The organism is Halomonas sp. 7T (assembly GCF_025643255.1).
Lineage (GTDB): Bacteria > Pseudomonadota > Gammaproteobacteria > Pseudomonadales > Halomonadaceae > Vreelandella.
Genome location: NZ_CP087112.1, coordinates 1,836,582 through 1,894,252 on the forward strand (window position 1 = coordinate 1,836,582; position 57,671 = coordinate 1,894,252).

The following is a 57,671-nucleotide window of genomic DNA, read 5'->3' on the forward strand; positions in this document are numbered from 1 at the left end:
GGTGAGGATGAAGCTGCCATAGCACGCCTGTTTGATACTTACGGGCTTGACCCGTTTATTGAATTGGCACCTGCCAACGTGCTTTACGATAAGGTTAGCGCTAGTGAATGGCATAGGCTGCGCAGTGAAACCTTCAATGACCTAGGTCTTGAACCCATGCGGCCAGAAGACGAAATCACCGTCATGCTTTCTTTGCACCAACGGCTTACCGAGCAAGATTAAACCTGGCAGGCCGTGTGAGCACCTAAAGCTATCCGCCCCTGCTGAATAGCCTTGTTAAGCGTGTCAGCGTGTTGGTAGTAGCGCGCCAACGCAACATAGAATGCGTGGGCGCGCGCAGGAAGCCCTTCTTTCTGATAGCGTCGGGCCCGCGCAGCTACTTTGCGTGAGAACTGCTCACGATCTACGTCTACGTCACCCCCTAGATTATCGACGCTGACATGAAAGGTGCGCTCACAGGCATGCGTAAATAGCTTTTCAAGCGCTTGGGGCGCAATTTCTGCTTGCTCGAACGCCTGCTGCTGCTCGGCATTTCGACCATCCGGTAGATACCAGTAACCGTAATCTTCCAATTGCCGCCGCCGATGGCCTGCAATACACCAATGGCTTATTTCATGCAGAGCACTGGCAAAATAGCCGCGGGCAAAAATAACCTGGTGGAATGGCGTATCAGTCGTTGCTGGCAGGTAAAGCGGCTCGTCACCGCCTTTTACAAGCCGTGTCATATAGCTTTCTGCAAAAACGCCATCAAATAGCGCCACTATATCGTTCAGCGTCCAACGCCCTTCGTTATGAGTTGTCATGGTGTCACTTTAGCTATCGATTTTGAGCAGTATATCTCAGCGTAACCCGCGCACTAAAGTAGTGTGCTGACCCAAGTGGAGACGGAAAAGATTAGCAACTCCTGCTAATCTATCGGCTTTTCCTGGGCCACTTAACTAACTAGGAGCCTGACCTTGGGCGGCTTTGCTAAACAGATTAAATCAACCTATTGGCCAGAAACCCGCATGCTGGTAGCGCTAGCGCTACCCATTTGCGGCGCACAGCTTGCCCAGGCGGGCATGAGCGTGGTTGATGTGATGATGACGGGGCGCTACAACGCGACGTCTCTGGCAGCAGTATCGGTAGGTTCAAGCCTATGGATGCCACTCATGCTATTTATGACGGGCACGCTGATGGGGCTAACGCCGATTGTGGCGCACCTTTTAGGTGGCCAGCGCAATGACGACATTCGCCCTGCCGTACATCAAGCGCTTTGGGTGGCGCTCGTATTAGGCATCATTGCCGCTCTGTTACTCTGGTTTTCGGTAATGCCCATTTTCGAAGCGATGGATGTGCCGAACACAGTGGCTAGAGAGTCTGCTGCGTATCTGTCTGCGGTGGCCTTTGGCATGCCTGGCATTGCGCTCTTCCAAGCACTTAGGGCCTTCTCAGACGGGATGAACCATACCCGGCCAGCCCTATGGATCAGCTTGGTAGGTCTTACGGTTAATATTCCCAGTAACTACGTATTGATCTATGGCGGCGACGGCCTAACAAATCTCTTAGGTGATTGGTTGCCTACCACCGTTCAGCAATTACCAGCCCTTGGCGCTTTTGGTTGTGGTATCGCCACGGCCCTTTCGATGTGGACAATGGCGCTCGCGATGGCCTATTACACGCGTCGTGGCCGCACCTACCGCAGCGTCTCATTATGGCAGCAGCTAACGCCGCCCAACCTAGCGTGTATTCGTGAGCTGGTCGTTGTGGGAGTACCTATCGGCGTCGCTATTTTTGTTGAAGTAACGCTTTTCACTCTTATCGCGCTCTTCATTGCCAGTTTTGGCGAAGTCACCGTGGGTGCCCACCAAATCGCCCTGAGCTATACCACCATTCTCTTTATGCTCCCGATGTCACTCAGCATGGCGCTAACGGTACGTGTGGGCAACACGCTTGGGCGGCAGCACTTGGCATTAGCCCGGAAAGTCGCTTGGAATGGTATTGTTATCAGTATCATCGTAGCGGCTATTAACAGCTCTCTGATATGGATAACAGCAGAGCCGGTCATTTCACTCTATACCTCAAACCCTGATGTCCAGGCATTAGCGCTAACCATCATCGCGCTGGCCGTTATTTTTCAACTTTCAGATTCATTACAGGTTAACTTAGCGGGCGCGCTAAGAGGTTATAAAGATACGCGAATTGTAATGATTATTACGGTGCTGTCCTACTGGATTGTTGGCTTAGGCGGCGGGCACTGGTTAGGAACTCACGGCGTAATCGGAGTGTCTGAACCAATGGGTGTACATGGATACTGGATAGGCTTAATCGCGGGGCTCAGCACTGCTGCTGCTTTACTTGGGTGGCGGTTAAAGTGGATCAGCCAAAAGGAGTAACTCCTCTATGACACCCTTTGCTAACAAAGGATTGCTTGCGGCATTCTCGGTCATCTCTTTGCTAGCAGGATGCGGCAATAACAACGCTGAACAACCCTGGGTTGCCTACCATGAGCAGCTGGCCACGGATCTCAACCTCTCAACGGCTATTGAGCGTTTTCCGCCCCGCAACATTGGCGCTTTCCCCGACCTTCAAAGTAGGCAAATTCACGTCCCTGAAATACGTGAGAGCTTGCTGAATGTTTATGCGCTACGGGAGTGCCAAATCACTTCCCTCGTTGCTGCACGCAATAATCAATTGGGACGCGTTGCACCACCCAGCCAGCAGTGGCTTTACGAACGTACTCTCTGGCAACGTTTAAGTAGCTGTTGGAACAGCGAGGCTGTGAGTGAGTTAAGCGATGAAAATAGAGAGCGCCTTGAAACATTAACGTTGCAAAAAACCGCTCAGTTACCTGCAGTGAGCTGGAATGCCATCTTTGAATCTGACGAATGGGAAAAGAGTTTTTCCAGAGCTAGTGAACCTTTAAACCCACCAAGCACAGCGGATTTTTCTCAACAGCTTGCATCGCTTAAATACCTGTATCAAATGGTACTGAATCAATTTAGTCGTGAGTGGCAACAAGACTCTACTACCCTTGAGAATCACCTTAAAACGCTTCAAGAACGTCCCCTAACCGCAGAGTTTCTACGCTCACTTCTTCTCGCTGAACAGCGTTTGAATGAAGCCAATAACGTGCTTTCAGAACAATCACTATCTGATGATACATGCTTACAGCCTTGGGATAACTCCTGGCTTATATCCCTTGAGCAACATGCAGAACAGTGGCTTATTTCTATCAATCAACTCTTCGACACGCATAATGTCACTCCGCCAGAGAGCATTGCGGAATATCAACATTCATGGCTATCAATGAGCAACCCCAGTGCGCCTTGGCAGCAATTTCAAACCGCACAAGCCGCCCACGAACAGCTTAGAAACCGCTTTTCAACTTGTGCGGCTGCGTAAAAAATACGTTCTCCTCTTAACCTTCTGGTAAACCTGTGCTATTGGTGAACTATGTGGTGAGTAAAAACGCTTACCAACGTCGAGACCACGCAGCACAAGGAGGGACACCATGGGCGCATCCCAGTCACCCCGCTCTGCCCAGGTCATCGACCTGGATACCGTGCGTCAGCATCATCAGGCGCAGAAATGTTTGATTCGTCTAGCACCTGAGTTAGATGGATTAGAGATGGTTTACCAGCTCGCTGCGAGTCCCGACACCTACTATGGCCTGCCTATTCTGGCATGGGGCCTACGAAAAGACGGTAGCGTGGTTGGGCTAGTACCTTGGATGGAAAAGCTGGCGACTTGCCATGATTTAGACAGTCATGAGAGTGGCCTATTCATCGGTTATCGTGACCCGGAGACGGAAGAGATCTTCGCACTTCCCCCCGACCACAAATATGACGAATTAACCGCGGCAGCAACCTACTTTGAGTATGAAGCGTCAGAAGAGGTCTCGCTGATTCAGCAACTCCCCGATACGCTGGGCACCCATGCTTTATGCATGAACCATCCCAATGCCCCTTGGCATATGAAAGCCGTCTACGGCTGGCGTCTCTATAGTGATGGCAGCGTAGAAGCCCTCCTAGCCGACGAACAAAAAGCCACCATGACGCCAATCTTACTTGGCGATAAGTGTCTATACGAAGCCCATTTACGCCATCAAACGGTTTACTTCTTCCAGCGGCATATCGCCAATCAAATTATGGAAGAAGACCCTGCTACGCTAGATGCATTGGCAATGATGGTTGTCCCCCACGGAGAAGACAATTAGGTCAACCATTTGCGAGGCTATTCACCATTAGTCGGTACTGGCCTCGCTACACTCCACAGCCTTAGGCTAAACGGATAAAGTAGAGATAGTAGCCACTTTCTTCGTGCTTCATTAACAACTCGTGGCCTAAAAACTGACAAAATTTAGGAACGTCTCGGGTCGTCGCGGGATCGGTAGCTATTACTTTTAGTATTTGCCCTGACACCATGTCGCGTACTTGGTTGTGCATCAGCATGATTGGCTCAGGGCAGTAAAGTCCAGTGGTGTCTAACGATGCGTCAAATGCTTGCGTGTCGTCGGTATTAACAGTCATTTATATTCTCGGTTAGGAACCAACAGCATGATAAAAGTAATCATTGAAAGGCGCATTATGCCCGGCCTGGAAGAAGAGTTTGAGCAAGCTGCACGCGAAGCCATGCGCGTTTCCCTTGGTGTAAGAGGGTTTGTTGGTGGGGAAACGCTGGTAGAGCTTGGCCATACGGATCGGCGCCTAATGATTACCAAATGGCGCGACCTGCGCGCTTGGAAAGAGTGGCATACAAGTGAGGCCCGCGCAGTCGCTATGCAGCGTATTTTACCGCTATTAACCGAAGAAGAAACCATTCGGGTCTACGAGCCAGGCTATTAAAATTTCAGCTTACTTAGCGGGTTTATTAATGAATTAACCGCACATGTACCGTCACCTCTTCTCGGTCATGGTAGAGGTGACGGCAGGAAACTGTAGCCCGCACACCAGCCTCTGCCAACGTCTCATCCAAGGATGTTAAACAGCGCGTCACCTCTTCCCAGCGCTTTTTCATAGGCAGCTTAAGATTAAAAATCGCCTCGCGACACCATTTCCGCGTCAGCCAACGCTCTACCATTGCCAATACGCGTACGGGCTTATCAACAATATCGCATACCAGCCAATCAAGTCGCTGAGGCGGCTCCCAGCTAAAGCCATCTTCTTTAAGGTGGTCAATTTGTCCAGTGGCCATTAGCGATTTATCCATCGGCCCATTATCGATAGCGTAAACATACATGCCACGCTGAACCAGCTGCCAGGTCCAACCACCTGGGGCTGCCCCTAAATCAGCGGCCTGCATATGCGCGGACAGCCGATCATCCCACTGCTCGCGAGGAATAAACTCATGCCAGGCCTCTTCTAGCTTCAGCGTTGAACGGCTAGGCGCTCGGGAAGGGAAGCGCAAGCGACGGATGCCATTAATCAGTTCGCTCCGATTATCGGGGAAACTCATACCAAGCTGGACACGATCGCCATCAGTCCAAAAAATATGCAACCGACGCCCCCCAGCTTTACCCCGCAGAGCACCACGTTTTTTTAGCATACTCTGTAGTGGCTTAGTGAGCGCTTTAATCAAGCCTACCAGTGCTTTTCCGTCATTGGTGTCGGGCGTTTCATGCCAAATTTCTTCAAAACTCCAACGGCTTGCCTTCACTTGATCCAGAATAGCGGTCAAGCGATCTTCCCTAGAGAGTGTTAGCGCTGGCAACGCAGCTAGGCTTTGGCGTGCAAAAATAAGCCGCTTAAATGCTGCCTGGCGGTGCACATCATTGATCGGCTCTCCATCTAAACGCGTCAGACTCGCCCACCCCTCACCTTGCGCAGGCTCACAAGTCACGCCTTGCTGCTTGGCATGATGCTGCATCTCTGACAGCGCATCGCCTTCAAAACCTGGCCGACAGTAAACTAGCCACGATGTGGGTACCGTTTCACTCACCTATTCACCTCACGTTTACCTGACAAAACTGAAATAGCTATCTAACTGATTATTAAAGCGCATCATAGCACTTATCTAACAGAGGGTATTTTGTTTAGCGCATAGCAAAACGCCCCGAGCACAGTGTGCTCGGGGCGTTTCTTAATAAGTGCCTGACGATGACCTACTCTCGCATGGGGAGACCCCACACTACCATCGGCGCTAAGCGGTTTCACTGCTGAGTTCGGCAAGGGATCAGGTGGTTCACGCTCGCTATGGTCGTCAGGCGTAACTTGTAATGCATATCATGCTGAACAGGCAATGCGTGTTTTGTGATCGTCTCTTGTCAGCAAGCGTCTTGGCTTGCCGCTGCGTATCCGGTGTTCGTTATCACTGCGACCAGACCCCTTGGGTGTTATAGGGTCAAGCCTCACGGGCCATTAGTACACGTTAGCTCAACGCCTTGCAGCGCTTCCACACCGTGCCTATCAACCAGCTGGTCTCGCTGGGCCCTTTAGGAGGCTCAAGGCCTCGGGGATGTCTCATCTTGAAGGGGGCTTCCCGCTTAGATGCTTTCAGCGGTTATCCTGTCCGACCATAGCTACCCGGCAATGCCACTGGCGTGACAACCGGAACACCAGAGGGTCGTCCACTCCGGTCCTCTCGTACTAGGAGCAGCTCTTCTCAAACATCCAACGCCCACGGCAGATAGGGACCGAACTGTCTCACGACGTTCTAAACCCAGCTCGCGTACCACTTTAAATGGCGAACAGCCATACCCTTGGGACCGACTTCAGCCCCAGGATGTGATGAGCCGACATCGAGGTGCCAAACACCGCCGTCGATGTGAACTCTTGGGCGGTATCAGCCTGTTATCCCCGGAGTACCTTTTATCCGTTGAGCGATGGCCCTTCCATACAGAACCACCGGATCACTAGAACCTGCTTTCGCACCTGCTCGACGTGTCTGTCTCGCAGTCAAGCACCCTTATGCTCTTGCACTCACTGCACGATGTCCGACCGTGCTGAGGGTACCTTCGTGCTCCTCCGTTACTCTTTGGGAGGAGACCGCCCCAGTCAAACTACCCACCACACACTGTCCTCGATCCGGATAACGGACCTGAGTGAGAACGCCAATGATGCCAGGCTGGTATTTCAAGGTTGGCTCCACTCGAACTGGCGTCCGGGTTTCAAAGCCTCCCAGCTATCCTACACAGGCAACATCAGCGTCCAGTGTGAAGCTATAGTAAAGGTTCACGGGGTCTTTCCGTCTAGCCGCGGGTACACCGCATCTTCACGGCGATTTCAATTTCACTGAGTCTCGGGTGGAGACAGCGTGGCCATCATTACGCCATTCGTGCAGGTCGGAACTTACCCGACAAGGAATTTCGCTACCTTAGGACCGTTATAGTTACGGCCGCCGTTTACCGGGGCTTCAATCAAGAGCTTCGCCTTACGGCTAACACCATCATTTAACCTTCCGGCACCGGGCAGGCGTCACACCCTATACGTCCTCTTACGAGTTAGCAGAGTGCTGTGTTTTTACTAAACAGTTGCAGCCACCTGGTATCTTCGACCGGTTCGGGCTGAGAGAGCAAGTCTCGTCACCCTACGCCGGCGTGCCTTCTCCCGAAGTTACGGCACCATTTTGCCTAGTTCCTTCACCCGAGTTCTCTCAAGCGCCTTGGGATTCTCACCCTGACCACCTGTGTCGGTTTGGGGTACGGTCGCACATGATCTGAAGCTTAGAGGCTTTTCCTGGAAGCGTGGCATTGATGACTCCGACACCGTGGTGTCTTCGTCTCGTGTCTCGGCCTTAAAGGGTCCCGGATTTACCTAAGACCCCAGCCTACTCACTTTCACCAGGACAACCAACGCCTGGCTCACCTAGCCTTCTCCGTCCCCCCATCGCAATCATGTCCGGTACGGGAATATTGACCCGTTTCCCATCGACTACGCCTTTCGGCCTCGCCTTAGGGGCCGACTCACTCTGCTCCGATTAGCGTCGAACAGAAACCCTTGGTCTTCCGGCGAGGGAGTTTTTCACTCCCTTTATCGTTACTCATGTCAGCATTCGCACTCGTGATACCTCCAGCGAACTTCTCAATTCACCTTCATCGGCTTACACGACGCTCCTCTACCGCGCATTCCTAAGAATGCACCCGTAGCTTCGGTACCTGGTTTAGCCCCGTTACATCTTCCGCGCAGGCCGACTCGACTAGTGAGCTATTACGCTTTCTTTAAAGGATGGCTGCTTCTAAGCCAACCTCCTAGCTGTCTGAGCCTTCCCACATCGTTTCCCACTTAACCAGGATTTGGGGACCTTAGCTGACGGTCTGGGTTGTTTCCCTTTTCACGACGGACGTTAGCACCCGCCGTGTGTCTCCCACGCTCGCACTCACCGGTATTCGGAGTTTGCCTCGGGTTGGTAAGTCGGGATGACCCCCTAGCCGAAACAGTGCTCTACCCCCGGCGGTGATACGTGAGGCGCTACCTAAATAGCTTTCGAGGAGAACCAGCTATCTCCGAGCTTGATTAGCCTTTCACTCCGATCCACAAGTCATCCAAATCTTTTTCAACAGATCCTGGTTCGGGCCTCCAATTGATGTTACTCAATCTTCACCCTGCTCATGGATAGATCGCTCGGTTTCGGGTCTATATCCAGCGACTGTGTCGCCCAGTTAAGACTCGGTTTCCCTACGGCTCCCCTAAACGGTTAACCTCGCCACTGAATATAAGTCGCTGACCCATTATACAAAAGGTACGCAGTCACAGAACAAGTCTGCTCCTACTGCTTGTACGCACACGGTTTCAGGATCTATTTCACTCCCCTCTCCGGGGTTCTTTTCGCCTTTCCCTCACGGTACTGGTTCACTATCGGTCAGCCAGGAGTATTTAGCCTTGGAGGATGGTCCCCCCGTCTTCAGTCAAGGTTTCTCGTGCCCCGACCTACTCGATTTCACATGATCAGATTTTCGACTACGGGGCTATCACCCGCTACGGCCACGCTTCCCAGCGTGTTCGCCTAATCAGTCTCATGCTTAAGGGCTGGTCCCCGTTCGCTCGCCGCTACTAGGGGAATCTCGGTTGATTTCTTTTCCTCAGGGTACTTAGATGTTTCAGTTCCCCTGGTTCGCCTCTTACGCCTATGTATTCAGCGCAAGATACTCAGCTTATGCTGAGTGGGTTTCCCCATTCAGAGATGCCCGGGTCACAGGTTGTTTGCCACCTCGCCGAGCCTTATCGCAGGCTACCACGTCTTTCATCGCCTCTGGCTGCCTAGGCATCCACCGTGTGCGCTTCATTGCTTGACCCTATAACCCGAAGGAGTCTGGATGTCGCAATGATAACGATTGCCGGATACGCTTGAGACGTATCACAAAACAATTACGTATAAACACTTCTAAGAAGTGTTTATGTCAGCATGATATACATTGTTAAAGAGCGACTGCTATGCGCAGTGATAAGCGTTCTTTCACGTTAAAAAAAGAGAGAAGACCTTTCTTTTTCTTTTAATGTGAAAAAAGCATTCGCTTATCACTGCGTATCAACAGCATTCTGATCAGGCAATTCATTGTGAGCGCTTACCGCGAGGATGATGCATCGCTTAAGGAGGTGATCCAGCCGCAGGTTCCCCTACGGCTACCTTGTTACGACTTCACCCCAGTCATGAACCACACCGTGGTGATCGCCCTCTTGCGTTAGGCTAACCACTTCTGGTGCAGTCCACTCCCATGGTGTGACGGGCGGTGTGTACAAGGCCCGGGAACGTATTCACCGTGACATTCTGATTCACGATTACTAGCGATTCCGACTTCACGGAGTCGAGTTGCAGACTCCGATCCGGACTGAGACCGGCTTTTCGGGATTAGCTCACTCTCGCGAGTTGGCAACCCTTTGTACCGGCCATTGTAGCACGTGTGTAGCCCTACTCGTAAGGGCCATGATGACTTGACGTCGTCCCCACCTTCCTCCGGTTTGTCACCGGCAGTCTCCTTAGAGTTCCCGGCATTACCCGCTGGCAAATAAGGACAAGGGTTGCGCTCGTTACGGGACTTAACCCAACATTTCACAACACGAGCTGACGACAGCCATGCAGCACCTGTCTCTGCGTTCCCGAAGGCACCAAGTGATCTCTCACAAGTTCGCAGGATGTCAAGAGTAGGTAAGGTTCTTCGCGTTGCATCGAATTAAACCACATGCTCCACCGCTTGTGCGGGCCCCCGTCAATTCATTTGAGTTTTAACCTTGCGGCCGTACTCCCCAGGCGGTCGACTTATCGCGTTAACTTCGCCACAAAGTGCGCTAGGCACCCAACGGCTGGTCGACATCGTTTACGGCGTGGACTACCAGGGTATCTAATCCTGTTTGCTACCCACGCTTTCGCACCTCAGTGTCAGTGTCAGTCCAGAAGGCCGCCTTCGCCACTGGTATTCCTCCCGATCTCTACGCATTTCACCGCTACACCGGGAATTCTACCTTCCTCTCCTGCACTCTAGCTTGACAGTTCCGGATGCCGTTCCCAGGTTGAGCCCGGGGCTTTCACAACCGGCTTATCAAGCCACCTACGCGCGCTTTACGCCCAGTAATTCCGATTAACGCTTGCACCCTCCGTATTACCGCGGCTGCTGGCACGGAGTTAGCCGGTGCTTCTTCTGCGAGTGATGTCTTTCCTAGGGGGTATTAACCCCTAGGCGTTCTTCCTCGCTGAAAGTGCTTTACAACCCGAGGGCCTTCTTCACACACGCGGCATGGCTGGATCAGGGTTGCCCCCATTGTCCAATATTCCCCACTGCTGCCTCCCGTAGGAGTTCGGGCCGTGTCTCAGTCCCGATGTGGCTGATCATCCTCTCAGACCAGCTACGGATCGTTGCCTTGGTGAGCCATTACCTCACCAACTAGCTAATCCGACATAGGCTCATCCAATAGCGGGAGCCGGAGCCCCCTTTCTCCCGTAGGACGTATGCGGTATTAGCCTGGGTTTCCCCAGGTTATCCCCCACTACCGGGCAGATTCCTATGCATTACTCACCCGTCCGCCGCTCGTCAGCATCTAGCAAGCTAGACCTGTTACCGCTCGACTTGCATGTGTTAGGCCTGCCGCCAGCGTTCAATCTGAGCCATGATCAAACTCTTCAGTTTAAAATCATTGTGATGCTTACCTGTCACTCGAAAGCAACAGAAGCGCATCAAACTTGGCTCAAGGTTCAAACGAATTCGAAAGATTCGAAAATCTTTCTTGTGCGCTTGCCTTGATATTTGGTGATTTATCACCCTCATCGGCAAGCGCCCACATGAATTACCTGATCAAATTGTTAAAGAGCTGTTTCGCTGTGTTGGCTCGATGACTTGAACCGTGTTGCCTCAGCGAGGAAGGCGTATTCTACGCATTTCCTGGTGATTGTCAACCGCTGTTTTCAGTGACTGAATTCAGCGAACGAGGCGAGCCAAACAACTGCTCTAACCTACTGACAAACCGAAGGTTTTCACCTTCATGCACCGCTGGTAACGCTTGGCGTCCCCGGCAGCGGATGCGTACTTTACGGATTCGCGGCCGGGTTGGCAAGGGCTTTTGTAAAATAAGCTGTAATAAAAAAGCGGCAGACGATGCCCAGGGGCAAGTCCGCCGCAAACCACCGATCAGTACCCTGACCAGAGAGTGCCTGGTAAACGCCTAAGCTTAAATCTCGAAGCCTAAGCCAAAATCATCGCTTGAAATGGCCATTAAACTGCCCGCGCCCGCTTGGATCATTGCAGCGTGTGCTTTGGTACGTGGCAACAGGCGCTGGTAGTAGAAGCGTGCGGTATTGAGCTTAGCGGCATAAAATGCTTTTTCTTCTCCCTCTAAAGAGGAAGAGGCCTTTTTAGCAGCAAGAGCAAATAGATAAGCAACCGCGACGTAACCTGAGTACATCAGGTAATCAACACTTGCAGCACCCACTTCCTCACGGTCCTGCATGGCCTTCATGCCCACCCCCATCGTTAGCTCGCCCCACTCGGCGTTCAACTTGGCTAGCGGTTCGATAAACTCTTTAAGGGCCGGGTTGTCTGCCTCTGTCTTGCAAAACTTATGAATCTCTTTGGTGAACACTTTAAGCGTCTCACCCTGACTCATCAGCACTTTACGACCTAAAAGGTCTAGCGCCTGAATTCCCGTGGTGCCTTCATAGAGCCGTGTAATGCGCGCATCGCGAACAAGCTGCTCCATGCCCCATTCTTTAATGAAGCCGTGACCACCAAAAATCTGTACGCCCTCATTAGTACACTCAAAGCCCACCTCGGTGAGGAAAGCTTTCACAATAGGGGTTAATAGACCCAGCAATGTCTCGGCACGATCACGCTCTTCACCCGGCTGCCCATGCTCAACGGTATCAAGCATTTGAGCGGTGTAGAGCACCAGCATACGACCACCCTCAGAAAATGCTTTCTGGGTGAGGAGCATGCGACGCACATCGGGATGCACGATAATCGGGTCCGCTGCCTTTTCTGGCGCTTTAGCACCAGACAACGCACGCATTTGCAAACGGTCGCGGGCATAGCTTAGCGAGTTCTGAAAGCTGGCCTCCATCAAGCCTAGCCCTTGAATGCCCACACCAAGACGCGCAGCGTTCATCATGGTGAACATGCACGCTAAGCCTTTATTAGGCGGCCCTACTAAATAGCCGATAGCGCCATCAAAGTTCATAACGCAGGTCGCGTTACCATGAATCCCCATTTTGTGCTCAAGGGAGCCGCAGCTTACGCCATTGCGCTCACCAGGATTATTCTGAGCATCGGGCAGGAACTTAGGCACTACAAACAGAGAAATACCCTTAGAGCCTTCAGGCGCATCCGGCAGCTTCGCAAGCACTAAGTGAACAATGTTTTCAGCTAAATTATGATCACCTGCCGAAATAAAGATCTTGGTACCGGTAATCGTGTAGGCATCATTGTCAGTAGGGACAGCGCGCGTTTTAATTAAACCAAGATCGGTACCACAATGCGACTCAGTCAGGCACATTGTGCCGGTCCAAACGCCTTCTACCAGTTTGGTAAGATACGCTGCCTTCTGCTCATCGGTACCGTGGTGCCTGAGAGCGTCAGCGGCACCATGAGAAAGGCCTGGATACATACCCCACGCTAAGTTGGTAGCGCAGATCATTTCAGACAGCATCATCGCCAGCGAATGGGGCAAACCTTGGCCGCCCTGCTCTGGGTCAGCGGCAAGGCTTGGCCAGCCGCCTTCCACATACTGCTGATAGGCCTCTTTAAAACCTTTTGGCGCTTTTACATCGCCACCCTCTAACAAGCACCCTTCTTCGTCACCACTTTGATTCAGCGGCAATAGCACCTCGCGGGCAAAGCGAGCGCCTTCTTCTAAAACAGCGTTCACTATATCGGGAGAGGCGTCGTCACCGTTTGCCAAAGATGCATAGTGTGACGGGTAGTCAAACATTTCATCAGCAACGAAACGTAAATCACGCAGAGGGGCCTGATAGCTGGGCATTGCACTTCTCCTAAACAAAGGGGTTGAAAGCAGCCCTGACCTCGACGACAACCGGTTTCATAAACCGCTTTCAAACACATGTTTGAAAGTTAGCGCGAGCACTCCGCATAGTCAAGCGGTCGTTTGAATTTAGACCTCAAATCAACTACGACTTTAGTAGCCAATGACGGGGATGCTGGGACACAAAAAAGAAAAACCTGCCAACAGGCATGCTGGCAGGCTTTAAAACGGTTTCAAAATTGCTAAAAACTACTGCATTCGGATACCACCGTCTAAGCGAATAACCTCTCCATTAAGCATCGGGTTAGTAATGATCTGCTCGGCAAGCTGAGCAAACTCATCAGGCTTACCTAACCGTTTAGGGAAAGGCACCGCCGCCGCTAGCGCTTTCGCAGCCTCTTCGGGGATTTCACTCATCATCGGTGTTTCAAAGACACCCGGTGCAATAGCCATGACGCGGATTGCGTGCCGCGAAAGCTCTCTTGCCGCAGGCAAGCTCATTCCGACAACACCTGCTTTAGACGCACTGTACGCACACTGCCCCACCTGACCATCAAACGCAGCAACTGAAGCCGTGTTGATAATGACGCCACGCTCACCGCTCTCGTTGGGCGTATTTTTAGCCATGGCAGCGGCAGCCAAGCGCATCACATTAAACGTCCCCACCAGATTGATATTGATGGTTTTCGCATAGCCCTCTAGGTCTGCAGGATTCCCCTCTCGATCCACAAGCTTCGCTACACTCACTACACCAGCGCAGTGAATAACGCCTGACAGCCCACTTTCGCCGCCAAAGGTCACGGCCTCATCCACCGCCTGCTGCATCTGTTCAGCAGAGGTAATATCAGCCAGGCAAGCCTTGGCGCTGTTGCCTAGACGCTCTGCATGCTCTTTAACACTATCACTCAAATCACACAGCACAACGTTTGCCCCGGCCGAGACTAAGCGCTCGGCCGTGGCAGAACCAAGACCGGAAGCGGCCCCGGTAATTAAAAACGTACGAGCCTTTACCTGCATTACATATTTCCTTCTAATTATTGAGTAGCTTGCGTCTGTTCAGCGGCCTGGGCGCGAAGCTTAAAGCGCTGAATTTTACCGCTAGGTGTTTTAGGCAGCTCATCGACAAACTCAATGACACGGGGAAAAGCATGAGTAGAGAGACGCTCCCGCACTTGCTGGCGGATTTCATCGGCAAGCGCTTCGCTCGCTTCATACCCTTCACGCAGCACGATGAACGACTTAATCACCTCGCCACGAATTTCATCAGGCTGCCCCACCGCTGCCGACTCAGCCACGGCCGGATGAGTCATCACGCTGTTTTCGACGTCCGTTGGGCCTACCCGATAACCCGCAGTGGTAATAATATCGTCATCGCGCCCCGCGAACTGGAATGAGCCGTCTTCATTACGAATAACGACATCTCCCGTTAGGTAGTAGCCGTTCACAAAAGGGTCTTTTTCTTGCCACGTGTAGCCTTGGAAGAAGTGGGCTGGCGAGTTCGCGATATCCACCGCCAGCACACCCGGCTCACCGGGGGGAAGTTCGTTATACTCAGCGTCCAATATAGCTAACCGATACCCTGGCATCGGCACACCCATTGCTCCCACATGCTTGGGGTGGTCAAGGGAATGATGGTTGTTACAGGTCATGCCCGTTTCAGTTTGTCCATAGTGGTCCATCACCGGACAGCCCAGCGACTTCTCTACCCAGGTCACGACTTCCGTATTCAGGGGTTCACCGGCCGAGCTTGCCGCGCGAAGTTCTAGCGTTTGATGAGCGTCATCGAATAGCCCAGACGCTTTCATCAGGCGATACGCCGTTGGCGCAGCAGCGAAGTTAGTAATATGGTGACGCTTCATAAATGCCAAGGCGCCCTCCGCGCTAAAACCCGCCTCGCAGAAGTGGGTGGTAACGCCTAGCAGCAGCGGCCCGGCAATCGCGTAATAGAGCCCGTATGCCCAGCCAGGATCGGCCATATTCCAAAAACGGTCGTCTTCGCGCAGGTCAACAGCAAGTTCCATGTATAAAGCAAAGGCCGTCATGCCCGAAAGTGGCACCGCTACCCCTTTCGGCTTGCCCACGGTACCCGACGTAAACATTTGCAGAAACGGCTTGTCTGGGGAAAGGCGCGGCGGTTTATCGCTCATTGACGTATGCGTCAACGCAGCCTGCCAATCATGATCGTTAGGATGCTCGCTAGTGGCTCCCCCAACCGCTAGAACAGGCGGACACTGCGTCAGCCCGTCAAATTTATAACGGTTAGCATGGTCGGTAATCACCAGCTTGGTGTCCGCACGCCCTAAACGATAGTCCACTGCGTCAGGGCCAAAGGCGGTAAACAGTGGCTGATAGACCGCGCCAATTCGCCATGTGGCTAACACGGCCACCAGCAGCGCCGCCGAGCGCGGTAGCATACATGCGATGCGATCCCCCTCACCCAAGCCCTGGGAAAGAAACCAGCCCGCAAGCTTGCCACTCTCTTCATCAAGCGCTGCGTAACTTAGCGTATGCGTAGCCCCTTGGGTGTCTTCATGCACCAACGCTAAGGTTTCTCCCCGGCCAGCGCGAACATGCCGCCCACAGCAGGCTTCGAAGGCATTGAAATGACCGTCTTGGTGGTCATCCAGCCTGGCAATCATGTCGTTGACGGAGAAGCTTTCCAGGTAGGTTGTATAGCTTGGTAGTGAGGCTGATGTTGCTGTCATGGTGGCTCTCTTATGTTGTTAGTCGTGAGCAGTTTTACGCAAACAGACAGGCCAGGGTTTCAATGTCACACGTTATAATTATCCGTTTACGTTAACGGAAACCTTGTAGTTAAACCAACGCTAAAAGCATTTACGCAAGAGCGCAAGCAATCAGCGTTGTAAATAGGTTAGACGTTGGTCGAGCGAAGGTGTACTAACAACCGCTTATGCGATGCACTAATTAACGCGCCATGATCATGGCAACCAACTCATCGGCTAAATCATCGGGTGTCCGTGGGCCAGCGGGGTCATACCAACGCACCGTCCAGTTTAGCGCACCTAGAATAAATCGAGATACGAAGAAGCGGTCGCCATGGATCAAACCAGCGGCTAACGCCTCGTCGATTACCTCGACCCATAAATCCTCATACGCATCACGCAGATGACTCAAGTGAGCACGAGAAGCAGCGTCTAAGCGCCGCCACTCGAATAACGCCACCACATGGGCATTTCGGTCAGCAAAAAGTGTTTCCAAGTGTGCCCGCGCCATGGCACGTAAGCGCGCTTCGGGCTCCTTTTCGCACTGTTGTAGAGCCGCTTTAGCAGTAATGAGCGCATTCTGGGTGCCCTCCTCGATTACCGCCGCTAATATTTCCTGCTTATCTTTGAAATGATGGAACAAGCTGCCAGACTTGATACCCATTTCTTGCGCCAGCATACGCACCGTGGTGCGATCAAAGCCTTCTTGGACGAATAGCTGAGCCGCTAAACGTGTCAATTCCTTGCGGCGGGGAGATGCATTCATTACATTCATGTCACTCACACTAGCGCTTGCTTGGTTAGTGGGGAGAAGACCACAGCCCCGCTAATGGGTCAACGCATGGCTTAGCACTTCGTTAAATAATCATACGTAAGACAATCATAATAACGCTGTCAGGAGACGCACCAATGAGCAATGCCACTGAGGTTGTATTTTTATCCGCCACCCGTACGCCAATGGGCGGCATGATGGGTAGCCTTTCCAGCATGACGGCTCCCGAACTTGCCGCCGTTGCAATCCGTGCCGCTATAGAACGCGCAGGCATCGAGGCCTCCGTTATTGAAGAAGGCATCATGGGCTGTGTGCTACCTGCCGGCGTAAAGCAAGGGCCGGCCCGCCAAGCCATGCGTCAGGCGGGAATTCCTGACGCCAATGGTGCCACTACTATCAATAAGCTGTGTGGCTCTGGGATGAAAGCCACCATGCTGGCTCACGATTTGATCAAAGCAGGCACCGGAGAGGTACTTTTGGCAGGCGGCATGGAGTCCATGTCTAATGCCCCCCACGTACTGACTAAAGCGCGTAGCGGCTACCGTTTAGGCCATGGCGAGCTGAAAGATCACATGTTTCTGGATGGCCTAGAGGATGCCGAAACCGGCAAGCTGATGGGTGTCTTTGCTCAAGATGTGGCAACCGAACGCGGCTACACCCGCGAGCGGCTCGACGATTTCGCTATTGCCTCTCTCGAACGTGCGATGGACGCCACCAATAGTGGCCACTTAAATGCTGAGATGGCCCCGGTAACAGTGACCAGCCGCCAAGGTGAAACCCTGGTCGAGCATGACGAACAGCCCTTCCAAGCCAAGCTGGATAAAATCCGCCAGCTGCGCCCCGCGTTTGCTAAAGACGGTACGATTACGGCCGCCAACGCCAGCTCAATTTCCGACGGTGCCTCCGCGCTTATTTTGGCCAGCCATGAAGCCGCTAAGCGTCACGGCGTAAAGCCGCTAGCCAAAATGCTGGGTCACACTACCCACTCCCGCCATCCAAGCGAGTTCACCATCGCCCCAGTAGGAGCGATTGAAAAGCTGATGAAAAAGCTTGGCTGGGGCGTTAACGACGTGGATCTTTTCGAGATTAACGAAGCATTTGCGGTTGTTACGTTAATGGCAATGGATGACCTTGGCTTACCCCATGAAAAGGTTAACGTATTTGGCGGCGCCTGCGCTCAAGGGCATCCGATTGGCTCAACAGGCTCACGGGTTATTGCGACACTGATTCATGCCCTACGTACCAAAGGCGGCAAGCGCGGCATCGCCAGCCTTTGCATCGGTGGTGGCGAAGCCACCGCCGTGGCCGTAGAACTCATCGACTAACCGCATCAGCGTGGCACACTCGCTTTACTGAGCGTGCCACGCTAGCATAACGATGTCATCAGTATTGACTTTTGAGACAGCGGGCCAACGGTTCCAGGAGGCTTATGTTCCCTCATGTAATGATTGCCATCGACTTTTCACCCGCTTGGCCGCTTTTAGAACAACGCTTAATTCGCCTGCGCTCCAAAGGTGTTAAACGCGTTAGCCTTGTTCATATTATTAGCCCCAAAAGTGCCACGCCCCCTACAGAGCAAAATATTGAACAACTTTACGCACAGCTAGTTGTTCACGCCCAGCCGCTCAACGATTTAGGCCTGGACATCGCGTATCATGTAGACGCTGGCAAGCCAAGCGAGCTGCTATCAGACTACGCCGAACACCATGACGTAGACTTAATTCTCATTGGCTGCCAAGGACAAGGACGCTGGCAAGAAATGTTACTTGGCAGTACTGCACTTAACCTAGCCCATCTAACGCGCGTACCGCTATGGCTAGAGCCAGTCACTAACGTAAAGCATGGCAGCAGCTATACGACGGTCGTGCTCGCCACGGATATGTCTGCCGCAGCGAGCAAAGCCGAACGTCTTTTTCATAGTTTGGCACTCCACTTTCAGCATCGCGTTGCCATTATCGCTGAAAGTCTACTCGAAACCGATGGGTACGGATTTGAAGAGGCGCAGCTACATCTTACCGCTCTAGCAGCTCGCATCCCCAAACTTGATACCGTCATTGTTGCTGGCGAGTTTAAACAGGCCATCATTAACGAGGCCAACGCTTGGCATGCAGATCTCATCATCGTGGGCCAACAGGGCCATAGCCGGTTACGTGAACGCCTGCTAGGTAGCACCGCTAAGGCACTGCTAGAAGGCGCTGCCTGCCCCGTGATTCTGGTGCCCTCCCAGCATACTTAAGCGTAACACTGCTCCACCCAGCACTTGCGAGCCGCCTAACCCTTTAGTGTTACCTAGCCACATAAGGCGCAGTCAACATGCTCGCGCCTTGCCAAGCAGATTATGCCAAGGCGCGTAGCTCCTCTTTATTGCCATACACTTCTGAGGTCGCCAACGTCTGCCAATCCAACGACGTGTATTTTTCGGGGGCGTTGCTGCTACCATCACGCTCATTGTCAGATGGATCATCCTCCATACGAAACTGCCCCGCATATTCGCGCATTTGCAAAGCTTCTTGAGTCAACCCTTCAGCACTTTGTGCCGCTTGATTCACCAGTCTCAATGTATCTTGGGTCGTCATATCAATTTGCGCGACCGCTCTGTTCACTTCATCAATCCCCCGGCGCTGCTCCTCCGACGCGCTGGCCATCCGCTCCATCAACTGCTCCACCTGCGTGGCCGACTGCATAATATCGCGCGTATGCTCACCCGCTTGCTGAGATAGCGCACTGCCCTGTTCAACGCTCTGGCGCGACGCTTCAATCCGCGCTCGAATTTCGTGTGCTGCATCGGAGCTGCGGGTTGCTAACGCTCGCACTTCGCTGGCGACTACTGCAAAACCACGACCATGCTCACCCGCGCGCGCTGCTTCCACAGAGGCGTTCAGCGCAAGGATATTGGTTTGGAAGGCAATGCTTTCAATCATGGAAATAATGCTTTGTATTTCCTCGGAGTGCCCGTTAATGCTCTGCATAGTCGCTATAAACTGGGCAATGATCTGATCACCTTGCTGGGCTTTATGAGCAACACCGGTGGTTGCACGACTCACGTGGGCTGCACTCTCTGCATTTTGATTGACTGTTGCGGTTAACTGCTCAAGGCTTGCCGCCATTTGCACAAGCGCGGACACTTGCGAGTCCGTTTGCCCGGCCAGCTGTTGGTTGTGAGCCGCCATTACTTGGCTATCGGTATAAACCTGTTGGCTACTGTTGTTGAGATGGTTCACCGTGGTTCTTAGCGAGCGCTGCATATTAGACAACTCGCTGAACAATCGGCCAATTTCATTATTGGCATGATTTTCAACAGGCGTTGACAAATCCCCCTTAGCAATACGCTGAAAGTGCTGCGTTATCATATTTAGAGGCCGCAATACATTGTTGCGCACGCCCCAAACGACGAATGCAATAATGAGTATGGCTGCACCAATAACGCCCAGCACTCCCCAAAAAAGGAGCGACGATACATTTTGAAAACGATCAAGTTGCCCGGCCCCGCGGGCAACCGAGTAATCATAAAAAGCATCTGCCGTGCTCACAAATTTCCGGCTACTATCGTCAACACGGGATTCACCAGAAAGGAAGCCAGGAACATCGCGCTCCTCCAGCATCATCATCTGTAGGCTTAAATTATTATTAACCAACGAACGAAAATCATTCGCTAGCTGATTGATAAGTTCAAGTTGCTCTTCCTCAGGAAAACTCGCATGGAAGGCGTTAAACCGCTCTGAAGCCGCGCTTAACAAGCTCTCCGCTTCCTCTATCAACGGCTCTGGACGATCAAAAGAGGGAGTACGAATGAGCTCCGCAGCTCGGTTCATTTGTATGCGGGCACGCAGCAACTGTGTATAGGCACCATTCAGCTCACGCACCTGATGCATTTCTCGCTGCTGTAACGACGTAAAGGCTTCTCTGCCAAAGTGATTGGCAAATAGTCCTAAACCACCAATCGCGAATATCAGGCATGTGAACGTGACTAACACCAGAGCCCAGCTAGCTTTAACGCTCAGATTATTGATTATGCGCATAACAGCCCTCAATCACGTGGCGGGTTATTAACATTTAAAGAAAGCCACAGCTGTAGACGCCGACGGATCTCTATCAACGCTTGCTCATACGCATCTAACTTACTCATTAACCGCGGATCACGAATATCCCAGAACAGTATTTCGTCAGCGTGACCCTGCCATTCTCTGCATGCCTGTTGCGCCTTGTCGCACAGCACGATGACAAAATCGAAGTGTTCGTTTTCAAACTCATCCAAGGACTTGCTGCGCAAACCGTCGGTAGAAAACCCTTGTTTGCTCAGCACTTCTAGCGTTAGTGCATGGGGTTCATCTGGCTCGGAGCCTGCACTAAACGCATCAAAGCGATCACTTGCCATATGGCGAAGTAACGCCTCCCCCATTAGAGACCGTGCAGAATTGGCGTTGCACAGGAACAGCACGCGGCGCTTTGACATAAGTAAACGACCTTCTCTTATGAATTAGATTTTGACAATTTACGCATTCAAGATGACGTCTTTATTGCAGCCTGCTAATACCGGTAGAAATATATGGAAAAACAGATATCATAATCGCTAACCATCAATTTTAGATCCATGTGTTCTTCGATGTATTAGGAGAGCATTTGTTAAGAGAGTACCTAATGACCACGCCCGCTAATTTACCTAACGTTGACGCTAGCCTTTTTAATGTCCCAAGCCATGGAACGCTGCTGCTACCTCCAAGCGACCTGCCAGCCCCTAAGATTCTGCTGCTCTACGGCTCTCTGCGTGAACGCTCGTTCAGCCGATTGGCAGTTGAAGAAGCCGCTAGACTACTCAATGCAATGGGAGCTGACACAACGATTTTTGACCCGCGCGGTTTACCCTTGCCCGATACGGAAGATGCAAGCCACCCTAAAGTGGATGAGCTACGAACACTGGCAAAGTGGGCAGATGGCATGGTGTGGTGTTCACCTGAACGCCACGGCGCGATGACCGGCATTATGAAGGCACAAATCGACTGGATCCCCCTTGCGCTAGGCGGTGTTCGCCCCACCCAGGGAAAAACCCTTGCGGTGATGCAAGTATGCGGTGGCTCCCAGTCATTCAACACGGTGAATCAGCTGCGTATTTTAGGCCGCTGGATGCGTATGGTGACGATACCCAACCAGTCATCGGTACCTAAGGCTTTTATGGAGTTTGATGACAACGACCGCATGAAACCTTCGCCGTTTTATGACCGCATTGTGGATGTTATGGAGGAACTGGTGAAATTCACTCTGCTGGTTCGAGAGCGCAGCAACCTGCTAACCGACCGCTACTCTGAGCGGAAAGAGAGCGCTGAAGCAGTTTCTAAACGCGTTAATCAACGTGCTATTTAATCAGGGAGTGATGTTATGACGACCCAAAGCAACTCATCGCCTACCAGCGCCGATATGGGGGTGTTTGAACGCTACCTTTCCGTATGGGTAGCGATTGCAATTGCTGCCGGGATTGCACTCGGGCAGCTCGCCCCCGCTGTGCCAGAAGCATTATCACGGTTTGAGTATGCCCAAGTATCAATACCGATTGCCGTACTTATCTGGGCGATGATTTTCCCAATGATGGCGCAAATTGACTTCAGCGCTATTGCAGGGGTACGCTGCCAGCCAAAGGGCCTGACCATTACCACTACGGTCAACTGGCTGATAAAACCCTTCACGATGTTCGCGTTGGCCTGGCTGTTTTTCATGGTGATTTTTCGGCCCTTTATTCCTGAGGAGCTAGCCAGCCAATACCTAGCGGGTGCCATACTGCTGGGGGCCGCGCCTTGCACCGCGATGGTATTTGTATGGAGCTACTTAACACGAGGCGACGCGGCTTACACGCTGGTACAAGTGGCTTTGAATGACGTGATCATGCTGTTTGCCTTTGCGCCGCTGGTGGTTTTCTTACTCGGCATCTCGAACATCCAGGTACCTTGGGACACGGTTATTTTATCCGTGGTGCTGTACATCGTGATTCCGCTTGCGGCTGGCTATTTTACCCGTAAAACACTGATCGCGAAGTATGGCACTGAATGGTACGACAACGTGTTTATGAAGCGCGTCGGCCCCATCACTCCTATCGGGTTAATAATTACCCTGGTCTTACTGTTCGCCTTCCAAGGCGACGTTATCCTGAATAATCCGCTGCATATCGTATTGATCGCCATTCCGCTCATTATTCAAACGTTTTTAATCTTCTTTATTGCCTATGGTTGGGCCAAGGCATGGCGTGTACCACATAACGTCGCGGCCCCCGGCGCAATGATCGGCGCCAGCAACTTTTTTGAATTGGCGGTTGCCGCTGCCATTGCCCTGTTTGGCTTACAGTCAGGTGCTGCCCTCGCCACGGTCGTGGGTGTTTTAGTAGAAGTCCCGCTGATGCTTGCGCTAGTAAGGATTGCCAATAAGACCCGCCAGCATTTTCCCGAAAACGCCTAACAAGGAGCGTTACCTATGGCGCATTATCTTATTTTTCTTGGTTCAACCCGCACTTCCACGCCGCCTGCCCCGGCTCGCTTAGGCGAACGAGTAGCAAAAGCCTGTGAGCGTTTGCTCTCTTCACTGCCTGAGACCACGGCAGAAATTATTGATCCGCTGACACTATCGCTACCCGCAGCATTCAAGCCGCATTTTTCCTATGCAAAAAAAGAGGTTCCCGATGACCTCGAAGCCCTGGCTAGCAAAATTGAACAAGCCGATGGCTACGTGATGGTCAGCCCAGAATATAACCACTCCATGAGTCCGGCGCTAAGCCATTTGCTAAATCATTTTGGCGCGTCACTGTTTGCATTTAAGCCCAGCGCCATCGTGACTTACTCCATGGGGCAATGGGGAGGCACACGCGCTGCAGTAGGTATGCGCACCTTTCTATCGGAGTTGGGTTGTTTACCCGTATCCGCAATGATCCATATCCCCAAAGCGCAAGAAGCGCTGAATGACAATGGGCAATTCGCCCAGGAACAGGAACGCTGGGAAAGCTATTTTGGCCGCACGCTAGGCCAACTAACCTGGTGGGCAGACGCGGCCAAAGCGCACAAAGCCGAACAAGACCCTAAAACGCTATCACCAGCGTTTAAACAATCGCCCGCTCAACGCAATGCACCGCGCGACTAGTACGCTTAACAACGGCCTATTGGCAACTCGACATCCCAGCAGACCTTAGCCAACGCGCTCAGACTGAAACAACTTGCGGAGTGGGCCATGAAAGATGTCATTGATATCGATAGCAACGCCGTGGAGTTCATTAAACAGCAAGGCAGCGTCGTCACTGTCCGCCTCTCCCCCCGTCATGGCTGCTGCGGTGGCCTCGCGAATCTGGCAGTGGCTGAAACGCGGCTGCCAGATGATGTCCATTACTATTTGCACCATACTCAAGATGGTATTTCGATCTATATACACCCTGACCTAGCGGCTCAAGGGCTGCGCATTGGTGTTGAAGGCTGGTGGAAGTTGCGCCACCTGTATGTGGATGGCTCAGCCCTGCAGCTGGGGCACGCGAATACATAGCAACACTAGCGTCGCGCCCAGCATTAACAGGGCCGTTAGCCACAGCGCACTGGCACCACTTTGCTCTATCAGCAGGCCAAACAGCAGGGGTGCGAATGCTTGTGAAGCACGTGCCGGGGCAATAATCAGCCCTTGCCGGCGCCCAAATCCTTTGGGGCCAAATAGCGCCAGCGGTAATGTACCAGACGCAATGGTCATCATGCCGTTACCTGCGCCATGCAGTAACGCAAAACCGGCGGCGGGCATACCAACGGCCGTTAACAATGCGGCGCCTAACGGGTGCAGCGTGGTGGCCACGCGTGCGGCTACCAGCGGATGCAAATGGCGAAGCAGCGCAAACTCACCCAGCCGTGCCGCCACCTGGGCAGGACCCACTAAGGCAGCGGCGGCCACTGCCACCGAAAGCGATACGCCGGTTTCCTGCAAAAGTCTAGGCAGATGAGCCGCCATCGCCGTTGAGACAAACCAGCCCGCGGCAAACACATAGGCTAATAACATCATCGCCAGGCGAGGACGCTCCGGCGGCGGTGCCGATTTGTCGTCATCTTGCTGGGCCGCACTATCAGTTGCTTTGGTCAGGCGAGTATTCAGTGGCAGGCCTACTAAGATATGCAGCATGGCCCAGACCCCGCAGGCTGTACGCCAACCGAGTTCATTTTCCAGCCAGGCTGTGAGCGGCCAACCCACCGTGCTGGCAAATCCAGCAACCAACGTAACACCGGTAATCGACGCCCTGGCTTGACGCCCTAATAATCGGCCTAAGGTGGCAAAAGCAGCATCGTATAGCCCCATCGCCATCCCAACCCCCGTCACCAGCCAAGCAAGGATTAGCGAGGGCACCCCCTGAGACACGGCCATTATGCCAAGACCCAGTGCCATTACCCCGTTCGAGGCCATCAACACGCCTCGCCCGCCTTGCCTGTCGATCCATCGACCAACAGAAGGCCCGAGTATCGCCGTCAGCAGCAAAGCCGCTGAAAACGCACCAAATACCCAGCTGGTTGAGATGCCTAACTCTTGTGCTATCGGCACTGCAAGAATGGCGGGCAGATAATAGCTTGAGGCCCAGGCAAGGGTTTGTGCACTGCCTAAGGTGAGCGTTAAGCCAAACCTGGGCGAGCGAGTCATGCGGCTTGTCTAGGCAGTGCCAGTGCCATCACTGAACTGGCCGCCACTAAGGCCGCCGATACCCAAAGACAAGCGCTCAATCCGTAAGCCATATACAACCAGCCTGACAGCAAGGTTCCTACCAAACGCCCCATGGCATTGGCCATATAGTAAAAACCGACATCCATCGAGACGCCATCGGCACGGGCGTAGTGAACGATGAGATAGCTATGCCAGCTGGAGTTAATCGCGAATAGCACCCCAAACGCTAAAAGCCCGACCACTAGCCAGCCCACCTGCGCCAGCGGCAGCATCGCCAGGGCAATCGCTAACACTGCCAAAGCCGCTGCCCAGCCAGCAGTGAGCGCGCGGGCATCCCCTTTAATCAACCGAGTCAGCTTAGGTGCCTGGGTTTGTACGCCGCCATAGCCAATAATCCACGCTGCCAGCAATCCGCCTACCGTCCAGTGGGTCCAGCCATGCTGGTCATATAAAAACACTGGCAACGCTACTACGAACCAAACATCCCTTGAAGCAAACAAGCAAAAGCGCGCCGCCGAAAGCACATTGATGGCACGGGATTTTGAGAAAATCTCCGAAAACTTGGGCTTTACCTTCTGGCGCCCTAAATCTGCCTTTAAGCGCCACAGAGAGAGCATCAGCACTGCGCTAAGCATCACCGCCATGGCAATGACCGCACCGCGGAAACCAATCAGCGTTAACAGCACCCCACCAACGAAAAAGCCCAGGCCTTTCAGTGCATTTTTAGAACCGGTCAGCATCGCTACCCAGCGGTACAGCGCGCTATTGGCGTTGGCACTCTCTTTAGGTACCAGCACTTTGACGGCACTTTTAGCGCTCATTTTGTTTAAGTCTTTGGCAATACCAGACAGCGCCTGCGCCGCCATCACCCACACCACCGTGAGCATCCCAGCAGGCACCATGAGCATGGCAAGCGCCATAATCTGCAGTCCCAGTCCCACGTTCATCGTGCGGTTCAAGCCCAACCGTGCGCCGAGCCAGCCGCCAATCAGGTTAGTCACCACACCAAAGGCTTCGTAAAATAGAAACAGCATGGCGATTTGCAGCGGCGAGTAACCTAGCTGGTGAAAATACATCACTACCAACATGCGCAGCGCGCCATCGGTAATGGTAAATGCCCAGTAGTTGCCGGTGATCAGCATGTATTGGCGCACCTCGAAAGGTAGCGCCTTAATACGGGCCTGCATATTCAGCAAGGGTGAATCAGCCACGGCTCACCTGCTCAGTGCCGACCATCAGCGCCAGCTCAGCCGTACGATTAGCGTAACCCCACTCGTTGTCATACCAAGCGTAAAGCTTCAGCTGAGTACCGTTGACCACCATGGTGGAAAGCGCATCGATAATGGAGCTGCGTGGATCGGTGCGATAATCAATCGATACCAGTGGGCGCTCTTCGTAACCTAAAACCCCCTTCAGGGCGCCTTCTGCCGCGTCTTTCAGCGCTTGGTTCACTTCCTCAACAGTCACGTCCTTTTCTAGCTCAAACACCATATCGGTGAGCGATGCGTTAGCCAGCGGTACGCGAATCGCATGACCATTCAGCTTGCCTTCCAACTCAGGGAAAATTGCAGTAATCGCTTTCGCGGAGCCCGTTGTTGTTGGTATCAAGCTCATGCCACAGGCGCGGGCACGGCGTAGATCCTTATGCGGGGCGTCTAGAATCGTTTGGGTATTGGTAATGTCGTGTACCGTGGTCATTGAGCCATGACGAATGCCGAAGGTTTCCTGAATCACTTTCACCACGGGCGCCAAACAGTTGGTCGTGCAGCTAGCAGCAGTCACGATTCGATGCTGGGCGGGATCATAAAGATGATCGTTAACGCCTACCACCACGTTCAGCACACTGGCTTCTTTTATAGGCGCACTGACCACCACGCGGGCAACACCTTGATCCAGAAACGCTTGAAGCTTGGCGGTATCCTTCATTTTGCCCGAGCATTCAATGACTACGTCGCACGCGGACCAATCGCTATCGGCAATCGCTTTATTGGCGCTAAACGCGACAGATTGATCATCTAAAATAATCGTGTCGTCAGATACGGTAATCCCTTTACCAGGCGACCAGTGACCGTGTACCGAGTCAAACTCTAATAAGTGTGCAAACGTTGCCGCATCCCCGCCGGGGTCATTAATACGAATAAGCTCAACAGCCCCTGCTTCAACCTCAGCCCACAGGCTGCGCAGTGCCAGACGACCAATACGACCAAACCCGTTAATACCGATACGTAATGCCATGGAGCCACCCTCTTTATAAACAGTGCAAAAATCTTAACGTCAATATACGAAAAAGCATATATATACAGCTAAAAAAACTGCCTGCAAAGCCGCTGATGCGAGTCTGCAGGCGCGTTTGGTTAACCGTAACGACCGGAAATATAGTCTTCGGTTTTCTTCTGTGCCGGGGTTGAGAACATCACCTTAGTATCGTTGTACTCGATGATCTCCCCTAGGTGGAAAAATGCCGTGTAGTCCGCTACCCGTGCAGCCTGCTGCATATTGTGCGTCACAGTAATAATGGTGAACTGCTCTTTCAGCTTATCCATCAGATCTTCGATGGTGGCCGTGGAGATTGGGTCCAGGGCTGACGTCGGTTCATCCATCAAAATAACGTCCGGCTGTACCGCAATGGCACGAGCAATACACAAACGCTGCTGCTGACCGCCGGATAGTGAAGTGCCGGGTTCCTGTAGCTTATCTTTGACTTCGTTCCACAGGCCTGCATCACGCAGAGCTTTTTCAACCAGCTCATCCTGCTCCGCCTTGCGACTTACTAAGTCATGCATACGTGGGGCGTAGGCAATGTTTTCATAGATAGATTTCGGAAACGGGTTCGGCTTCTGGAACACCATCCCCACCCGGCGGCGTAGCGCTACCTCATCCATTTTTGCAGCGTTCACATCACGGCCGTCCATTTCGACCAAGCCCTCTGTGTGCACGCTAGGGATCAAGTCATTCATGCGATTTAAGCAGCGCAAAAAGGTCGACTTACCGCACCCCGAAGGGCCAATCAGCGCCGTCACGTTCTTCTGGAACAGATCGATGTTCAGACCTTTCAGGGCTTGGCTCTTGCCGTACCACAGGTTGAGGTCGCGAACGCGAATGCTAAGATCATGACACGCTTTTTCATTGCGCGTGTAAGGCTGGCCAACTTCTGGGCTCGACTTATAAACGGCTTCAGGCATTTGAGCACTCATATTGAATTCCTTAGAGACGAAAAACCTACCAGCGGCGTTCGAATTTCTTGCGCAGCAAAACAGCTGAGGCATTTAAAGAGATTAGCACTGCCAAAAGCACTAAAATGCCGCCGGCGGTTTTCTCTACGAAGGCGCGATCAGGCTCACCTGACCAAGTAAATACCTGTGCGGGCATTACCGTTGCCGCTTCTGTAAAGGAAGCGGTTACATCGGGAATAAACGCCACCATGCCAACAATAATCAACGGCGCCGTCTCCCCCATCGCTTGTGCTAAACCAATGATCGATCCCGTCATAATGCCGGGCATGGCCAGTGGCAGCACATGGTCTTTTACCACTTGCCAGCGGGAGCAACCTACCCCAAACGCCGCATGACGAATCGACTCTGGAACACTACGTAGCGCCGTACGCGTTGAAATGATGATCACCGGCAGCGTCATCAGCGCTAGCGTCATACCGCCGACTAAAGGCGTTGATCGCGGTACACCAAAAAAGTTAATAAAGATTGCAAGGCCAAGTAAACCAAACAAGATAGAAGGAATAGCCGCCAAGTTATTAATGTTGATTTCAATTAACTGGGTAAGACGATTATCCGGCGCAAACTCTTCAAGGTAGATGGCCGTCATCACACCAATCGGAAAGGCAATGGCTAAGGTAACGATCATCGTCATGATCGTACCCACAACCGCTGACATGATACCGGCAAGCTCGGCCATCTTAGAGTCACCCCGGGCAAAGAACCCCGAGTTAAACCTCATCTCAATCTGACCACTGGCAACAAGGCGATCAATTTCTGCCATGTCATCTGCATCAAGTCGGCGAGCACGGTTTCCTTTCAGATACTGATCAACTTCAGCACTCGCTAACACCCAGCGCGTTTCGGACGTACCTAACAGCGAAGGATCGTTGCGCATTTCAAGTGGAATAACGCGAACGACGCTTCGGCTGACGATGCTGGATAGGTCTCTATCAATAGCAGCGCGTCCAGAGCGCGAAGCTTCTTCGCTATAGTTGATTTCAACATTCACCATCGCCTGCTTGAAAGCCGGCAACCCTTTGCTAAGCATGTCGGCGAAGAAGATCAACAGGAATGTCGCTGCTAACGCGAGCGCACCCATCGCGTAATACTTCAAGCGCATGGATTTGCGGTGGCGGCCCTTGAGCTGCTGGCTGATCTGATCGAACGAATCATTCATTGAGATATCCTGGCGTTACAAATTGTTGACGCGATATTTTTCACGGAAGCGACGAATCATGATCACCGACACAAGGTTTAATGACAGCGTCACGACAAACAGCACCAGTCCCAGCGCAAAAGCAGAAAGCGTTTCGGCACTCTCAAATTCCAAGTCACCGGTCATTGCAGCCACGATGCGCACCGTAACGGTCGTCATCTCTTCTAACGGGTTGATAGTGAGATTGGGCCGCATGCCTGCGGCCATTACGACTATCATGGTTTCACCAAGCGCCCTGGACATGCCCAGCAGTGAGGCGGAAATAATGCCTGGCAACGCAGCAGGAATAACAACATCGCGAATGGTTTCCCCTTTGGTCATACCCAAAGCCAAAGAGCCTTGACGCATGCTGTCAGGCACCGCATTAATGACGTCATCAGAAAGCGAGGAGATAAAAGGAATGATCATGATGCCCATGACGATCCCGGGCGCTAACGCATTATTGAAAGAAGCATCTAGACCAACGGAATCAGCCAAACGGACAATGAACGGTGCCACTGTGATCGCCGCGAAAAATCCGTAAACCACGGTAGGGATACCCGCCAGAATCTCCAGCATGGGCTTGGCAATCGCGCGAACACGGCTCGGCGCAAATTCCGCCATATAAATCGCAGAGAGCAAACCAACCGGTACAGCCACGGCTAAGGCAATGGCTGTAATCATGAAGGTACCGGCAAACAGAGGAACTGAACCAAACTCTGCGCCGCCACCGTCACCACGACCCGCCGCGGCTAAAAAGCTGTTGCCCGGCGCCCAAGTGGTGCCTGTAATAAAGTCCCAGAAGCTATGCATCTGGAAAAAATTGAGCGCCTCTCCAATGATCGAAATTAAAATACCAAGCGTCGTTAGAATGGAGATGGTCGCGGCCCCTGCCAGCACCCAACGAATGACCCTTTCAATCGCTTGGCGCGCATGAAAGTTGGCGCGAATCAGCGTCATCCCAGCAAAAAGCCCGACAACCGCCACCGCAAGGCTGGCCAAAAGCAGAGGAAACGTGGGAATTTCTGTTCCCATCAACAGCATAACAAACGCGCCTAGCGCGCTGAGCAGTATCGCAGGGCCCGCCGTTGCCACCACAGCAAACCATGCGTATTGGTCCGGCTGAGCATGCATAGCAGGTCCCGATGCACGAACACGTGTCGCTTTACTACGCCCGAAGTAAAAGGCTGCAAGCCCCAGCAGCAACAGTACGCTGCAAAATATCAAGAAGAGCTGATTGGTCTGCATCGTTTGCGTCTCAAGTTAGGCAGTGAATCTACCCAAGCATCTTGCGATAAAGAAATGACAGTAATGTGACAAGCACTTAAAAACGTGCCAATCCTCTGCCCTAAAATAGGAAAACCGACGCCACAAGGCGTCGGTTTTTATATCTCGCTCAACAGCTTACTTGAGGTCTTCAGCGGAAAGCTGCTTACGATCCGCAAGATCAGACTGGACGCGCTGACGCGCTTCTTCAGTTGGAACAATCAGACCTAAATCCTTCAGCAGGCCATCAGAACCAATCATCATGTCCGATACAAACATATCTGCGTATTCGTACATCACCGGCACTTCTTCAGCGTGCTGGTTCTTAATGTAGAAGAACATGGAACGAGCAACAGGGTATTCAAAGTTCGAAATTGTATCCGGCGTCGGCTCGACACCATCGATGGTTGAACCAATCAATACATCGTCATTCTCTTCAAGGAAAGAGTAGCCAAAAATACCGAATGCCGTGCTGTCCTGTGTTAGACGCTGAACGATCAAGTTGTCGTTCTCACCCCCGTCAATCCAGCCACCATCAGTACGTACATCCGAGTACTCCTCGTCACCATATTCAGGGAAGTTCGCGGACGCCGTTTCCATGACCAGCTCTTCAAAAGCGTCACGAGTACCCGATGTCGTGGGCGGTCCTACAATAACGATGTCACGGTCAGGCAACGAAGAGTCAATTTGACTCCAGTTTGTATAGGGGTTTTCTACCAGCTCACCATCAACCGGCACCAGCTGGGCAACCGCTAAGAAAATTTGCTCACTGGTAACCGGCATTGGCTCGTTATCCGCTGTTTGCGCGAAAGCGATACCATCGCTACCAATATAGACTTCGGTAATATCGGTAACACCGTTTTCTGCACAGCGCTCAAATTCAGAAACCTTCATACGGCGCGAAGCGTTGGTGATATCCGGAGTATCAGAACCAATCCCGTTACAGAACAGACGTAATCCACCGCCTGAACCAGTAGATTCAATGACCGGCGTCGGGTAGTTGGTGGTTGCACCGAACTCTTCCGCGACAAAGCTAGCAAACGGGTAAACGGTGCTAGAACCAACAATATTGATTTGCTCACGCGCTTGAGCAACACCCGCAACACTCATCACAGCTGCTGCTAATACGGTCGTTTTTAGAATACGGTTCATACGAAATACTCCTGTCGATGTAAGGTTTTGGCCTTCGCAGGACGTACTTTGCACTGCTTCGATGACAACTATATGACACTATGCACCATCACAATTTTTTTAACGCGACGTGCTATGACTAGAGTAATAGCCCTAATGCCGCCAGCGTACAGAGCGCAAGCGATGCCCCCTGGAGCATGCGCTTATCCAGACGGTGAGCAATGGCGTCTGCCAGGGCATTACCCATCAGCACTGCAGGCAAAAAGGTGAGCGCCAATTTAAAATGCCAAACGCTCACCAATCCGGCCAGGGCCAGGGTAGTGAGAGTTAAAAGCGACGTTAATATAAAAAAGGCAGCGAGATTTCCCCGCAGGCGATCCGGCGAAAATCCGTGCATCAGCAGTACAATAGGCGGGCCGCCGATGGCAGCAACGGTACCAAAGATGCCGGAAAGCACGCCCGCAATAAACAACGAGACACGATTAACCGGTAGCGTGAAACGGAAAAACGTTACCAGTACGGCAAACAACACAATCGCAGCAATCAATTTTTCAAGTACCACCATCGGCGCGGCTAGCAACAGCCAAATCCCTAAGGCATTGCCCGGCAAACGGCCAATGAGCGCGACACCGATCGCATCTAAACGTACTTCGTGCCAGTAATGGCGCACCATCATTAAAGACACCGTTAGCCCAAACAGCACCAGGATAACCGGCACTAACCGAGGCTCTAATATCAAGAGCAGCGGCGCACCAACAACCGCCAAACCAAAGCCGGTGGCTCGTTGAACAAAAGCGCCCAGCAGCAGCACGGCAGAACACGCCAGCCACACGCCTAACGGCATTTCGATCCACTGCAGCAAGCTACTCATCGGCACGGCGCATTGTCTATTACCGGCGCCTTGGTGAGGAGCCTAACGCCGATATTCCCCAGTAAGGCAGCTCCCAGCATGGTCAGTACCATGGGCCACACGTGCTCTACCTGGAACAACCCGACCAACACGCCGGCAAGCGCTCCGCAGCTAAATTGAACGCCGCCCAATAGCGCGGTGGCTGTTGCGCTGATATGCCCAAAGTGATCTAACAGCGAGGCAATAGCGTTAGGCGTAATTAAACCAATCATCCCAGTGAATAGCATGACCAGCGGCACAACGACATAAATAGAGGCCACATTCAGCGCCGTAGCAACGACGAGACCCGCCGCGGCTAAGAGTTGAACCGTCAGCCCCAAGCGCAAATTTTGTTGCGGAGTACGCTTTCGCAAAAGGTAAATATTGACGCGATTTGAGAGCGCAATCATGACCACGTTGACGCCGAACACCAGCGGATAAATGCCCGGCGATAAATCAAAATACTCTAAATAGAGAAATGGCGAAGCGGTGATAAACGCAAATAGTCCGGCAAACGATGCCGCCACGGCGCAAATATAGCCCATCGCTTCACGATGGCGCAGCACGCTTGCGTAGTTACGCACCACTTGGCGAGGTGAAGCAGCAGGCAGGCTGGTGTCACGGGTTTCAGGTAGGCGGGTGCCCAACAGCCAAAGTAAAAAGCCCGCATAAGCCGCCAAAAACACAAAAATTAGCCACCAATCCGCAATATGGAGCAGTATGCTGCCCACCGCCGGTGCTACCAGTGGCGCCAGCATCATAATCATCGCCATGGTAGACATCACCTTGGCAGCTTCACGCCCCCTAAAGCAGTCGCGCACAATGGCGGCAGAATTCACGACGCAGGCCCCGCCCCCCAATGCTTGTATAAACCGCCAGACCAGCAGCGACCCCAGGCTATCCACCGTAGTAATCATCAAACTGGCGAGCATAAAGACCACCAGCCCGCTGAGTAGCACCGGCTTTCGTCCGTAACGATCCGAGACTGGCCCAAAGCAGAGCTGCCCAATCGCGAAACCGAATAAGAACATACTGATTGAAAGTTCAGTATGATGAATACTGGCATTAATACTCTCAGCCAGAATGCCGATAGCGGGCAAATACGCATCAATGGCAAAGGGGGCAAGCGCGGTATTGGCTGCGACCAATAGCGCTACCCGACGTGGATTTAGCTCCATGGTAATCCTTGGTTTAAAGCGGCGGCTGGAGAATAAAGATAGGCCGCTAATTATAACCATGTTGAATTGATTTGTCGGTCTCTGTTCGTGGTGCTCGACCCTTGTTAAAGTACCTCAACGACAACGCAAGGAGCTACACATGGCCACTAGCCTACTGATGCAGTTAAAAGAAATGACGACCGTGGTGGCTGACACCGGCGATCTTGAGGCAATTCGACGCTTTCAACCGCAGGACGCCACTACGAACCCGTCGCTTATTCTGCAAGCTGCCCAGCAAGAAGATAGGCGCGCACGTCTTGCCAGTATTGCTAAGGAGAGCAACGGTCTCGACGAGGCCGTTGATCGCGTCGCTGTCGATATTGGCAGTGAAATCAGTGAACTGGTGCCAGGTTACGTTTCCACCGAAGTAAGTGCTCGCTTATCTTTTGACAAAGAGGCCACCATTGCTAAAGCACACTCGCTGATTGAGCGTTACGCCCAGAAGGGAGTGGGTTCAGAGCGTATTTTGATCAAAATGGCCTCGACCTGGGAAGGCATACAAGCGGCTCGCCAGCTAGAGCGCGACGGTATTCGCACCAACCTCACCCTGCTATTTGGTTTTGCCCAAGCGCAGGCCTGCGCAGATGCTGGCGCAACGCTTATTTCACCCTTCGTAGGCCGTATTCTTGACTGGCATAAAGCCAAACACCCCGAGACGGATTTTAGCGGTGCCAATGATCCAGGCGTACAGTCTGTTAAGCGCATTTATGACTACTACAAAGGCCACGGCTACCCCACCATCGTCATGGGCGCTAGCTTTAGAAATATTGGTGAAATTCAGGCACTCGCCGGCTGTGATCGGTTGACGATCTCCCCGGCCCTGCTCAAAGAGCTAGACGAGCTTCAAGGAGAATTGCCACAGCAGCTCATAGCTCAAGCGTCTAATAAAGCACCCAGTGACGCACTATCACAGGCAGATTTCCGTTGGGCAATGAATGAAGACGAGATGGCGACAGACAAACTGTCAGAAGGTATCCGCAAGTTCATGGCCGACCAACGCAAACTCGAAGAGCTGCTGAGCACGCTTCGCAGCCATTAACTCGATGGTTTATCTCTCTTTGCGAAGTTGGTAACGCGCCACGCATCAAAATCGAAAAGGCTCTCTAAGGAAATCCTAGAGAGCCTTTTGTATTGAAAACTCAACACTTCTCGGCCTTATCGTGAAGCGTCTCAGTGCACCGTTGAGTTTTGCGCCTCCAGCATTTCCACCAGCGGTTGAAACTGTTCACGGTTATGCTCGTTCATGTGCATTAGAATTCGATGGGCCTCTAAAATGCGCTCACGCAACCCTTCCTCGTCTGCCGGTTCAGCAGGCAAGTCTTCTAGCGACGTGGTTAGTTTCGACTCCTGCTGCAAAGGCGCTTCCATCAGCGTGAAAAAGCGCGCAAACCCCATGACATCGAGCATTTGCCGAACATCTGGATTATCAGCAATGATGGTAGGAGGATGCTCTAAGCGACCTTTTACCGCCATCGCCACTTTAGCAAGAAAGCCTAACGCGGTGGAGTCCACGTTGGTGGCTTCGCGCAAGTCAATCATTACCGCCTGCAATCCTGGCGTTTCAGCAAGGCGTTGCGCTTGAGTATCAAGCGTCGCACATAGCGTTAAGCGCACATCACCACACAGTTTTAACACAAAAACACCGGAGTCGAACGCCGCCTTAAGACGGCCTTCTTCAATCAGCATGACCAAATCCGCTCACCATCATGATTGTTAGATCATCGGGCAAAGCATCGCGGTCTTGGTTCGCCTCATCGTCTGCATCTCCTTCTAACAGAAGGGCATTCGTCTGGGCTAGCCGGTCGCGCAACTGCTCAAGCGTGACACTTTCGCTTACTAGTTGCTCGAGTTCCTTGAGCCGCGTGTCGAGCGTTTTACCCGGCAGGCATTCCAATACCCCATCTGAACATAGCCATAGCTGAAACTCAGAGGGTAACGCACAGCTGAGTGCAGGATACTCCACATCAGGGAAAAGACCTACCGGCATTCCCTCCCCGGTTAATCGCACTAGAGAATTCTCTGTTACCAGTAACGGCATCGGCAGCTGTGCTCCGAGCGAATAGTGCAGAGTCTTGGCCTCATGGTCAATAACCCCCACAAATAAGGTCGCGTGTTTACCGATATCGGTATCCTGCAGCTCCCGGTTCAAAGCGGCTAGCCAGTTAGGCGCCAATTGCTCAGGCTGCTGCCCATCCCACTCGCTAAGCCAACGATTACAGAGATACTTTAGCAATACGGTAACAAACGCAGACGACGCTCCATGCCCAGACACATCGGCAAAATAGAAGGCACTATAGCGTTCGTTATAGCGCTGGTAATCAAGAAAATCGCCTGACAAATAGAGAGAGGGAGCAAACCAGTAGTCGTAATAGACCCCGTTGATAACTTTGGGGCGCACTGGCAGAAGACGTCGCTGAATATGACCGCCGCTCTGCTGATCCATACGGAGCAAAGCCAAATGCGTCTCTAAACTCTCGTTAAGCTCAGCTAATCGCACTCGGTCACGATCCCGCTCTAGTGCAAGCTGATGCAGCTCAATCGCTTTACGAATCATGCGACGAAGCAGTTCGGCATGGCGCAGCGGATGAACAATATAATCCACTAACCCTACATCAATCGCTTTGATCAGATCAGCATCTTGTCGGGTGTCGCTTACCACCAGGGTCGGCAAGCATAACGTAAGTTGCGACCACTGCTGACGTGGCACTGCACGTGCGTGTGCCACGATCAGTGCTGTCTCTGCGGGTAATTGCTCAATATTTTCTGCTGCAAACACCGACATTCCATCACAGGTAATCGCTTGTGCCAGTGCATTACGTTCAGGCCCCGGCTCATCAATTACCGCGATCAACTGCTTGGTATGATCCATGCTAGGCCTCAATCGGCGAAATCGTCGTCACCAAAGTCTGTCGCGTCGAATTCAAAATCATCCATGGCGAAAGGATCATCGCCCAGCTCACCATCATTCACCAGGAATTGACGGCGCTGCAAATATGCATCACGGATAAACCGATAACGATCTCCACGAATCAGCGATTCTTGGTCTAGTAGACCAGCGCGCAAATGGATAATATCCAGCGCCGCCAAACCAGCGCGTAGCTGATGGTCATCCATATAGGTAATCGGATGAGCTGCAATATCGAGTGGGAAGCCAGTGGTATCCCTCAGTGTACTGGGCCCCAACAGCGGAACCACGAGATAGCGCGAGTCATCCCACCCCCAGACAGCTAGCGTTTGACCAAAATCTTCTTCATCAGCGGTAATTTGCATGTGTGTGGCATAATCTAACAAGCCGCCCACACCGACGGTTGAGTTAATCAAAAACCGTGAAGTCGCTAAACCCGCATTAGCCGGCTTGCCCTGCAAAAGACTATTAATAGCGGTACGCACCTCTCCCAAGTTGGAAAAGAAATTACCCACCCCTGTTTGCACCGGCTCTGGGGTCACACTGCGGTAACCTTTAGCTACTGGCTTTAGCGCGTAGCGGTCTAGCACGTCGTTGAAGGCAAATACACGGCGGTTAAAGCCTTCCCAAGGATCTTCAGGGTGAGCCTCTTCTGCTTCTGCCGTGTTGACACTGGTACTCGCACAGCCCCCCATGCTTAGCGTGGCTAGCAGCAATATAGGCAACACTCCTTGGCGCATGCAGCTTGCAGACGCTTGCTTGGCTAACAACCTCAGCATGTTAGTTCCTCTCTCAACGTTTTAACGCCTCTTTAATGACCGTCTTTTGATGCCTCTGACGCATAGAAGCATGCATCCGTTGGTGTTTACTGGCGACGAATGACCACACTACCGGCGCTGTAGCCTGCACCAAAAGAAGAAATAACGCCAATGTCACCGGATGCAAAGTGATCGCGATGAAGGTGGAAAGCAATAATCGAGCCTGCCGAACTGGTATTTGCATAGCGATCTAAAATGATCGGCGCTTGCTCTTCACTAGGATCTCTCCCTAACACTTTTCGCGCGATAAGGTCATTCATATGGCGATTAGCTTGATGTAACCACATCCGCGTTAGGTCACTACCCGCAAGTTCTAACGACGCCAAATGATCCGTAATGAGCTGTGCCACCATCGGACAGACTTCTCTGAATACTCGCCGTCCTTCTTGCACAAACAGCTTGTCAAGTGCGAGAGGATCGCTATCAGTAACACGATTCAAGAAACCGGCATTGTTGCGGATAGCATTGGAAAACTTCGTCACTAGCCGTGTACCCAGTATCTCATAGCGCTGCTCAGCCACAGCACAGGCACTACTTTCCAGTACCATAGCCGTACAAGCATCGCCGAAAATAAAGTGGCTGTCACGATCTGTGAAGTTTAGATGCGCTGAGCAAATTTCAGGATTAACCACCAGCGCTCTTTTTACACTACCCGAGGCAATCGCATTGGCTGCGGTTTCGAGTGCAAATGTGGCCGAGCTGCAAGCGACGTTCATATCAAAGCCATAGCCGCTTGTGCCCAGCGCTTGCTGAACTTCTACAGCAACGGCTGGATAGGCGCGCTCTAAGTTAGAGCAGGCAACAATGACCAGCTCTATATCACCGGGCGCCACCTGAGCAGCCTCTAACGCTTGATAGGCCGCTTTAGTGGCCATATCGCACTGAATCGAGGGCTCGTCATTGCGTCGTTCGGGCAGCTTAGGCCGCATCCGTTCAGGGTCAAGGATACCGGACGCATTCAATACATAGCGGCTTTTAATGCCAGACGCTTTTTCAATGAACTCACTGCTGGAGTGCGCGAGTGGTGATTGCTCTCCGCGCGAAATAGCCTCGGCATTGCGCAAGTTCTGGCTATCGACCCAAGCATTAAATGCGCCAACCAAGGCCTCATTACCGATGGCGTGTTCCGGCGTATATAGCCCTGTACCGGTTATCACCACATTCGTCATGCAACTCTCCTTTAAGTAGCCTGCTATCACTGCTGTCCGCGACCATAACCGCAAGCTTACTAGTTGTATTACTGTGTGCGTAAAAAGCGTGCTGTACCAGCGAAGCTCTAAACGCTAATTATCTCTTCCCAGCGCTTTTCAAGGCGCTTAACCGATACCGGTATTTTGGTGCCAAGCTGTTGTGCAAATAACGAGACCCTAAGCTCTTGAATCCACCATCCAAATGCGACTAATGCGGGGTCTTCTGTGTCGCCTCGGCGCTCGCTTTTGCGACGAGCATCGAAACGGGCCTCCAGCGCTTGGACATCGTGCATCATCATTTGGTCACGACCACGTTCACGGGCCGCTTTTTCAAGCCGGATAAGCGCCGCTTCGGTATAGCGCGGGTACTCTGTAAGCCACTCGCCTGCGTCCCGAATAAAGCCTGGGTAAACGAGCCGCTGCATCTGCGCACTCACATCGCTGTAGACCAGCGCTAACGCAAAGTTAAGCTTTCCTTTAAGGATCTTACTCACTGCTAAGTGCCCCTTTAAGGCAGCTTCAACGTCCTTCAGCAGCGCGCTGGCATGATCAAGCAGTTCAGACTCAGTGGCTCTTAAGCGTTCGTCAAGCGCACTTGCTGAGCGGGGCAGAGGGTGCTGAGCGACTACCTGCGTGAACACTGCCAGCAGTAAATCATCGATCAACGCTTGCTTACTACCCACTTTGGCAAATAGCAGCGCGCACTTTTCCACATCCGGCAGTCGCTTAATGGCTTTGACCTGTTCAGGACGCTTGGCCATCGCTAAACGTGCGACCCCTTCTTGATGAGCAGCTTCTGCTTTTGCAGGATGATCAAAAAGGGCTACTTTAAAATCTTTTTCATTGGCGACTAGCGCCGGATACGCCTCCACCCGAATACCTGCCTGGGTAGTGACACGGGATTCAGGCAGTGGCTCATCCGGCAATCCATCCAGGGCAGGCGCTTGACTGGCCTGCTCCGAAAGTGCCTGAGCACCAGCACTCGCTGCGGCTTCAAAGCGTTTTTCAAGCGCTCGCAGGTCACGCCCCTGCCCCAACAGCTCCCCCGAATGATCCACTACTTTAATATTCATAAGGAGATGGGGCTCAAGCAAATCTAGGCGCCAGTCATCTGGGTGTACCCGCGTACCTGAACGGCGGCGAATAAATTCAGCCAGCGCTTCGGTCAGCGGACGTTGATCAGGCACCAGCATTTCCAGCGCTGCATCGACCCAATCGGGTATTGGCACTACCTGACGACGAATACTTTTGGGCAGCGACTTGAGCAGCGCAATACATTTTTCGCGCAGCAACCCAGGCACCAGCCATTCAAGGGCGTGAACCGGAAGTTGAGGCAACATGGCCGCGGGAACGGTGATGGTCACGCCATCATCTTCGGCATTGGGGTCAAAATGATAGCTCAGCGGATAAGCAACACCCGCTAACACCAGATGATCCGGATAGTGTGCTTGCGTCACATCGTCCGCGTGGCGCGCTTTCAGCGCCTGGATATCAAACTTAAGTAGCGCTGGGTCTTCACGCTCGGCTTGCTTACGCCAATGCTCAAACCCTTTACCATTAACAATGTGTTCGGGCAGGCGCTCGTCATAAAACGCAAAGAGTTCCTCTTCGTCTACCAGGATATCCCTACGCCTGGCACGGTCTTCAAGTGCTTCAACCTCTTCAACCAGCGCACGGTTGTGGGCAAAAAACTCACCCTTAGTTTGAAACTCACCCTCTACCAGGGCGCGGCGTATAAACAGCTCCCGCGACTCTCGGGGGGCGATGGGGCCGTAATGCACCCGGCGCCGAGCGACAATGGGCAAGCCAAATAGCGTGACCTGTTCAAAAGCCACCACCTGAGCACGCTTCATCTCCCAATGGGGTTCGCTATAGCTGCGCTTTACTAGATGCGCAGCCTGCGGCTCGATCCACTGCGGCTCGATTTTAGCCACCGTCCGTGCAAAGAGTTTGGTCGTTTCAATCAGCTCAAACGCTATTACCCATTTAGGTGTCTTTTTTGCCAGCCCAGAGCCTGGATGAATCATAAATTTCCGGTTTCGAGCCCCCAAGTACTCGCGATTTTCAAGCAGCGTGCCTACGTTGGATAACAACCCAGACAGCAGCGCCTGATGCAGTTTACCGGAGGTTTTACGGCGTGCTTGCTTGGCCTGCTCCTCACTTTCCTCGTCATTGCGCGGCAGTGGCGCGGGCACATCAATCTCCATATCACGCAGCAACTGGCGCAGTTGACGAAAGGTGTCGTGCCATTCGCGGACCCGCAGGTAATTAATGTAATGGTCGCGACACCAGCGACGTAACTGGTTTCCTGACAACGCCTCGCGGGCGTTTTCAATCCCGTGCCATAAATTTAGCAAGGCGACAAAGTCGGAGTCTGGGTCATGCCAGCGCTGGTGGGCCTGATCCGCGGCTTGGCGTTTATCCGCTGGGCGGTCACGCGGGTCTTGAATCGCCAGCGCCGATACGACAATCAACACATCGCGAAGGCTGCCCTGCTCGGCTCCCGCCAACACCATTCGCGCCAAACGCGGATCAATGGGCAGTTTGGCTAGCTTTCTACCCAACGGGCTAAGATGTTGCTGCTCGTCCACGGCGCCCAGTTCAAAGAGCAGTCGGAAACCATCTTTAATGAAGCGGCTATCCGGCGGGTCAACGAAGGGGAAATCTTCAATATGGCCCAGCTTTAACGCCAGCATGGAAAGAATCACGGAAGCTAAATTGGTGCGCTGTATTTCTGGGTCGGTAAACGCCGGGCGTGAGAGGTAATCCTCCTCATCGTATAGCCGAATACACGCGCCCTCGGCTACCCGTCCACAGCGCCCTTTGCGCTGATTGGCGCTGGCCTGGCTAATGGGCTCCACAGGCAACCGCTGAATTTTTGAGCGGTAACTATAGCGGCTTATGCGCACAAGGCCTGGGTCGATGACATAGCGAATGCCTGGCACCGTCAGCGAGGTTTCGGCCACGTTGGTCGCAAGCACAATACGCCGGCCACGATGAGGCGCAAACACTCGGTTTTGCTCTTCATTGGATAGGCGCGCATAGAGCGGCAATATCTCGGTGCCTTTTAAGTCGGCACGCCGTAAGGTGTCAGCGGTCTCACGAATTTCCCGCTCGCCGGGGAGAAATACCAGCACATCCCGCGGGCCATGCAGCCAACCTTTTTCACGCTCAATACGCTCAATTTCTTGAACCGCGTGCAGTATGCCCTCTTGCAGTGTGCGGTCTTCTTCATCCTCTTCATCTCGCACTAACGGGCGATAAAATACGTCAACAGGATATGTTCGACCGGAAACCTCAACCACAGGCGCGGGCTTTTTACTATGCCCTTCAGCGCTTTTTGCTTCACTGCCAAAGTGGGCTGCAAATCGGTCAACGTCGATGGTTGCCGAGGTAATGATCACTTTAAGGTCAGGGCGCTGGGGCAAGAGCCGCTTAAGGTAGCCAAGCAGAAAATCAATATTTAGGCTGCGTTCGTGGGCCTCGTCAATAATCAGCGTGTCGTAGCGTAGCAGCAGCGGGTCGTGCTGGGTTTCGGCTAACAAGATACCGTCTGTCATTAGCTTAACCAGCGTAGTGGGCGTGCTTTGGTCAGTAAAGCGTACCTGGTAGCCCACCTGCTCACCTAGCGATACGTTCAGCTCTTCCGCCAACCGTGTGGCCACGCTTCGTGCGGCTAAACGACGAGGCTGTGTATGACCAATCAGCCCACGGCGGCCACGGCCCAGTTCTAGGCATATTTTGGGTAGCTGGGTGGTTTTGCCTGACCCCGTCTCCCCTGCTACAACAACCACCTGATGATCACGAATGGCGTTAAAAATATCTTCGCGGCGCTCGACAACCGGCAACTCTGCGGGGTAGTTCAACACCACAGGCTGAGCGGCGCGCAATTTGAAGATTTGCTTGGCTTTATCTATATCGCGCTGCACCTCATGCAAGCCACGGTCAATGGGCTTGTTGTCACGTAAGCGACGCTTTAAACCAGCGACACGACGCTCTAAACGCTGAGCATCACGCAGCATTACATGGCTCAACGCCTCGTTAAGTGCAGTGAGTTGCTGGGCTTCTGTGCGGGGGGAGTGCGTGTCGGTGGTCACGTTTGGCTCGGTTTCCATCACATTAAAAAAATCGGCCCGCTCGTTTGAGCAGGCCGACCATTGTAACGCTTTCAGCAACGTGACGCCTAACCGCGGCTGAGCACGCGCTCATTACAAGCTTAACAGTGGTTAGCTAGCGTTGGTTTCCTCATCCCGCAACTGACGACGCAGCACTTTACCCACATTGGTTTTAGGCAACTCATCGCGAAACTCAACGTACTTCGGCACTTTATAGCCCGTAAGCTCTTTTTTACACCAGCTGCGCAGCGTTTCCGCATCCAGCTGGCTATTCTTCGAGACAACAAAGAGCTTGATTGCTTCCCCTGCATTTTCATCAGGCACGCCCACCGCTGCAGCTTCAAGCACATCTGGGTGGGCGGCAACGACATCCTCAACTTCGTTAGGATAAACATTGAAACCGGAAACAAGAATCATATCTTTTTTGCGGTCAACGATGCGAATGTAGCCATCGTCTTGAAGCACCGCGATATCACCCGTATGGAACCAGCCATCCTCATCAATGGAATTGCGCGTCTCTTCTTCGCGCTGCCAATAGCCTTTCATGACCTGCGGACCCTGCACACACAGTTCACCCGGCTCGCCTAGCGGGGCATCATTGCCATCTGCATCAACCACTTTGACAGAGGTGCCTGCCACAGGCTTACCAATACTCCCCAACTGAATAGCATTGGTTGGGTTAAAGCTCACAATGGGAGACGTTTCGGTTAATCCATAGCCTTCTGCAATTGGGCAACCGGTGGTTTCTTCCCACCGCTGGGCAGCTGCTTTCGTCAGCGCCATACCACCTGAAATAGTCAGCTTGAGTTTGGAAAAATCTAACTGCTTAAAATCATCCCGGTTACATAGCGCGTTAAATAGCGTGTTCAACCCAATAAACCCGGTGAAAGGTAGTCCTTTCAGCTCTTTGACAAAACTGGGCAGATCACGCGGATTGGTTATCAGTAGCGAATGATTACCGGTTTCCATTAAAAACAGGCAGTTAACAGTAAAGGTGTAGATGTGATAAACCGGCAGCGGTGCAACCACTAGCTCTTCACCATCGGTTAAATGCTCTCCAATCGCTGCACGCGCTTGGAGCATATTTGCGATTAGATTGCAGTGAGTGAGCATCGCCCCTTTGGGCATACCCGTCGTACCACCCGTATACTGAAGCGCTGCCAAGTCGCTCTGGGTGCGGCTCACGTCAGTGTGGCTTAACGAGGCACCTTTTTTAAGCGCATCACGGAAGCCGATGGCACTGGGTAGCGAGTAGGCAGGCACCATCTTTTTAACATGCTTCACTACAGCATTGATCAGCCAGCGCTTTGGCACATCATGAAGATCCGCCAGCTGAGTCACCAGCACGTGCTTGATATCCGTCTTATCGAGCACTTTTTCTAACTTATCTGCCATATTGGCCAAGATAACAATGGCCTTGGCGTTGGAGTCTTTGAACTGATGTGCCATCTCCCGCTCGGTGTAAAGCGGGTTGGTGTTGACCACAACCAACCCTGCCCGTAGGGCGCCAAACACCGCTACGGGGAACTGGAGCACGTTTGGCAGCTGGATAGCAATCCGATCACCCGGTTCAAGATCCGTCTCATGCTGTAACCATGCGGCGAAGTCCGCTGAAAGGCGATCAAGGTCGGCAAAGGTGAGCGTTTTTCCCATGCAGGTAAACGCCGGTTTATCGTTGAAACGCTTTACCGCTTTATGGAAAACATCAGTGACTGAATCATATTGATCCAACCCTTCAAGCGCTGGGCCACGTAAAATGGGGGCATTGGCGTATTCGCTCATGGGCAATCTCCGCTATCCGTGTCGATGATATGACCGACCTTGTTATTGTCGCGAGGTTAAAAGGGCAACGATATACGACGAGCACCCCGCTGTAAAACGATCGATTGAAACTTACGTTTCAACTTTAGCTTATAGCCGTGCACCTCAATCAACAGCGCTCCCTTTTCCTAACTGCTATTACTACTGTAGCGATTGTTACTCTTATGAGTAGTCATTATGGACAATAACGGGCCTGTATTTCTCCTTCTCGCCAAACCAAAAGCTCGCCGGGCTGCATTCGCTCCCACGCTTCGTTTTGAGTCAACGGCTCCGTCGCCATGACGGACACAACATCATTAGGCGTGGTGTGCTCAATAAAATTCACAGTGATCTCCGCATCGGAAAGCTCGGCTTCTCCAAAGGGCGCACGGCGCGTGATGTGAGCAAGTTTTGTTGAGCAATAGCAGTAAAGATAAACACCATCAGACAGCAGCAAGTTAAATACTCCAAGCCCACGAAGCTGCTCACAGAGCGTATGTAAGCACTCCCACACACGCTCAGCGGCTGCAGGCGGTGTTGGGAAAGCACGCCGAAGCTCTCCCATTAACCAGCAAAAAGCATGTTCACTATCCGTCGTACCAACGGGGGTATAAACCCCCAGGGGAAGCTGCTGCCAATCCGTTAACTGGCCGTTATGGGCGTAGCACCAGGGTCGCCCCCACATCTCCCGCGTGAAAGGGTGGGTATTGGCCAGGCGTACGCCGCCCACATTCGCTTGGCGAATGTGGCTGATGACCACATTAGACTTGATGGGATAGTCGCAAATTAATCGCGCAATCGGCGAGTCTACTGAAGGGTGCGGATCACGAAACTCGCGGTATCCACCCTCTTCGTAGAACGCAATTCCCCAACCATCTCGGTGCGGGCCAGTCCCTCCGCCCCTGTGTAAAAAGCCTGAAAAGCTAAAGCAAATGTCGGTCGGTACATTGGCACTCATGCCCAGCAGCTCACACATTCATCGCCTCCTAGGCTGGGCTAATTTTTAATTAATCACCGGCTCACGACGACGGGTAGGCTCTTCTTCAACCTCACGCGGCGGTGGCACTTCCTCAATATTTTGTGGGCGACGCCACCACCAAAGCGCTATGCCCACACAGGCGCCTAACGCCATACCTAAAATTAACCACAGCAGCCCATCACGCAGCCCCGAGCCGCCGCCCTCTAAAACGCCAACTGCCGAGACCATCGCTGCAGGCGCCCAGCCCGTGTAGAACTCCCCTTCTTCCACTAACGGCAAACGAAAACGCGCTGGCATCCACATGGCACCGGCTACTATCCATGTCATCACTAACCGCGGCAGGCGCGGCAACCATGCCAATGCAAAGTACACGGCGATGAGCACTATTAACGAAAGGCCGTAATAACTTAGCCACATCAGTGACATTGAGTTTGCAAACAGCATAATACCCCTCATGTGGGTGGTCTCACCCGACGTTGATTTCCCGTTATGGTACCTGTCAATTTATGAAAGCACAGCCCGGCATTCACCAAGGCTCACCCGCTGCGCGCTATTATCGCGCTAACGACCCACAATGGCACTGGCTAGAGGCGCGTGAAGCGCCAGAAGTGGCCGAGTTTTTAAATGCCGCCAACCAGCAGCATAGCGAATGGTTTGCGCCGCTAGCACCGCTAGCGAATACGCTTTATGAAAGCCATTTAGCGCGCCGCGAACTGGCTGTTACCAGTCTTGAAACCGCGCTGGATTACTTTACGTTTTGGAGTGAAACCGGCGCGGAGGATGACTACCCCTGCTGGTGGCGCTACCCAAACGAACAGCCGCTTAAGCGCGAACTGTTTTTAGATGTTAGGGAACGCGCGGCCGGCCATCCTTTTTATGACATGGGCGACATGGCACTATCGCCCAATGAGCAGTGGCTTGCTTGGACCGAAGATACCCAAGGAGATGAGCGCTTCACGCTATGGCTAAAAGCACTGCCTAACGGCGAACCGAAACGCTTGATAAGTGACATTGGCCCTAGCCTTTGCTGGGCAGAAGATCAAACAGCGCTAGGCGCCACGCTTCTCTTCACTCGCTTTGACGACACCCAACGTCCAGATTCTATTTGGCGCGTGTGGCTAGCGTTTTCGGCCCTCGAACATCTTGCTGAGCCCACCTTAGTAATGCGTGAGAACGATCCAGAGTTCTGGATTGGAATTGGCAAAACTCGTTCTAGAGAGTGGCTGCTCATCGACAGCGGCTCCAAAGATACCACCGAAATCGCCGCCCTGCCCGCCGCTAACCCTGCGGCCACACCTGTCTATCTACACACCCGCCAACCCGGCATTGAAGTTACTATCGATCATCGCCCCGGCGTGTTCTATCGGCTACAAAATCAAACCGGCCCCCACTTTCAACTCGACCACCTGACTGAAGAGCAGCTCGGTAAAGACACCGCTTCGTGGCAGGCGTTAATTACCTACCGCGATGACGCAACCTTAGAAGGGGTCGATGCCTTTGCCTGGGGCCTGATAGTGGCTGAGCGTAGCCACCAGGAAGCCCAGGTAGTTTTGCGTCGCTTGGTACTTGATGAACATCAACAAGCGCAAGTGGATGACTATATTGCGCTACCTGAAACACCCTGTTCACAGCTGCTGGAGGACTCGCCTCACTTTGATACACAGGTGGTACGGTTAAGGGAGGAGTCATTCACCCAGCCGCCCAGCTGGTTTTCGCTTGACCTTCAAAGCGGCGAGCGGACATTACTAAAACGTGTTGCCGTCTATGGAAACCTTTTACCGGAACAGCTCGTTTGCCAGCGTTTGTGGGCCACCAGCGGTGATGGCGAACAGGTGCCCGTGTCGGTTGTTAGACGCGCAGATTTAGCCAACCAAGCGCTGCCTACCGTACTTTACGGCTATGGCGCTTACGGCGAAGCCCTAGATCCCTGGTTTTCCATCGCCCGGCTAGAGCTTCTGGAACGCGGCGTGGCTTTTGCCGTTGCCCACGTGCGCGGCGGTGGCGAACGCGGCGAGCCCTGGTACCTGAAGGGCAAAATGGCACATAAAGAAAATAGCTTTAATGACTTTCTGGCCGCGCGTGAGCTGTTGGTTTCGGAAAAACTGAGTGACCCTGAAGGTATTGTCGCTTGTGGCGCTAGTGCTGGCGGATTATTAGTCGGCGCTTGCCTTAATCGCGCGCCTGAAGCGTTCTGCGCGGCGGTGCTCGACGTGCCTTTCTTAGATGTGCTGCGAACGATGCAAAACCCCGAACTGCCGCTCACTACCGCTGAATATAGCGAATGGGGCAATCCTGAGGAGCCTGAAGTAGAACAACGCATTTCCCGCTATTCGCCTATCGACAATATCACCCAACAGCGCTATCCGGCGCTATGGATCGAAGGTAGCTGGTTTGATACGCGGGTGAGCTACTGGGAGCCGGCCAAATACTATGCCCGCGTGTCTCTGGCTCAACAGGGTGAAGCACCGATTTTATTGCATACCGATATGAGTAGCGGCCACGGCGGCGCTTCAGGTCGATTCAAAGCATGGCGAGACACTGCCCGCCAGGACGCGTTTATTCTTTGGGCGTTAGGACTGGCGCCGTACGTGACTGATTAAATAAGCAATAAGCCCCGCCCTGCAAGCGAATAGCAGGCCCAGGGGCTTTTTTTCAGCGTGCATATCAATACTCAATTTTATGGAAACACTTTCCATAAAATGATTTTTGCGCCATACTGCCACCCAGAACATATACCAACGTCTAATTGCTAGACCGGTTATCAACTAAGCAAACATCAGGAGAACAGTATGAAAACCCAGGAACAGTTTCTTACTATATGGGACGCGCCTTCAAAAGCATCTAATCGCCCACAGGCTAGCAGCGTAAAAAAGACCGCCGCTCCGGCTAAAGAAGCTTTTTTGACAATTTGGGATAGCACTCCGCGTAAACCGGCTGTTTAAAACAGTTCACGAAGCGCATTGGTTAGCACAAGGGTGATCGAGGTGAAGGTAAAGATCACATAGGAAGTACAGCGATTATGTGCTCTTCTAAACGCCCTTCAGGCACTTCATCTTGAGAAACGGCAAAGCCGCGCACGCTGATGCCCTTTCTATGTACCCGCTCAGCGTCATTGCTAAGTAATGGGTGCCAGCCTGCCAGCTTGCGGCCTTCGGCTACCCGCCGATAGCCACAGGTCTGAGGCAGCCAGGTAAACTCTTTAACCAGCGCGGGGGTTAACTGAGTACAGTCTGGCACGCTGTCAAAACGGTTTGCATAGTCGCTACACTGGCAGCTCTGGATATCCAGCAAGCGGCAGGCGACGTTCAAAATGGCCAGCTCTTGCGTTTCGTCATCATGTAGCTTTAACAGACAACACTGACCACAGCCATCACACAGGGCTTCCCACTCTTGGGGCGTCAGTTCGTCGAGGCTGTAGTTTTCCCAAAAGCGTTCGCGCAACGTGGACGGCATCTCGATCACCTTTCTAAGTCACTATGGGTTTGCCTTTCCGCTGGCACTATATCAAGGGAGCCCAGCGTTCGCGCGCACTCTTCCCAAAGCATATAAAAGTCGTTTTCCAGCCAGCCATAATTCTCATTAAGCCAAGGGAGTAATTCAGCCAAACGGTTAGGGCCTGATAAGCGTTTACCAACGCCCGCTATCGCTCGGCAGGTAAAATCGAAATCCGCATAGCCCCTCAGCCAATCATGCTTCACTAATAGCGGTACCATGGTGGCGAGGCGGTTAGGCGCGGGCCTTACCGAAAGAAGCTGATAACAGCGCTCCACTAGCGCTTCGTAATCGTCATCACCGAGCTGCCGTCGAGCTAAAAAGTGATCCCAGACGATATCCAGGGCGATACCCACATAACGCCGCTGATGATTTGGCGCCTGCTGCTTGGCGTTTAATACGCTTGGGTGAGCATCCACCCAGGCATCCACTCGACGATGATGGCGGATACCGCTCGCCACGGCGTTAGGCCAATCGCTTAGGTCACTGCCCTTAACGCCATCGGCAATGAGATTGCCATATAGAAACGCATCACTGCCGTGATGAGCAAGCCAAGCGTGGGCGAGAAAATTCATTGCTGACGATTAACGTGGGCGCGATGAATATCCAATAAGTAGGCTTCTTTTGCCGGGGGCGTTTGCAGATAAAACCCCTTCTCGTTAATCGAGGCCATAATGTCTTCTGCGCTGGCACGCGCCAGCGTCTTATCCGCCGTTAAGATCATCGTAAAAACCGCAATAGGCTTGCCAAAGGTTTCCATCAGTACGTCAGGCACCGGGGCTAACCCTTTACGCTTATCAACGTAAAGGTACATCTCTTCTTTACGCGAGCTTTTAAACACTTCGCAGAGAATTTTTTCGCTCACTGAGAGGCCTCCTTAATAGCTTGGCGTAGGCCTTCGCTTAAACAGTCATCACGCCAGCCTTTTAAGGGCGTTAGCGATTCACCGGCAAGCTGCTGCATCACCATCGCTTCAATATCACGACGACGAAGCAGCAGCTCCGGCGCCACGCCTAACGCGACTGCTTTATCGGTAACTACCTTTTTCACGGCTTTAAAACGCCGCTTAAACGCTGGCTGCATAGGGTCTGGCCACGGCGCTGGAAGGTCATTCTCATCACATTGGTGGGCCTGCTTTACTAAAGCGAGCAGCGCATCACCCTCTTTTTTAACCAGCGTTGGTTTCACACCCTCAACATCCGCCAGCTCATAGCGATTTTTGGGCATGGCTTCCGCTATGGCGAACAACAGCTTATCGCTGACGAGCCAGTTACGCGGCAAATCTCTACGACGGGTTTCGCCTTCACGCCATATCGTCATCAGGCGATAAGCTTCTAGCTGACGCGGAGAAAGACGCCAAAGCTGACGGTGGCGAGTAAACCATTGACCATCACTTTCGACACTTCTACCCGCTTGCTCAATCAGCGTCGCGCACTCCTCCTCAAGCCAAGGCCGCCGCCCTAGCCGCTCAAGTTTTTCTGACTGCAGCTGCCACACTTTCAACAAGTAGATAACATCCAGGGCCGCGTATTCGCACTGAGAAGACGTCAATGGACGCACCAGCCAATTGGAGCGCGTTTCTTCTTTGGGTAGTGTTTCGCCCATCCATAGCTCAACAAGTTTCTGGTAACCCATTCCTGGGTTCTCACCCAAAAACGCCTGCGCGACTTGCGTGTCAACCAATGGTGTGGGCAATACGCCCGCCCAGTGCTGAAACACCTCCAGATCTTCACTACATGCATGCAGCAGCTTTATCGCGTCGTTTTGCAAGAGCTGGCGAAATGCGTCAGTACACGGCGTGGTCAGCGGGTCTACCAGGTAGGCCTGCTCTCCCGCAGTAAACTGGAGTAGCGCCGGCACCGGAAAAAACGTGTTTTCTCGAAAAAACTCGGTATCTAATGCGACAACCGGTTCATCGGCAACCTGTGCGCAGGCGTTGTCAAGCGCTTCGGCGGTATCAATCCATTGATATAAAGGAGTAGTTAAAGAGGACAAGAGACACTTCCAGATTGGCACAACCGCCGTAGCGTTTGCGTTCTTTTATAGGGGTCAATCGCTGGCGAAGGGCTGGCGACCATTAAATGCGCGGCTCAGAGTACCGCCATCCACGTACTCAAGCTCGCCCCCCATGGGTACACCATACGCTAGCCGGGAGAATTTAACGCCATAATGGGCAAGCTGCGACGCAATATAGTGAGCCGTTGCCTCACCCTCAACCGTGGGATTCGTCGCCAGCACCACTTCACTTATAGCACCTTCCGCTACTCGCGCTTCGAGCACGTCTAAACCAATGGCATCCGGCCCAATGCCGTCAAGCGGAGACAGGTGACCATGCAGCACAAAGTAGCGGCCCTGAAATCCGCCAGCTTCTTCAATAGCCAGCTGGTCAGCGGGTGACTCAACCACGCACAAAAGCGCAACATCACGTCGGGGGCTTTGGCAAAGAGCGCAGATATCCGCTTCTGTCAGGGTTCGACAGCGCTGGCAATAGCCCACCTCTTCGATGGCCTGCTGAATAATAGCAGCTAACCGCTGCCCGCCTGGACGCTCTCGCTCTAAAAGGTGCATAGCCATGCGTTGGGCCGTTTTCGGCCCAACGCCTGGCAGCACACGAAAAGCATCCATGAGCTGCTCTACCAGCGGAGAAAATCGCATGGTTTAAAACGGCATCTTAAAACCGGGCGGCAAGTTCAAGCCGGCCGTCGCTTCTTCCATTTTTGCCTTTGAGCTAACTTCTACTTTGCGCACAGCATCATTTACCGCAGCGGCAAGTAAGTCTTCCAAAAGCTCTTTATCTTCTTCCATGACGCTCGGATCAATCGTCACGTTGCTAACGTCGTGGCGGCCATTCATGGTGACCTTTACCATACCGGCGCCCGCTTCACCCTGCACTTCAGCTTTAGCAACCTCTTCTTGCACCTGCTGCATTTTTTCCTGCATCTCTTGGGCTTGCTTCATGATGTTGCCCATTCCACCTTTGAACATGCGGTTATCTCCTGAAAGGTATTAAATATGCTTAAAGTGTTAAACAGCCGACTAGGACCGTGTGTCAGAGGCTGGCTTAACGGTTGATTCTATCAGCGTTGCCCCAAAGGCTTGCTGTAGCTTCTGTATATTGGGGTCGCGATGCAGTAGATCAACAGCCAACGCGTGGCGCTCTTGATGGAGGCGCTCTTCTTGCTGACGAGGCGTTTCCACATCAACCGCCAGTTCCGCTACCGTAAACTCTATGCGACGAGGGACGCCCTGTGCTTTAAGCGCTTTCTCGATGCGGCTTTGATGCACTTCCGCCTTCATAGCAGCTTGACCCGGGTCTAGCCGGAGCACCAGGGTATTGCCATCGTCACTCTCGACTTGGCAGTGCGCTGCTAAATTACGCGTAAGACCGCCCAAGCCTAACGCATTAAACTGCGCTAGCCACTGTCGATGATCAAACAAGCTACCGTTATGAACGGCAAGCGGCTCTGGCTCTGGCTCTGGCTCTGGCTCTGGCTCTGGCTCTGGCTCTGGCTCTGGCTCTGGCTCTGGCTCTGGCTCTGAAGAGAGCATGGCGGCGTTTTCTACTTCATCAAGTGACCAGGGCGGGGCTTGCTCATTTTTCTCAGCGGGGGCTTCTGGCGTTGGCGCCTCCTGCACAGCGGCCGGCGCAGGCGGATTAGCCTGGGCCACTGGCGGTGCAGGTTCAGGCTTTTTTGGCGCGGCTGGCTCGCCCATAGAGGCTGACTGCGCTGCTGCCCCACTAACGTCTTCAGCAGGCTCTGTGCGCAATGGCAAGGACACACGAGGCGGCTTGGGAACCCCTTGGGGACGAAACGCCAGCATGCGCAGCAGCGTCATTTCCAGCGCACTACGCAGGTCAGGCGCATGCACCATATCGCCTCGGCCCTGGATGCCAATTTGGTAATAGAGCTGAATATCTTCAGCGGTAAAGCGGCTCGCTAACTGCTGAATTAGCGCGCGATCACCATGACTGTTATCCACCGCATCGGGCACCATTTGCGCCACCGCCAAACGGTGTAAAATGGCGCTTAATTCGTCCAGCACTGCCGCAAAATCAGGCCCTTGCTCTGAAAGCTGGGCAACTTCTGCCAGTAACCGTTGCACATCGACATCTGCCAAGGCCTCGACTAATGCTAAGACATGCCGATGATCCAACGTGCCCAGCATAGCGGCGACATCGGCATGACGCACGGCGCCTTGGCCAAAGGCAATGGCTTGGTCGGTCAGGCTCATTGCATCACGCATTGAGCCTTCGGCCGCCTTGCCTAGCAGCCACAGCGCGCTCTCGTCATACCCGACCCCCTCTTCACCCAGCACATAGGTTAAATGCTCAACCACGCGCTCGGGGGGCATATGCTTCAACGTGAACTGCAAACAGCGCGACAGCACCGTAGCAGGGAGTTTTTGCGGATCGGTGGTCGCTAGTAAAAACTTAACGTGGGGCGGTGGCTCTTCAAGCGTTTTAAGCAGCGCGTTAAAACTGCTGGTGGAGAGCATGTGCACTTCATCAATTAAGTACACTTTATAGCGCCCTTGGGTAGGCGCGTACTGAACGTTGTCCAGCAGCTCACGGGTGTCTTCCACTTTCGTGCGTGACGCTGCATCGACTTCGATCAGGTCAACAAAGCGGCCTTCGTCAATCGCCTTGCAGCTATCGCACTGACCACACGGGGTGGAGGTAATACCTTCATCGCCTCGGCCATTGGCAGTGCAATTCAGGCATTTCGCCAAGATACGCGCCAGCGTGGTTTTACCCACACCGCGGGTACCTGTAAATAGGTAAGCATGATGTAAGCGGCCTTGATCAAGAGCATTGACCAAGGCGCGCTGGACATGGGCCTGGCCCACGAGCTCGTGGAATGTGCGCGGCCGCCATTTGCGGGCCAGAACCTGATAGCTCATTGAGCAGAATTTCCTTTGGCGGGCTGAGGTCTATACGTGACAAAACACCATTCTAGCGGCTGGGCTTACGCCCGCCAACCGCACAGCCCTTTGGCACAGGCATTACCTTATGCGCTATCGCCGCTCTCAGCAGTACCCGCACGCTGGGCAGCTTCTTTAACCAATTTTTCGAGCTCACCATTTTGATGCATCTCGATGACGATATCGCAGCCGCCCACTAACTCGCCTTCGACCCATAGCTGGGGGAACGTCGGCCAGTTAGCAATTTTCGGTAGCTCGGCGCGAATATCCGGGTTATCCAAGACGTTTACGAAAGCAAAGCGCTCGCCACAGCTCATCAACGCTTGAACAGTTTGCGCAGAAAAACCGCACTGCGGTAACTGCGGAGAGCCTTTCATGTAGATAAGAATCGGGTTTTCGCTAATTTGGCGCTGAATATTTTCGGCAGTCGTGCTCATCATATGCTCCTAACATTACATAGTGGGATTCAAGCCAGTTTACGCTATTCGTCCACCGGCTTTAACCTTATGGCCACGTGTCACTCTTGTTGCATTACCAGTATTGCGTTACCCGCCAATACTTGAGCAAACTACTCAGCCATATCCTGTGGGCGCCATTCTACGCATGCTGCTCGCGTTGCGCATCCCCTGCCGCATCGCTAGGATAGGGTTTTTGCGCGGAGAGAAGTCACCATGGCGACACGCCATTTCCTTACCCTGCTGGATTTATCACCCGATGAGTTGGCGTATTTGATTCAGCGTGCCATCAAAATCAAAAACGACCTAAAAGCCAACGGCCCCGTTTATACGCCTCTGCCTAACCGCACGCTGGCGATGATTTTTGAAAAATCGTCGACGCGTACCCGCGTATCATTTGAAACGGGCATGGCGCAGTTTGGCGGTCACGCGCTTTTTCTCTCTCCCCGCGACACCCAGCTGGGCCGTGGCGAACCGATCGAAGACACCGCTCGCGTGCTTTCAGAGATGGTCGATGCCGTCATGATCCGTACGTTTTCTCACGCCGGCTTGGAAGCCTACGCCAGCGCCAGCAGCGTGCCGGTGATCAACGCCTTGAGCGACGACTATCACCCCTGCCAGCTGTTAGCAGATGTGATGACCTGGACCGAGCTGCGTGGAAGCGTGCAAGGTCGCACCGCGGTATGGGTAGGCGATGGCAACAACATGTGCCACTCATGGATTAACGCGGCACGCCAATTTGGCTTTCAACTGCGCATTTGCTGCCCCAAAGGGTATGAACCCCGCGCCGATATTATGGCCGCTGCCGGTGACTGCATCACACTACTCCATGACCCACATGCCGCCGCCAAGGATGCCGATCTGATCACCACCGATGTGTGGGCTTCCATGGGCCAAGAGGAAGAGCAGGCTAAGCGCGAAGCTGACTTTGCCAGCTTCCAGGTTACTGAAGCGATGCTCGACAGCGCTAAGCCAGACGCCCTCTTTTTACACTGCCTTCCCGCTCATCGCGGTGAAGAAATTAGCCATACGCTGCTTGATGACCCCCGCGCCGTGGTTTGGCAGGAGGCCGGCAACCGCCTGCATGCGCAAAAAGCACTCATCGAGTTCCTGCTGCTTGGCAAAATAACCAATTAACGACGGAATTAGTAAAAACGTCGTTAGAGAAAGAGTGGCATCAAACGCATACAAAAATGCCTCGCTAGTGATAGCGAGGCATTTTTGATAAAAATTGGTGGAGCCTAGCGGGATCGAACCGCTGACCTCAACACTGCCAGTGTTGCGCTCTCCCAGCTGAGCTAAGGCCCCACGTACTGCCGTTGCAGCAGCGGGCAAATACTAGGCGAGAATTTGCCTATCGTCAAGACAAAGCTTAGACAACCATGTTCTAATTCTCCTTTGCCAGGAGCTGTGGCACTCTATGGGGGCAGCATACCAGCCGAGCGCCAGTGTCCAAGAAGATTTTCATGCAGGAGTTTGCCTCTTGATCAACGTTTTAATCGCCGATGATCACCACCTGGTGAGAACCAGTATTGCGCACCTGCTAAACGAAGAAGCCGACATCAAGGTCGTCGGCGAAGTTGATGATGGTGAAAACGCCGTTACTCAGTGCCGCATACTGAAACCCGATATTGTACTTATGGATATACGTATGCCCGGTATTGGCGGGCTTGAGGCCACACGACGCATTCATCGCACGTTAGTGGACATCAAAGTTATTATTTTGACGGCCCACATGGAAGATAGCGTCCTGCGCCGTATGCTTGAGGCAGGTGCTTCAGGCTTTTTGAGCAAAGGTGCTGATGCCGCAGAAATGACCGACGCCATTCGCCAGGTTTTCCATGGGCGCCGCTATGTCAGCCAAGAGATTGCCCAGCGGCTAGCGCTGTCTCATTTTACCGATGAAAATAATCCGTTTAGCCAACTATCGCACCGCGAGTTACAAATCGCGCTGATGATCGTTAATTGCCAGCGCGTCCAAGATATCTCCGACAGGCTGCACTTAAGCCCTAAAACCGTTAACACTTACCGGTATCGGCTGTTTGACAAGCTGCAGGTTGCCACTGACGTTGAACTGACCCATCTCGCCCTGCGTCATGGGCTTGTCGAGGGCTTTGACCCCAGCCTGGGATAGCCCTACCATCGCAGCTTCTGCCGTTTTGAAGCGCCGACACCCAGCTATGACTTTTGATGCCAAGCAGTTTTTAAGCTCAGTAAGCACCTCTCCGGGTGTGTACAGAATGCTGGACGAGCAGCACAACACCCTCTATGTCGGCAAAGCCAAACGCTTAAAGGCGCGGCTTGCCAGCTATTTTCGTGGCCAGCTGAACACCAAAACCCAGGCAATGGTGGCACGAATTGCCGATATTCAAATTACCGTTACGCGCAGCGAAACCGAAGCATTGTTGCTCGAACAGACGCTGATTAAAGAGCTGCGGCCGCCCTACAACATCTTGTTAAGAGATGATAAGTCCTACCCCTTTGTGTTTGTGACCGACCGTCATCCTTATCCTGCCCTTGAGTATAAGCGAGCTCGCCAGCGCCGTGAC

General features: G+C 52.9%; 51 protein-coding genes, 1 tRNA gene and 3 rRNA genes (2 of these 55 cut by a window edge). 17 read left to right on the forward strand and 38 right to left on the reverse strand.

The genetic code is table 11. The annotated features are described in order from the left end of the window. A protein-coding gene (locus LOS15_RS08535; RefSeq protein WP_263065250.1) for a hypothetical protein crosses the window boundary here: on the forward strand, window positions 1-222 show its 3' end. Its footprint begins 258 nt before the window's first position; 222 of the gene's 480 nt are visible here — the last part of the coding sequence; the start codon falls outside the window, past its left edge; its stop codon occupies window positions 220-222. Here the strand turns inward: LOS15_RS08535 and LOS15_RS08540 are convergent. Continuing rightward, window positions 219-803: an elongation factor P hydroxylase gene (locus LOS15_RS08540; RefSeq protein WP_263065252.1), complete on the reverse strand. Its 585-nt coding sequence runs from the start codon at window positions 801-803 to the stop codon at window positions 219-221. The genes LOS15_RS08535 and LOS15_RS08540 overlap by 4 nt on opposite strands. A gap of 153 nt (window positions 804-956) precedes the next feature. Between LOS15_RS08540 and LOS15_RS08545 the strand changes: the two genes are divergently transcribed. The 3 genes from LOS15_RS08545 to LOS15_RS08555 all read left to right on the forward strand — a co-directional run bounded on the left by LOS15_RS08545 (window position 957) and on the right by LOS15_RS08555 (window position 4,198). Then, entirely contained in the window at window positions 957-2,375 is a 1,419-nt protein-coding gene (locus tag LOS15_RS08545) for an MATE family efflux transporter (protein WP_263065253.1), read from the forward strand. Window positions 2,376-2,382: 7 nt separating this feature from the next. Further along, the gene (locus LOS15_RS08550; protein ID WP_263065255.1) at window positions 2,383-3,384 is read left to right on the forward strand and encodes a DUF3080 domain-containing protein; all 1,002 of its coding nucleotides are present in this window, start codon (window positions 2,383-2,385) and stop codon (window positions 3,382-3,384) included. Window positions 3,385-3,493: 109 nt separating this feature from the next. Beyond that, window positions 3,494-4,198, forward strand: a complete 705-nt coding sequence (locus LOS15_RS08555; protein ID WP_263065257.1) for a hypothetical protein — start codon at window positions 3,494-3,496, stop codon at window positions 4,196-4,198. A gap of 61 nt (window positions 4,199-4,259) precedes the next feature. On the opposite strand, the gene tusA is transcribed toward LOS15_RS08555, so the two are convergent. Further along, window positions 4,260-4,511, reverse strand: a complete 252-nt coding sequence (gene tusA / locus LOS15_RS08560; protein WP_263065258.1) for a sulfurtransferase TusA — start codon at window positions 4,509-4,511, stop codon at window positions 4,260-4,262. Window positions 4,512-4,538: 27 nt separating this feature from the next. Here tusA and LOS15_RS08565 point away from each other — a divergent pair, with 27 nt between their 5' ends. Further along, window positions 4,539-4,826: an antibiotic biosynthesis monooxygenase family protein gene (locus LOS15_RS08565; protein ID WP_263065260.1), complete on the forward strand. Its 288-nt coding sequence runs from the start codon at window positions 4,539-4,541 to the stop codon at window positions 4,824-4,826. Between the two features lie 25 nt (window positions 4,827-4,851). On the opposite strand, the gene rlmM is transcribed toward LOS15_RS08565, so the two are convergent. The 8 genes from rlmM to LOS15_RS08605 form a co-directional block, all read right to left on the reverse strand. Continuing rightward, window positions 4,852-5,919 (reverse strand): 23S rRNA (cytidine(2498)-2'-O)-methyltransferase RlmM, encoded by a 1,068-nt coding sequence (gene rlmM, locus LOS15_RS08570; protein WP_263065262.1) that lies wholly within the window; start codon window positions 5,917-5,919, stop codon window positions 4,852-4,854. Window positions 5,920-6,069: 150 nt separating this feature from the next. Beyond that, window positions 6,070-6,185: ribosomal RNA gene (gene rrf / locus LOS15_RS08575) — 5S ribosomal RNA — on the reverse strand. Between the two features lie 132 nt (window positions 6,186-6,317). Continuing rightward, a 23S ribosomal RNA gene (locus tag LOS15_RS08580) occupies window positions 6,318-9,211 on the reverse strand. A 294-nt stretch (window positions 9,212-9,505) separates the two neighbouring features. Next, window positions 9,506-11,038 (reverse strand): 16S ribosomal RNA (locus LOS15_RS08585). The 16S, 23S and 5S rRNA genes sit together here, the layout of an rRNA operon. Before the next feature lie 538 nt (window positions 11,039-11,576). Further along, window positions 11,577-13,382, reverse strand: coding sequence for an acyl-CoA dehydrogenase C-terminal domain-containing protein (locus LOS15_RS08590; protein WP_263065264.1), 1,806 nt, complete (start codon window positions 13,380-13,382; stop codon window positions 11,577-11,579). A gap of 249 nt (window positions 13,383-13,631) precedes the next feature. Next, the gene (locus LOS15_RS08595; RefSeq protein ID WP_263065265.1) at window positions 13,632-14,399 is read right to left on the reverse strand and encodes an SDR family NAD(P)-dependent oxidoreductase; all 768 of its coding nucleotides are present in this window, start codon (window positions 14,397-14,399) and stop codon (window positions 13,632-13,634) included. A gap of 17 nt (window positions 14,400-14,416) precedes the next feature. Beyond that, window positions 14,417-16,087 carry an AMP-binding protein gene (locus tag LOS15_RS08600; protein ID WP_263065267.1) on the reverse strand — a complete coding sequence of 557 codons (1,671 nt, stop codon included), beginning with the start codon at window positions 16,085-16,087 and terminating at the stop codon, window positions 14,417-14,419. 220 nt (window positions 16,088-16,307) lie between these two features. Then, window positions 16,308-16,871, reverse strand: coding sequence for a TetR/AcrR family transcriptional regulator (locus tag LOS15_RS08605; protein ID WP_263069662.1), 564 nt, complete (start codon window positions 16,869-16,871; stop codon window positions 16,308-16,310). Between the two features lie 143 nt (window positions 16,872-17,014). Here LOS15_RS08605 and LOS15_RS08610 point away from each other — a divergent pair, with 143 nt between their 5' ends. Both LOS15_RS08610 and LOS15_RS08615 read left to right on the forward strand, forming a co-directional pair. Further along, window positions 17,015-18,202 (forward strand): acetyl-CoA C-acyltransferase, encoded by a 1,188-nt coding sequence (locus LOS15_RS08610; RefSeq protein ID WP_263065268.1) that lies wholly within the window; start codon window positions 17,015-17,017, stop codon window positions 18,200-18,202. Window positions 18,203-18,306: 104 nt separating this feature from the next. After that, window positions 18,307-19,113 (forward strand): universal stress protein, encoded by an 807-nt coding sequence (locus LOS15_RS08615; protein ID WP_263065270.1) that lies wholly within the window; start codon window positions 18,307-18,309, stop codon window positions 19,111-19,113. A gap of 100 nt (window positions 19,114-19,213) precedes the next feature. Here LOS15_RS08615 and LOS15_RS08620 read toward each other — a convergent pair whose 3' ends face one another. Continuing rightward, window positions 19,214-20,896 (reverse strand): methyl-accepting chemotaxis protein, encoded by a 1,683-nt coding sequence (locus tag LOS15_RS08620; RefSeq protein WP_263065272.1) that lies wholly within the window; start codon window positions 20,894-20,896, stop codon window positions 19,214-19,216. 8 nt (window positions 20,897-20,904) lie between these two features. Then, the gene (locus LOS15_RS08625; RefSeq protein WP_263065273.1) at window positions 20,905-21,330 is read right to left on the reverse strand and encodes an arsenate reductase ArsC; all 426 of its coding nucleotides are present in this window, start codon (window positions 21,328-21,330) and stop codon (window positions 20,905-20,907) included. Between the two features lie 185 nt (window positions 21,331-21,515). On the opposite strand from LOS15_RS08625, the gene arsH reads away from it, so the two are divergent. The 4 genes from arsH (at window position 21,516) to LOS15_RS08645 (ending at window position 24,386) form a co-directional block, all read left to right on the forward strand. Continuing rightward, window positions 21,516-22,235 (forward strand): arsenical resistance protein ArsH, encoded by a 720-nt coding sequence (arsH, locus tag LOS15_RS08630; protein WP_263065274.1) that lies wholly within the window; start codon window positions 21,516-21,518, stop codon window positions 22,233-22,235. Between the two features lie 15 nt (window positions 22,236-22,250). Next, window positions 22,251-23,318 carry an ACR3 family arsenite efflux transporter gene (gene arsB, locus LOS15_RS08635; protein WP_263065276.1) on the forward strand — a complete coding sequence of 356 codons (1,068 nt, stop codon included), beginning with the start codon at window positions 22,251-22,253 and terminating at the stop codon, window positions 23,316-23,318. Between the two features lie 15 nt (window positions 23,319-23,333). Continuing rightward, window positions 23,334-23,993 (forward strand): NADPH-dependent FMN reductase, encoded by a 660-nt coding sequence (locus LOS15_RS08640; protein ID WP_263065277.1) that lies wholly within the window; start codon window positions 23,334-23,336, stop codon window positions 23,991-23,993. 87 nt (window positions 23,994-24,080) lie between these two features. Next, window positions 24,081-24,386 carry a CC/Se motif family (seleno)protein gene (locus LOS15_RS08645; protein ID WP_263065278.1) on the forward strand — a complete coding sequence of 102 codons (306 nt, stop codon included), beginning with the start codon at window positions 24,081-24,083 and terminating at the stop codon, window positions 24,384-24,386. Here LOS15_RS08645 and LOS15_RS08650 read toward each other — a convergent pair. From LOS15_RS08650 to LOS15_RS08690, 9 genes are all read right to left on the reverse strand, one after another. Continuing rightward, window positions 24,354-25,514 carry an MFS transporter gene (locus LOS15_RS08650; RefSeq protein WP_263065279.1) on the reverse strand — a complete coding sequence of 387 codons (1,161 nt, stop codon included), beginning with the start codon at window positions 25,512-25,514 and terminating at the stop codon, window positions 24,354-24,356. The two genes, LOS15_RS08645 and LOS15_RS08650, sit on opposite strands and share 33 nt — an antisense overlap. After that, the gene (gene arsJ / locus LOS15_RS08655; protein ID WP_263069664.1) at window positions 25,511-26,722 is read right to left on the reverse strand and encodes an organoarsenical effux MFS transporter ArsJ; all 1,212 of its coding nucleotides are present in this window, start codon (window positions 26,720-26,722) and stop codon (window positions 25,511-25,513) included. Before arsJ ends, LOS15_RS08650 begins: the two co-directional genes overlap by 4 nt. Window positions 26,723-26,738: 16 nt before the next feature. Then, window positions 26,739-27,770: an ArsJ-associated glyceraldehyde-3-phosphate dehydrogenase gene (locus tag LOS15_RS08660; RefSeq protein ID WP_263065280.1), complete on the reverse strand. Its 1,032-nt coding sequence runs from the start codon at window positions 27,768-27,770 to the stop codon at window positions 26,739-26,741. 119 nt (window positions 27,771-27,889) lie between these two features. Next, window positions 27,890-28,729 carry a phosphate ABC transporter ATP-binding protein PstB gene (gene pstB, locus LOS15_RS08665; protein ID WP_411537022.1) on the reverse strand — a complete coding sequence of 280 codons (840 nt, stop codon included), beginning with the start codon at window positions 28,727-28,729 and terminating at the stop codon, window positions 27,890-27,892. Between the two features lie 25 nt (window positions 28,730-28,754). Next, window positions 28,755-29,924: a phosphate ABC transporter permease PstA gene (gene pstA, locus LOS15_RS08670; protein ID WP_263065281.1), complete on the reverse strand. Its 1,170-nt coding sequence runs from the start codon at window positions 29,922-29,924 to the stop codon at window positions 28,755-28,757. Window positions 29,925-29,939: 15 nt separating this feature from the next. Beyond that, complete coding sequence (pstC, locus tag LOS15_RS08675) at window positions 29,940-31,190, reverse strand: phosphate ABC transporter permease subunit PstC (protein WP_263065282.1); 1,251 nt, start codon at window positions 31,188-31,190, stop codon at window positions 29,940-29,942. Between the two features lie 156 nt (window positions 31,191-31,346). Continuing rightward, window positions 31,347-32,360, reverse strand: a complete 1,014-nt coding sequence (locus LOS15_RS08680) for a substrate-binding domain-containing protein (protein ID WP_263065283.1) — start codon at window positions 32,358-32,360, stop codon at window positions 31,347-31,349. Window positions 32,361-32,478: 118 nt separating this feature from the next. Next, window positions 32,479-33,210, reverse strand: coding sequence for a sulfite exporter TauE/SafE family protein (locus LOS15_RS08685; RefSeq protein ID WP_263065285.1), 732 nt, complete (start codon window positions 33,208-33,210; stop codon window positions 32,479-32,481). Beyond that, on the reverse strand, window positions 33,207-34,406 hold the full coding sequence (locus tag LOS15_RS08690; protein ID WP_263065286.1) for a multidrug effflux MFS transporter: 1,200 nt from the start codon (window positions 34,404-34,406) through the stop codon (window positions 33,207-33,209). Before LOS15_RS08690 ends, LOS15_RS08685 begins: the two co-directional genes overlap by 4 nt. A gap of 139 nt (window positions 34,407-34,545) precedes the next feature. Here LOS15_RS08690 and tal point away from each other — a divergent pair, with 139 nt between their 5' ends. Then, a complete protein-coding gene (tal, locus tag LOS15_RS08695) occupies window positions 34,546-35,484 on the forward strand; it encodes a transaldolase (protein WP_263065287.1) in 939 nt (312 codons plus the stop codon). Window positions 35,485-35,615: 131 nt separating this feature from the next. Here tal and LOS15_RS08700 read toward each other — a convergent pair whose 3' ends face one another. The 8 genes from LOS15_RS08700 to LOS15_RS08735 all read right to left on the reverse strand — a co-directional run bounded on the left by LOS15_RS08700 (window position 35,616) and on the right by LOS15_RS08735 (window position 46,696). Beyond that, window positions 35,616-36,131, reverse strand: coding sequence for an STAS domain-containing protein (locus LOS15_RS08700; RefSeq protein WP_263065288.1), 516 nt, complete (start codon window positions 36,129-36,131; stop codon window positions 35,616-35,618). After that, window positions 36,121-37,314 (reverse strand): response regulator, encoded by a 1,194-nt coding sequence (locus LOS15_RS08705; protein ID WP_263065289.1) that lies wholly within the window; start codon window positions 37,312-37,314, stop codon window positions 36,121-36,123. Before LOS15_RS08705 ends, LOS15_RS08700 begins: the two co-directional genes overlap by 11 nt. A gap of 8 nt (window positions 37,315-37,322) precedes the next feature. After that, window positions 37,323-38,129: a VacJ family lipoprotein gene (locus tag LOS15_RS08710; RefSeq protein ID WP_263065290.1), complete on the reverse strand. Its 807-nt coding sequence runs from the start codon at window positions 38,127-38,129 to the stop codon at window positions 37,323-37,325. An 86-nt stretch (window positions 38,130-38,215) separates the two neighbouring features. Beyond that, window positions 38,216-39,337 (reverse strand): beta-ketoacyl-ACP synthase III, encoded by a 1,122-nt coding sequence (locus LOS15_RS08715; RefSeq protein ID WP_263065291.1) that lies wholly within the window; start codon window positions 39,335-39,337, stop codon window positions 38,216-38,218. 107 nt (window positions 39,338-39,444) lie between these two features. Beyond that, on the reverse strand, window positions 39,445-43,473 hold the full coding sequence (hrpA, locus tag LOS15_RS08720) for an ATP-dependent RNA helicase HrpA (protein ID WP_263069667.1): 4,029 nt from the start codon (window positions 43,471-43,473) through the stop codon (window positions 39,445-39,447). A gap of 111 nt (window positions 43,474-43,584) precedes the next feature. After that, window positions 43,585-45,255: an AMP-binding protein gene (locus LOS15_RS08725; protein WP_263065293.1), complete on the reverse strand. Its 1,671-nt coding sequence runs from the start codon at window positions 45,253-45,255 to the stop codon at window positions 43,585-43,587. A gap of 214 nt (window positions 45,256-45,469) precedes the next feature. After that, window positions 45,470-46,249 (reverse strand): class II glutamine amidotransferase, encoded by a 780-nt coding sequence (locus tag LOS15_RS08730; RefSeq protein ID WP_263065295.1) that lies wholly within the window; start codon window positions 46,247-46,249, stop codon window positions 45,470-45,472. A 27-nt stretch (window positions 46,250-46,276) separates the two neighbouring features. Next, window positions 46,277-46,696 (reverse strand): hypothetical protein, encoded by a 420-nt coding sequence (locus LOS15_RS08735; RefSeq protein WP_263065297.1) that lies wholly within the window; start codon window positions 46,694-46,696, stop codon window positions 46,277-46,279. A gap of 62 nt (window positions 46,697-46,758) precedes the next feature. On the opposite strand from LOS15_RS08735, the gene LOS15_RS08740 reads away from it, so the two are divergent. Together LOS15_RS08740 and LOS15_RS08745 are read left to right on the forward strand one after the other, a co-directional pair. Beyond that, window positions 46,759-48,852 carry a S9 family peptidase gene (locus tag LOS15_RS08740; protein WP_263065298.1) on the forward strand — a complete coding sequence of 698 codons (2,094 nt, stop codon included), beginning with the start codon at window positions 46,759-46,761 and terminating at the stop codon, window positions 48,850-48,852. Between the two features lie 189 nt (window positions 48,853-49,041). Then, the gene (locus LOS15_RS08745; RefSeq protein WP_263065300.1) at window positions 49,042-49,194 is read left to right on the forward strand and encodes a hypothetical protein; all 153 of its coding nucleotides are present in this window, start codon (window positions 49,042-49,044) and stop codon (window positions 49,192-49,194) included. 55 nt (window positions 49,195-49,249) lie between these two features. On the opposite strand, the gene LOS15_RS08750 is transcribed toward LOS15_RS08745, so the two are convergent. The 8 genes from LOS15_RS08750 to grxD form a co-directional block, all read right to left on the reverse strand. Beyond that, window positions 49,250-49,705, reverse strand: coding sequence for a YcgN family cysteine cluster protein (locus LOS15_RS08750; RefSeq protein WP_263065302.1), 456 nt, complete (start codon window positions 49,703-49,705; stop codon window positions 49,250-49,252). 5 nt (window positions 49,706-49,710) lie between these two features. Then, window positions 49,711-50,319, reverse strand: coding sequence for an ACP phosphodiesterase (locus LOS15_RS08755; RefSeq protein ID WP_263065303.1), 609 nt, complete (start codon window positions 50,317-50,319; stop codon window positions 49,711-49,713). After that, complete coding sequence (locus LOS15_RS08760) at window positions 50,316-50,609, reverse strand: YcgL domain-containing protein (protein WP_263065304.1); 294 nt, start codon at window positions 50,607-50,609, stop codon at window positions 50,316-50,318. Before LOS15_RS08760 ends, LOS15_RS08755 begins: the two co-directional genes overlap by 4 nt. Then, a complete protein-coding gene (gene rnd / locus LOS15_RS08765) occupies window positions 50,606-51,739 on the reverse strand; it encodes a ribonuclease D (protein ID WP_263065305.1) in 1,134 nt (377 codons plus the stop codon). The genes LOS15_RS08760 and rnd overlap by 4 nt, the downstream gene beginning before the upstream one ends. Before the next feature lie 54 nt (window positions 51,740-51,793). Further along, entirely contained in the window at window positions 51,794-52,399 is a 606-nt protein-coding gene (gene recR / locus LOS15_RS08770; protein ID WP_263065306.1) for a recombination mediator RecR, read from the reverse strand. Between the two features lie 3 nt (window positions 52,400-52,402). Beyond that, window positions 52,403-52,729 (reverse strand): YbaB/EbfC family nucleoid-associated protein, encoded by a 327-nt coding sequence (locus LOS15_RS08775; RefSeq protein WP_263065308.1) that lies wholly within the window; start codon window positions 52,727-52,729, stop codon window positions 52,403-52,405. A 51-nt stretch (window positions 52,730-52,780) separates the two neighbouring features. Beyond that, window positions 52,781-54,646: a DNA polymerase III subunit gamma/tau gene (gene dnaX, locus LOS15_RS08780; protein ID WP_263065309.1), complete on the reverse strand. Its 1,866-nt coding sequence runs from the start codon at window positions 54,644-54,646 to the stop codon at window positions 52,781-52,783. Between the two features lie 107 nt (window positions 54,647-54,753). Then, window positions 54,754-55,104, reverse strand: a complete 351-nt coding sequence (gene grxD, locus LOS15_RS08785; protein ID WP_263065310.1) for a Grx4 family monothiol glutaredoxin — start codon at window positions 55,102-55,104, stop codon at window positions 54,754-54,756. 234 nt (window positions 55,105-55,338) lie between these two features. Here grxD and argF point away from each other — a divergent pair, with 234 nt between their 5' ends. Further along, window positions 55,339-56,259 carry an ornithine carbamoyltransferase gene (gene argF, locus LOS15_RS08790; protein WP_263065312.1) on the forward strand — a complete coding sequence of 307 codons (921 nt, stop codon included), beginning with the start codon at window positions 55,339-55,341 and terminating at the stop codon, window positions 56,257-56,259. Between the two features lie 95 nt (window positions 56,260-56,354). Here argF and LOS15_RS08795 read toward each other — a convergent pair. Further along, a tRNA-Ala gene (locus LOS15_RS08795) sits at window positions 56,355-56,430 on the reverse strand. A gap of 175 nt (window positions 56,431-56,605) precedes the next feature. Between LOS15_RS08795 and uvrY the strand changes: the two genes are divergently transcribed. Together uvrY and uvrC are read left to right on the forward strand one after the other, a co-directional pair. Continuing rightward, window positions 56,606-57,256 (forward strand): UvrY/SirA/GacA family response regulator transcription factor, encoded by a 651-nt coding sequence (gene uvrY / locus LOS15_RS08800; protein WP_263065314.1) that lies wholly within the window; start codon window positions 56,606-56,608, stop codon window positions 57,254-57,256. Between the two features lie 46 nt (window positions 57,257-57,302). Continuing rightward, window positions 57,303-57,671, forward strand: the 5' portion of a protein-coding gene (gene uvrC / locus LOS15_RS08805; protein ID WP_263065315.1) for an excinuclease ABC subunit UvrC. It continues 1,446 nt past the right edge of the window; 369 of the gene's 1,815 nt are visible here — the first part of the coding sequence; it begins with the start codon at window positions 57,303-57,305; the stop codon falls past the right edge of the window.

What these genes read in the sequence shown, in the direction of transcription:
- tal (WP_263065287.1), top strand. Translation starts at nt 34,546, where the DNA reads ATGGCCACTAGCCTACTGATGCAGTTAAAAGAAATGACGACCGTGGTG.
- dnaX (WP_263065309.1), bottom strand. Translation starts at nt 54,646, where the DNA reads ATGAGCTATCAGGTTCTGGCCCGCAAATGGCGGCCGCGCACATTCCAC.
- tusA (WP_263065258.1), bottom strand. Translation starts at nt 4,511, where the DNA reads ATGACTGTTAATACCGACGACACGCAAGCATTTGACGCATCGTTAGAC.
- pstA (WP_263065281.1), bottom strand. Translation starts at nt 29,924, where the DNA reads ATGAATGATTCGTTCGATCAGATCAGCCAGCAGCTCAAGGGCCGCCAC.
- LOS15_RS08740 (WP_263065298.1), top strand. Translation starts at nt 46,759, where the DNA reads ATGAAAGCACAGCCCGGCATTCACCAAGGCTCACCCGCTGCGCGCTAT.
- LOS15_RS08705 (WP_263065289.1), bottom strand. Translation starts at nt 37,314, where the DNA reads ATGGATCATACCAAGCAGTTGATCGCGGTAATTGATGAGCCGGGGCCT.
- LOS15_RS08625 (WP_263065273.1), bottom strand. Translation starts at nt 21,330, where the DNA reads ATGTCAAAGCGCCGCGTGCTGTTCCTGTGCAACGCCAATTCTGCACGG.
- LOS15_RS08640 (WP_263065277.1), top strand. Translation starts at nt 23,334, where the DNA reads ATGGCGCATTATCTTATTTTTCTTGGTTCAACCCGCACTTCCACGCCG.
- argF (WP_263065312.1), top strand. Translation starts at nt 55,339, where the DNA reads ATGGCGACACGCCATTTCCTTACCCTGCTGGATTTATCACCCGATGAG.
- arsH (WP_263065274.1), top strand. Translation starts at nt 21,516, where the DNA reads ATGACCACGCCCGCTAATTTACCTAACGTTGACGCTAGCCTTTTTAAT.
- LOS15_RS08565 (WP_263065260.1), top strand. Translation starts at nt 4,539, where the DNA reads ATGATAAAAGTAATCATTGAAAGGCGCATTATGCCCGGCCTGGAAGAA.
- LOS15_RS08595 (WP_263065265.1), bottom strand. Translation starts at nt 14,399, where the DNA reads ATGCAGGTAAAGGCTCGTACGTTTTTAATTACCGGGGCCGCTTCCGGT.
- pstB (WP_411537022.1), bottom strand. Translation starts at nt 28,729, where the DNA reads ATGAGTGCTCAAATGCCTGAAGCCGTTTATAAGTCGAGCCCAGAAGTT.
- LOS15_RS08690 (WP_263065286.1), bottom strand. Translation starts at nt 34,406, where the DNA reads ATGGAGCTAAATCCACGTCGGGTAGCGCTATTGGTCGCAGCCAATACC.
- LOS15_RS08715 (WP_263065291.1), bottom strand. Translation starts at nt 39,337, where the DNA reads ATGACGAATGTGGTGATAACCGGTACAGGGCTATATACGCCGGAACAC.
- recR (WP_263065306.1), bottom strand. Translation starts at nt 52,399, where the DNA reads ATGCGATTTTCTCCGCTGGTAGAGCAGCTCATGGATGCTTTTCGTGTG.
- LOS15_RS08750 (WP_263065302.1), bottom strand. Translation starts at nt 49,705, where the DNA reads ATGCCGTCCACGTTGCGCGAACGCTTTTGGGAAAACTACAGCCTCGAC.
- hrpA (WP_263069667.1), bottom strand. Translation starts at nt 43,473, where the DNA reads ATGGAAACCGAGCCAAACGTGACCACCGACACGCACTCCCCCCGCACA.
- LOS15_RS08605 (WP_263069662.1), bottom strand. Translation starts at nt 16,871, where the DNA reads ATGAATGCATCTCCCCGCCGCAAGGAATTGACACGTTTAGCGGCTCAG.
- LOS15_RS08620 (WP_263065272.1), bottom strand. Translation starts at nt 20,896, where the DNA reads ATGCGCATAATCAATAATCTGAGCGTTAAAGCTAGCTGGGCTCTGGTG.
- LOS15_RS08660 (WP_263065280.1), bottom strand. Translation starts at nt 27,770, where the DNA reads ATGGCATTACGTATCGGTATTAACGGGTTTGGTCGTATTGGTCGTCTG.
- grxD (WP_263065310.1), bottom strand. Translation starts at nt 55,104, where the DNA reads ATGAGCACGACTGCCGAAAATATTCAGCGCCAAATTAGCGAAAACCCG.
- LOS15_RS08645 (WP_263065278.1), top strand. Translation starts at nt 24,081, where the DNA reads ATGAAAGATGTCATTGATATCGATAGCAACGCCGTGGAGTTCATTAAA.
- LOS15_RS08600 (WP_263065267.1), bottom strand. Translation starts at nt 16,087, where the DNA reads ATGACAGCAACATCAGCCTCACTACCAAGCTATACAACCTACCTGGAA.
- LOS15_RS08540 (WP_263065252.1), bottom strand. Translation starts at nt 803, where the DNA reads ATGACAACTCATAACGAAGGGCGTTGGACGCTGAACGATATAGTGGCG.
- LOS15_RS08730 (WP_263065295.1), bottom strand. Translation starts at nt 46,249, where the DNA reads ATGTGTGAGCTGCTGGGCATGAGTGCCAATGTACCGACCGACATTTGC.
- LOS15_RS08735 (WP_263065297.1), bottom strand. Translation starts at nt 46,696, where the DNA reads ATGCTGTTTGCAAACTCAATGTCACTGATGTGGCTAAGTTATTACGGC.
- LOS15_RS08725 (WP_263065293.1), bottom strand. Translation starts at nt 45,255, where the DNA reads ATGAGCGAATACGCCAATGCCCCCATTTTACGTGGCCCAGCGCTTGAA.
- LOS15_RS08650 (WP_263065279.1), bottom strand. Translation starts at nt 25,514, where the DNA reads ATGACTCGCTCGCCCAGGTTTGGCTTAACGCTCACCTTAGGCAGTGCA.
- arsJ (WP_263069664.1), bottom strand. Translation starts at nt 26,722, where the DNA reads ATGCAGGCCCGTATTAAGGCGCTACCTTTCGAGGTGCGCCAATACATG.
- LOS15_RS08710 (WP_263065290.1), bottom strand. Translation starts at nt 38,129, where the DNA reads ATGCTGAGGTTGTTAGCCAAGCAAGCGTCTGCAAGCTGCATGCGCCAA.
- arsB (WP_263065276.1), top strand. Translation starts at nt 22,251, where the DNA reads ATGACGACCCAAAGCAACTCATCGCCTACCAGCGCCGATATGGGGGTG.
- LOS15_RS08685 (WP_263065285.1), bottom strand. Translation starts at nt 33,210, where the DNA reads ATGAGTAGCTTGCTGCAGTGGATCGAAATGCCGTTAGGCGTGTGGCTG.
- LOS15_RS08700 (WP_263065288.1), bottom strand. Translation starts at nt 36,131, where the DNA reads ATGCTGATTGAAGAAGGCCGTCTTAAGGCGGCGTTCGACTCCGGTGTT.
- LOS15_RS08555 (WP_263065257.1), top strand. Translation starts at nt 3,494, where the DNA reads ATGGGCGCATCCCAGTCACCCCGCTCTGCCCAGGTCATCGACCTGGAT.
- pstC (WP_263065282.1), bottom strand. Translation starts at nt 31,190, where the DNA reads ATGCAGACCAATCAGCTCTTCTTGATATTTTGCAGCGTACTGTTGCTG.
- LOS15_RS08755 (WP_263065303.1), bottom strand. Translation starts at nt 50,319, where the DNA reads ATGAATTTTCTCGCCCACGCTTGGCTTGCTCATCACGGCAGTGATGCG.
- LOS15_RS08590 (WP_263065264.1), bottom strand. Translation starts at nt 13,382, where the DNA reads ATGCCCAGCTATCAGGCCCCTCTGCGTGATTTACGTTTCGTTGCTGAT.
- LOS15_RS08680 (WP_263065283.1), bottom strand. Translation starts at nt 32,360, where the DNA reads ATGAACCGTATTCTAAAAACGACCGTATTAGCAGCAGCTGTGATGAGT.
- LOS15_RS08615 (WP_263065270.1), top strand. Translation starts at nt 18,307, where the DNA reads ATGTTCCCTCATGTAATGATTGCCATCGACTTTTCACCCGCTTGGCCG.
- LOS15_RS08550 (WP_263065255.1), top strand. Translation starts at nt 2,383, where the DNA reads ATGACACCCTTTGCTAACAAAGGATTGCTTGCGGCATTCTCGGTCATC.
- LOS15_RS08745 (WP_263065300.1), top strand. Translation starts at nt 49,042, where the DNA reads ATGAAAACCCAGGAACAGTTTCTTACTATATGGGACGCGCCTTCAAAA.
- LOS15_RS08610 (WP_263065268.1), top strand. Translation starts at nt 17,015, where the DNA reads ATGAGCAATGCCACTGAGGTTGTATTTTTATCCGCCACCCGTACGCCA.
- LOS15_RS08775 (WP_263065308.1), bottom strand. Translation starts at nt 52,729, where the DNA reads ATGTTCAAAGGTGGAATGGGCAACATCATGAAGCAAGCCCAAGAGATG.